Source organism: Psychrobacter sp. JB385, assembly GCF_900163785.1.
Lineage (GTDB): Bacteria > Pseudomonadota > Gammaproteobacteria > Pseudomonadales > Moraxellaceae > Psychrobacter.
Genome location: NZ_FUKN01000014.1, coordinates 461,374 through 519,044 on the forward strand (window position 1 = coordinate 461,374; position 57,671 = coordinate 519,044).

Annotated in this window: 44 protein-coding genes (2 of these 44 only partly in view); 20 read left to right on the forward strand and 24 right to left on the reverse strand. The window is 43.5% G+C overall.

Annotation, left to right across the window (positions count from 1 at the left end; genetic code table 11):
* Both secA and CZ794_RS13110 read left to right on the forward strand, forming a co-directional pair.
* Positions 1–65 carry the 3' portion of a preprotein translocase subunit SecA gene (gene secA, locus CZ794_RS13105; protein WP_087042022.1) on the forward strand. It extends 2,716 nt beyond the left edge of the window, so the window shows 65 of its 2,781 coding nt (coding positions 2,717–2,781); its start codon lies beyond the left edge, outside the window; its stop codon occupies positions 63–65.
* Between the two features lie 273 nt (positions 66–338).
* Positions 339–884, forward strand: coding sequence for a hypothetical protein (locus tag CZ794_RS13110; RefSeq protein ID WP_087042023.1), 546 nt, complete (start codon positions 339–341; stop codon positions 882–884).
* Positions 885–979: 95 nt separating this feature from the next.
* Here the strand turns inward: CZ794_RS13110 and CZ794_RS13115 are convergent, their stop codons facing one another.
* The 5 genes from CZ794_RS13115 to CZ794_RS13135 form a co-directional block, all read right to left on the reverse strand.
* Positions 980–1,588, reverse strand: a complete 609-nt coding sequence (locus CZ794_RS13115) for a YsnF/AvaK domain-containing protein (protein ID WP_087042024.1) — start codon at positions 1,586–1,588, stop codon at positions 980–982.
* A 211-nt stretch (positions 1,589–1,799) separates the two neighbouring features.
* The gene (locus CZ794_RS13120; RefSeq protein WP_087042025.1) at positions 1,800–2,648 is read right to left on the reverse strand and encodes a DUF2382 domain-containing protein; all 849 of its coding nucleotides are present in this window, start codon (positions 2,646–2,648) and stop codon (positions 1,800–1,802) included.
* Positions 2,649–3,089: 441 nt separating this feature from the next.
* Positions 3,090–4,271 (reverse strand): acetyl-CoA C-acyltransferase, encoded by a 1,182-nt coding sequence (locus CZ794_RS13125; protein WP_087042026.1) that lies wholly within the window; start codon positions 4,269–4,271, stop codon positions 3,090–3,092.
* Between the two features lie 130 nt (positions 4,272–4,401).
* The gene (locus tag CZ794_RS13130; protein ID WP_087042027.1) at positions 4,402–5,760 is read right to left on the reverse strand and encodes a homoserine dehydrogenase; all 1,359 of its coding nucleotides are present in this window, start codon (positions 5,758–5,760) and stop codon (positions 4,402–4,404) included.
* Positions 5,761–6,034: 274 nt separating this feature from the next.
* Positions 6,035–6,889, reverse strand: coding sequence for a DsbC family protein (locus CZ794_RS13135; RefSeq protein WP_087042028.1), 855 nt, complete (start codon positions 6,887–6,889; stop codon positions 6,035–6,037).
* A 419-nt stretch (positions 6,890–7,308) separates the two neighbouring features.
* Here CZ794_RS13135 and CZ794_RS13140 point away from each other — a divergent pair, with 419 nt between their 5' ends.
* Positions 7,309–8,238 (forward strand): DUF808 domain-containing protein, encoded by a 930-nt coding sequence (locus CZ794_RS13140; RefSeq protein ID WP_087042029.1) that lies wholly within the window; start codon positions 7,309–7,311, stop codon positions 8,236–8,238.
* An 85-nt stretch (positions 8,239–8,323) separates the two neighbouring features.
* Here the strand turns inward: CZ794_RS13140 and CZ794_RS13145 are convergent, their stop codons facing one another.
* A complete protein-coding gene (locus CZ794_RS13145; RefSeq protein ID WP_087042030.1) occupies positions 8,324–12,547 on the reverse strand; it encodes an Rne/Rng family ribonuclease in 4,224 nt (1,407 codons plus the stop codon).
* 1,241 nt (positions 12,548–13,788) lie between these two features.
* Here CZ794_RS13145 and CZ794_RS13150 point away from each other — a divergent pair.
* On the forward strand, positions 13,789–14,799 hold the full coding sequence (locus CZ794_RS13150; protein ID WP_087042031.1) for an RluA family pseudouridine synthase: 1,011 nt from the start codon (positions 13,789–13,791) through the stop codon (positions 14,797–14,799).
* A gap of 148 nt (positions 14,800–14,947) precedes the next feature.
* Positions 14,948–15,661, forward strand: a complete 714-nt coding sequence (locus tag CZ794_RS13155) for an HAD family hydrolase (RefSeq protein ID WP_087042032.1) — start codon at positions 14,948–14,950, stop codon at positions 15,659–15,661.
* A 103-nt stretch (positions 15,662–15,764) separates the two neighbouring features.
* Here CZ794_RS13155 and yihA read toward each other — a convergent pair whose 3' ends face one another.
* A complete protein-coding gene (gene yihA / locus CZ794_RS13160; protein ID WP_373407933.1) occupies positions 15,765–16,517 on the reverse strand; it encodes a ribosome biogenesis GTP-binding protein YihA/YsxC in 753 nt (250 codons plus the stop codon).
* Positions 16,518–16,939: 422 nt separating this feature from the next.
* Between yihA and CZ794_RS13165 the strand changes: the two genes are divergently transcribed.
* From CZ794_RS13165 to CZ794_RS13180, 4 genes are all read left to right on the forward strand, one after another.
* On the forward strand, positions 16,940–17,275 hold the full coding sequence (locus CZ794_RS13165) for a cytochrome c5 family protein (protein ID WP_087042033.1): 336 nt from the start codon (positions 16,940–16,942) through the stop codon (positions 17,273–17,275).
* 316 nt (positions 17,276–17,591) lie between these two features.
* Positions 17,592–18,260, forward strand: coding sequence for a cytochrome c (locus CZ794_RS13170; protein WP_087042034.1), 669 nt, complete (start codon positions 17,592–17,594; stop codon positions 18,258–18,260).
* 234 nt (positions 18,261–18,494) lie between these two features.
* Positions 18,495–19,616: a hypothetical protein gene (locus CZ794_RS13175; RefSeq protein WP_087042035.1), complete on the forward strand. Its 1,122-nt coding sequence runs from the start codon at positions 18,495–18,497 to the stop codon at positions 19,614–19,616.
* The gene (locus tag CZ794_RS13180) at positions 19,535–19,987 is read left to right on the forward strand and encodes an RnfH family protein (RefSeq protein WP_087042036.1); all 453 of its coding nucleotides are present in this window, start codon (positions 19,535–19,537) and stop codon (positions 19,985–19,987) included. The genes CZ794_RS13175 and CZ794_RS13180 overlap by 82 nt, the downstream gene beginning before the upstream one ends.
* A gap of 48 nt (positions 19,988–20,035) precedes the next feature.
* Here CZ794_RS13180 and CZ794_RS13185 read toward each other — a convergent pair whose 3' ends face one another.
* On the reverse strand, positions 20,036–20,455 hold the full coding sequence (locus CZ794_RS13185; RefSeq protein ID WP_087042203.1) for an outer membrane protein assembly factor BamE: 420 nt from the start codon (positions 20,453–20,455) through the stop codon (positions 20,036–20,038).
* Between the two features lie 324 nt (positions 20,456–20,779).
* Between CZ794_RS13185 and fur the strand changes: the two genes are divergently transcribed.
* Positions 20,780–21,214, forward strand: coding sequence for a ferric iron uptake transcriptional regulator (gene fur / locus CZ794_RS13190; RefSeq protein ID WP_062843732.1), 435 nt, complete (start codon positions 20,780–20,782; stop codon positions 21,212–21,214).
* A 135-nt stretch (positions 21,215–21,349) separates the two neighbouring features.
* On the opposite strand, the gene CZ794_RS13195 is transcribed toward fur, so the two are convergent.
* Positions 21,350–22,471 carry a PilT/PilU family type 4a pilus ATPase gene (locus CZ794_RS13195; RefSeq protein ID WP_087042037.1) on the reverse strand — a complete coding sequence of 374 codons (1,122 nt, stop codon included), beginning with the start codon at positions 22,469–22,471 and terminating at the stop codon, positions 21,350–21,352.
* A 146-nt stretch (positions 22,472–22,617) separates the two neighbouring features.
* Positions 22,618–23,673, reverse strand: coding sequence for a type IV pilus twitching motility protein PilT (locus CZ794_RS13200; RefSeq protein WP_087042038.1), 1,056 nt, complete (start codon positions 23,671–23,673; stop codon positions 22,618–22,620).
* Between the two features lie 275 nt (positions 23,674–23,948).
* Here CZ794_RS13200 and CZ794_RS13205 point away from each other — a divergent pair, with 275 nt between their 5' ends.
* A complete protein-coding gene (locus tag CZ794_RS13205) occupies positions 23,949–24,665 on the forward strand; it encodes a YggS family pyridoxal phosphate-dependent enzyme (RefSeq protein ID WP_087042039.1) in 717 nt (238 codons plus the stop codon).
* Between the two features lie 87 nt (positions 24,666–24,752).
* Here CZ794_RS13205 and CZ794_RS13210 read toward each other — a convergent pair whose 3' ends face one another.
* The 3 genes from CZ794_RS13210 to CZ794_RS13220 form a co-directional block, all read right to left on the reverse strand.
* Positions 24,753–25,508 carry a phosphatase PAP2 family protein gene (locus tag CZ794_RS13210; protein WP_218778327.1) on the reverse strand — a complete coding sequence of 252 codons (756 nt, stop codon included), beginning with the start codon at positions 25,506–25,508 and terminating at the stop codon, positions 24,753–24,755.
* A 176-nt stretch (positions 25,509–25,684) separates the two neighbouring features.
* Entirely contained in the window at positions 25,685–26,959 is a 1,275-nt protein-coding gene (locus CZ794_RS13215) for a hemolysin family protein (protein WP_087042040.1), read from the reverse strand.
* A 239-nt stretch (positions 26,960–27,198) separates the two neighbouring features.
* Entirely contained in the window at positions 27,199–28,875 is a 1,677-nt protein-coding gene (locus CZ794_RS13220) for an NAD+ synthase (protein WP_179207316.1), read from the reverse strand.
* An 825-nt stretch (positions 28,876–29,700) separates the two neighbouring features.
* Between CZ794_RS13220 and CZ794_RS13225 the strand changes: the two genes are divergently transcribed.
* From CZ794_RS13225 to epmA, 3 genes are all read left to right on the forward strand, one after another.
* Positions 29,701–30,828 (forward strand): AI-2E family transporter, encoded by a 1,128-nt coding sequence (locus CZ794_RS13225; protein ID WP_087042042.1) that lies wholly within the window; start codon positions 29,701–29,703, stop codon positions 30,826–30,828.
* Positions 30,829–30,978: 150 nt separating this feature from the next.
* On the forward strand, positions 30,979–32,100 hold the full coding sequence (locus CZ794_RS13230; RefSeq protein WP_256958988.1) for a 4-phosphoerythronate dehydrogenase: 1,122 nt from the start codon (positions 30,979–30,981) through the stop codon (positions 32,098–32,100).
* Between the two features lie 78 nt (positions 32,101–32,178).
* Positions 32,179–33,198 (forward strand): EF-P lysine aminoacylase EpmA, encoded by a 1,020-nt coding sequence (gene epmA / locus CZ794_RS13235; RefSeq protein WP_087042044.1) that lies wholly within the window; start codon positions 32,179–32,181, stop codon positions 33,196–33,198.
* Between the two features lie 302 nt (positions 33,199–33,500).
* Here the strand turns inward: epmA and CZ794_RS13240 are convergent, their stop codons facing one another.
* From CZ794_RS13240 to CZ794_RS13265, 6 genes are all read right to left on the reverse strand, one after another.
* Positions 33,501–34,136 carry an NAD(P)H-binding protein gene (locus tag CZ794_RS13240; protein ID WP_087042045.1) on the reverse strand — a complete coding sequence of 212 codons (636 nt, stop codon included), beginning with the start codon at positions 34,134–34,136 and terminating at the stop codon, positions 33,501–33,503.
* 176 nt (positions 34,137–34,312) lie between these two features.
* Positions 34,313–34,762, reverse strand: coding sequence for a DUF188 domain-containing protein (locus CZ794_RS13245; RefSeq protein ID WP_087042046.1), 450 nt, complete (start codon positions 34,760–34,762; stop codon positions 34,313–34,315).
* Positions 34,762–36,084, reverse strand: coding sequence for a 5-(carboxyamino)imidazole ribonucleotide synthase (locus CZ794_RS13250; protein WP_087042047.1), 1,323 nt, complete (start codon positions 36,082–36,084; stop codon positions 34,762–34,764). Before CZ794_RS13250 ends, CZ794_RS13245 begins: the two co-directional genes overlap by 1 nt.
* A 230-nt stretch (positions 36,085–36,314) precedes the next feature.
* Positions 36,315–36,875 (reverse strand): 5-(carboxyamino)imidazole ribonucleotide mutase, encoded by a 561-nt coding sequence (purE, locus tag CZ794_RS13255; RefSeq protein WP_087042048.1) that lies wholly within the window; start codon positions 36,873–36,875, stop codon positions 36,315–36,317.
* Between the two features lie 98 nt (positions 36,876–36,973).
* Positions 36,974–37,939: a metallophosphoesterase gene (locus CZ794_RS13260; protein ID WP_087042049.1), complete on the reverse strand. Its 966-nt coding sequence runs from the start codon at positions 37,937–37,939 to the stop codon at positions 36,974–36,976.
* 166 nt (positions 37,940–38,105) lie between these two features.
* The gene (locus tag CZ794_RS13265; protein ID WP_087042050.1) at positions 38,106–38,714 is read right to left on the reverse strand and encodes a rhomboid family intramembrane serine protease; all 609 of its coding nucleotides are present in this window, start codon (positions 38,712–38,714) and stop codon (positions 38,106–38,108) included.
* Positions 38,715–39,092: 378 nt separating this feature from the next.
* Here CZ794_RS13265 and CZ794_RS13270 point away from each other — a divergent pair, with 378 nt between their 5' ends.
* Both CZ794_RS13270 and CZ794_RS13275 read left to right on the forward strand, forming a co-directional pair.
* On the forward strand, positions 39,093–40,700 hold the full coding sequence (locus CZ794_RS13270) for a hypothetical protein (RefSeq protein WP_087042051.1): 1,608 nt from the start codon (positions 39,093–39,095) through the stop codon (positions 40,698–40,700).
* A 473-nt stretch (positions 40,701–41,173) separates the two neighbouring features.
* Positions 41,174–42,793, forward strand: a complete 1,620-nt coding sequence (locus tag CZ794_RS13275) for an OmpA family protein (RefSeq protein ID WP_087042052.1) — start codon at positions 41,174–41,176, stop codon at positions 42,791–42,793.
* Positions 42,794–42,939: 146 nt separating this feature from the next.
* Here the strand turns inward: CZ794_RS13275 and nagZ are convergent, their stop codons facing one another.
* Complete coding sequence (gene nagZ / locus CZ794_RS13280; RefSeq protein WP_087042053.1) at positions 42,940–44,028, reverse strand: beta-N-acetylhexosaminidase; 1,089 nt, start codon at positions 44,026–44,028, stop codon at positions 42,940–42,942.
* A gap of 519 nt (positions 44,029–44,547) precedes the next feature.
* Between nagZ and CZ794_RS13285 the strand changes: the two genes are divergently transcribed.
* Positions 44,548–46,758: a carboxy terminal-processing peptidase gene (locus tag CZ794_RS13285; protein ID WP_087042054.1), complete on the forward strand. Its 2,211-nt coding sequence runs from the start codon at positions 44,548–44,550 to the stop codon at positions 46,756–46,758.
* Positions 46,759–47,232: 474 nt separating this feature from the next.
* Here CZ794_RS13285 and CZ794_RS13290 read toward each other — a convergent pair whose 3' ends face one another.
* Complete coding sequence (locus CZ794_RS13290; RefSeq protein ID WP_062843751.1) at positions 47,233–47,718, reverse strand: peptidylprolyl isomerase; 486 nt, start codon at positions 47,716–47,718, stop codon at positions 47,233–47,235.
* Positions 47,719–48,049: 331 nt separating this feature from the next.
* On the opposite strand from CZ794_RS13290, the gene CZ794_RS13295 reads away from it, so the two are divergent.
* The gene (locus CZ794_RS13295; protein ID WP_087042055.1) at positions 48,050–50,008 is read left to right on the forward strand and encodes a M61 family metallopeptidase; all 1,959 of its coding nucleotides are present in this window, start codon (positions 48,050–48,052) and stop codon (positions 50,006–50,008) included.
* Between the two features lie 175 nt (positions 50,009–50,183).
* Here CZ794_RS13295 and CZ794_RS13300 read toward each other — a convergent pair whose 3' ends face one another.
* A complete protein-coding gene (locus CZ794_RS13300; RefSeq protein WP_087042056.1) occupies positions 50,184–51,023 on the reverse strand; it encodes a DUF305 domain-containing protein in 840 nt (279 codons plus the stop codon).
* Between the two features lie 187 nt (positions 51,024–51,210).
* On the reverse strand, positions 51,211–51,825 hold the full coding sequence (locus CZ794_RS13305) for a pseudouridine synthase (RefSeq protein ID WP_087042057.1): 615 nt from the start codon (positions 51,823–51,825) through the stop codon (positions 51,211–51,213).
* 471 nt (positions 51,826–52,296) lie between these two features.
* On the opposite strand from CZ794_RS13305, the gene icd reads away from it, so the two are divergent.
* Entirely contained in the window at positions 52,297–53,556 is a 1,260-nt protein-coding gene (gene icd, locus CZ794_RS13310) for an NADP-dependent isocitrate dehydrogenase (protein ID WP_087042058.1), read from the forward strand.
* A gap of 274 nt (positions 53,557–53,830) precedes the next feature.
* On the opposite strand, the gene CZ794_RS13315 is transcribed toward icd, so the two are convergent.
* Positions 53,831–56,050: an NADP-dependent isocitrate dehydrogenase gene (locus CZ794_RS13315; protein ID WP_087042059.1), complete on the reverse strand. Its 2,220-nt coding sequence runs from the start codon at positions 56,048–56,050 to the stop codon at positions 53,831–53,833.
* 754 nt (positions 56,051–56,804) lie between these two features.
* On the opposite strand from CZ794_RS13315, the gene CZ794_RS13320 reads away from it, so the two are divergent.
* On the forward strand, positions 56,805–57,671 hold the 5' portion of the coding sequence (locus tag CZ794_RS13320) for a GNAT family N-acetyltransferase (RefSeq protein ID WP_087042060.1). It continues 492 nt past the right edge of the window; 867 of the gene's 1,359 nt are visible here — the first part of the coding sequence; the start codon lies at positions 56,805–56,807; the stop codon falls past the right edge of the window.

Sequence of the window (57,671 nt, forward strand, 5' to 3'; positions counted from 1 at the left end):
GTCGTAACGCACCGTGCCCTTGTGGTTCAGGCCTGAAATACAAACAGTGCCATGGCAAAATTTGATAGCAATCACTATTTAAGTTTTTGAGATCAGTTAAGTTTTCAAAACCAGTATAAACATTGCGAAGCAAAAATGGTTACGCTATGATGAAAAGCCCTTATCAATAAGAGATAGGGGCTTTTTTATGACTTACTGAAATTAGGGAGCAATTGATAATAAATAAGAAAGCATGGCTTTAAAATCATGGATGGCTTTTAGCGATTGCTTACAAATTCAACATAGGCGTGCATTTAGGGACACGCTATAGTGTTTAACATATTATTCGGGAGAGTGTTATGAACGCAAAATTATTAAAACAGTGGCGTACCTCTGTTGCACTAACAGGTTTGTTGGCTGGTGCATTGACCATCAGTGCTTGTCAAAAAGAACAAGAAACTGAGCCAAGTTTGGAGGACAGTATCAGTGCTGAGCAATCAGTACCTATGTCTGCCGAGCCTGCCGAGCCCAATGACGTGGTGGTGGATACGCAAGACCCCTCTCTCAACGCAGTACAAGATGATACCGCAGCTTCTGTCAATACGGGTGTGAGCCAGATTAATTACTCATGCTCACCTGAATTACAGGTTGAAGCGACTTATAAAGACACGGACAACCAAGTGGTCATCGCTACCGCAAATGGCACCATAACGTTGACAAAAACCAATGATGCTACCAATCCTGAAGTGTTCGGGGTCGAAAATGCTATCGACGGCGGTGAAGGCTTTGTGCAATGGCGTGTGGCGCATCAAGATCGCGAAACAGGTGTGATGCGTACCGCTGGTGCCAATGCTGAAACCGTCAGTACTTACGAGTGTAAGAAAACAGATGAAGGCGCGGTATAAACAAGCGGTGTAAACAAACTATAGACCACATTATGACACCCAAAAAAAGCAACGTGAACGTTGCTTTTTTATTGAGTAGCTAAAATGCCAAAAGATTACTTGTTGTAAGTAGAATCATTGTCATGATCTAAAAACCCTTCTTCTTTGACATCAAGCTCTTCATGTTTTAATGCGACTTGAATGGTATCGGTATGCGTATGCACCGTTTTACTAATATCAATTTCTTGTACGGCATAAGTCTCTTTAGTGACGGTGGCTACTTGGCGTGATAGCACAATCTCAACAGGGGTGTCACCAATCTCAACCTGCTTGTCATTGATAGTAATAACGGCTTTACTATCCAGCGATGGTTCGACATGACGCAATACGTCCTTTTCATCATAGTTGCCAGAAAGCAAGTCTTGGCTTTCAGCATCCTGAAACTCAGTACGAACGGTGATATATTCTTCAACCAGCTCAATAGGTACTTCAATCGTTTTGGTGCGTGTGTGTTTAGTGACGGTCACTTTACCGACATCTAAGCGTTCTTTATTGACAACAGGGCGCTCTTCTAACAGTTCTAAATAACCAACTTGTCCGCTTTTATTTGCACCACTTTCTTGATTGGACAATACTTGATCTTCTCTCAAGATATCTTGAGCCGTTAATGACTCATTTTGTGGCGGAGTATTTAAATTAGGAGTAGTGAAATTATCAGTAGTCATCGTGATTTCCTTATTATTATTTATTAAATGAGAGGTTTGCCAAAACACATGTAATCACTGTAGAGACATAAGTACCAGCAGCTATAAGCTAAGACATAAAAAAGACCAGAGACAAGCTCTGGTCTTAATCACTGAGTCAAAAACTCAGCTGCTTAGTGAAGTCATAATATCTTATGTATTTAATTCATAAGACACACAACTTATTAGCCAATTACATACCACGAGCGCGGCGTACGTCTTCAGCAGTAATGCCATCACGGTCTACGATATTGCCTTCACGGTCAACCACATTACCATCATTATCGATATCCAATTCTTCACGCTGAATGGTTTCGACGATTGTCTCAGTATGACGTTCGGTAGTTTTACCTACGTTTACTTCTTCAGAGACATAAGTTTCTTTACCAACGCGAGCGCGCTCAGCTTCTAGTTGTACTTCAACCGTCTCATTGTCAGCCATGTCACCAATGCGGCGATCTGTTGGACGATCTACATTAGTACGTTGAATATTAGCACGCTCTTCTTCTAGCTCTACATCGACGTTACGCTCTTCGGTAACCACGTGCTTACCAACTTTTACCAGACCAGCGACGATACGGTCTTTATTAACTGTCAAACGCTCTTCTAGTAGCTCTAGTGTGTTTGGTGCTTCGTAGTTATGATCTGCAACTTCCATACGATCTTCTACTGGAATAGTGTCTGCTGTAAATGCTTGACGATCTCTTTCGTACTGCTCTTTGTAGCTGTACTGATAGTCATGGTCATATACTTCCATGGCTTCTACTTGATCTTTGGTTAAGCTGTCAAAGAATACGTCATCTCCCACAATACGAGCCAAACCTGCTGGTACTAGAACTTCTTTAGAGCTGAACCAGCCACCTGCGTCAACGATTAGGTAGCGAATACGACCAGTTGTGTCTTCTACTAATGCACCTTCGATTTTACCGATTTTTTCTTCATTAATACCATAAGCAGTTTTGCTTGTTGGGTCATAATAGTCATCACCGATAAGGTCACGATGAGTGGCTTGAATATCTTTTAAACGAATTAGTTGGCTCATTATTGTCTTCCTTTTTTATGAGTTATAAATAATAGTTATTGTATAAATATTAAATTTTTAGTGGCTTGTTTTTCATCAAACAATTTTTTATAAAAATCAAACTCTATCTAAATTCATGCTGGTAAACGTAGCACTACTAGGTAGCCGCTACCTCAACTTGTGATTATCGTAACACTGAGGTTTTGGATGAGATATATGAGCAAGGTAGCAAAGTGTGGGCTTGCCGTAATTGCGTGTAATAGGCTGTAAGTGCTATAACATAGCGAGGGGTATAAGTTAACGCGATTTTACACAGTGAAATGTTTGACGGTTAAAAAGGGCTAGCAGACACAAAAAAACCGCAATGTAATTTTCCACTGCGGTTTTTCAAAAGAACAATTTAAGTATGAGAATTAGAATAATATGTATTTTTATACTATTGAAGCATAAAATAATTTTTACTTAAGGCAATTCGATAGCCACCGCAACTGCTTCACCGCCACCAATACATAAAGTCGCCACGCCTTTTTTGCCGCCAGTACGTTTTAAAGAGTTAATCAGCGTGACTAAGATACGTGCGCCTGAACAGCCCACTGGATGACCCAATGCACAAGCGCCGCCTTCGATATTTACTTTAGCATGCTCAATGTTTAGCTCATCCATCGCTGCCATTGTGACCATAGCAAAGGCTTCATTGATTTCCCACAGATCAACATCAGCCACTGACCAACCTGCACCCGCTAAAACTTTTTCGATAGCGCCAATAGGGGCGATGGTAAATTCGCCTGGGTGACGCGAATTTGAGGCAGTCGCAATGATACGCGCTTGATAATCAAGCCCTTCTGATTTTGCTTGAGATTCTTTCATCAATACGACTGCTGCGCCACCATCGGAGATAGAGCTTGCGTTTGCGGCAGTGATGGTACCATCTTTGGCAAAAGCTGGACGCAAAGTAGGAATGCGCTCAGCGTTGGCTAGGGCAGGTTGTTCATCGGTATCAACCGTTTGCTCGCCTTTACGAGTGCTAAAGGTGACGGGCTCAATCTCGTCTTTGAAATGGTCGTCTTTGATAGCCGTTAACGCACGATTGAGCGATTCGATAGCAAACGCATCCATTTGCTCACGGGTATACCCTTTCTCATCGGCCATTTCTTGAGCAAACTTACCCATCAACTTACCTGTTTCGGCATCTTCTAAACCGTCTAAAAACATATGGTCTTTGACTTCTTGATGGCCCATACGGTAACCACCGCGCGCGCCTGGCATCAGATATGGTGCATTGGTCATTGATTCCATACCACCAGCAACGGCCACATTGAAGCTACCTGCTTTGATACCATCATGCGCTTGCATGACGGCTTTTAGACCAGAACCACAAAGCTTGTTAATGGTCACAGCGCCAGTGGCATCGGGCAAACCCGCTTTACGCATGGCCTGACGCGCAGGACCTTGACCCAAACCTGCGGTCAATATACAGCCCATGATGACCTCATCGATTGTATCAACACTAACGCCTGAACGCTCAACAGCCGCTTTGATAGCAGCAGCACCAAGATCGGTGGCGCTCATATCTTTTAATGAGCCTTGAAAGCCGCCCATTGGCGTACGTGCGCCGTTTACAATTACAATTGCATCATTTGACATCGTTATTCCTTTTTACGTATTTAAATGAAAGTATTTTACTTATAGTAAAGGCAAGTGCTGATAAATCAACGTCTGGTGGTTAGAAAGCGTTTGCCTAGCTTACTAACCACCAGTTTGCTAAAAGTCTGGCTTATGCCAGCTCATCTAAGCGAATACGTACCACTTTATCAGTAATCGTATCCAATTTTTCGATTTTTTCAATGGCCAGATTCATCTGGCTCTCTACCACGGGCAAGGTCAAGATAATGACAGGTACTTGACCGACTTTGTGCGCAGGCTTTTGTAAAATTGCATCAATATTGATACCCGCATCGCTTAGGATGCGAGTGATATCGGCCAGTACGCCTGGGCTGTCATAAGCATGTACACGCAGATAATAACCTGTGATCATTTGTTCTGCACGCAGTATTGGTGTGTCTGACAACTGCTCAGGTATAAATGCCAAATGCGGAACATGATGACCATGGTTTTTTTGATCACTATGGCTTTGGTTGTTATTGTCTTTGCTGCCTAAAACACGAACCAGATCCATGACATCAGCCATCACAGCAGAGGCCGTTGCACCAGCGCCCGCGCCATCACCGCAATACAATGTCTGTCCTAGCGGGTGTGAGTTGACCAGTACCGCATTTTTTACGCCATTGACATTGGCAAGCAAAGCATCTTGCGGAATCAACGTTGGATGGACGCGTAACTCGATACCAGCTGCATCTGAATCGCCATTGCCATCACGGCGCACGGCGAAGCCTAAGTGCTTGATACGGTAGCCAAGCTCTTCAGCATAGCTGACATCTTGTAATGTGATGCCTGTGATTCCTTCACAATAAACACTATCAAACTGTAAGGGAACACCAAAGGCGATAGAGGCAAGAAGGGCCAGTTTGTGTGCGGCATCAATACCTTCAACATCAAATGTTGGATCGGCCTCGGCATAACCCAGCTCTTGTGCTTCGACCAATACGTCTGCAAACGGACGACCCTTATCACGCATTTCAGTCATGATAAAGTTGCCAGTGCCGTTGATGATACCAGCCAGCCAATCAATTTTGTTGGCAGCCAATGCTTCACGCATCACTTTAATAATAGGAATGCCACCTGCAACCGCTGCTTCATAAGCGACGTGGACATTGTTTGCTTCAGCATATGCAAAAATCTCATTGCCGTGTTCAGCCAATAGCGCCTTGTTTGCTGTAACCACATGCTTGCCATGTTGGATGGCTTGCATAATGACGTCTTTCGCTAGGGTAGTCCCGCCAATCACCTCAATAACGATGTCAACGTTATCGCTTGCTGCAATTGCCATCAAGTCGCTGTTTTGCATAATATTGGTGTCGATATCATCACGCTGACGACGTGTGCCGACTTCGGTAATAATAATATCGCGTCCACAACGGCGCTTTAGCTCGTCTAAGTTATCATTAATGAGATGGATTACGCCTGTTCCGACGGTGCCCAGACCAAGTATCGCTAGTTTGATGGAGTTACTCACAGTATCCTCAGAAGGTTAGATATAATGGCGCACTTCTAAAACTGTGACAGCGTCAAACCCACTTTGGGTATATACGATTTGCAGGTGTGTTGACGGTCGCAGTGTTTACCTATGCTCCATTATCGTTGAATAGAAAATCGTTGAATAAAAGATATTCAAACAAAAGCGTGCTGATTTTACATCGTACTTCATCGTATCATACCGACAAGCAGGGATGACGTCTACACAATGTCGCTTAGTGAATGGATAACAAAAAGTATCCAATCATTACCTATTAATTAGCGCCCACTGCTTCTGCCAGTTGAGCCGCAGGTAGATATCCGCCCACTTGCTCTCCAGTTTCTGTAAAGACAGCTGGCGTACCGCGCACACCCAATCTTGCGCCCAATGCCATATGCTCTTGAACTGGATTGGCACAGCTAGGCGCTTGTACGTCGGCCCCCATTTTTGCTTGGTTCATGGCTGCATTACGATCTTGACTACACCAGATCGCTTCCATTTTTGGTACCGACTCTTGGCTACGTGGCCATGCCAAATAACGCACTTCTATACCGCGTGCATTGATATCATCCATCTCTTCATGTAGCTTGCGGCAATAACCACAATCAGCATCGGTAAAGGCATAAATGACAGATTTGGTTTCGCCTTTTGCTGGATAAATAATCATCTCTTTTTTATCTACGGCTTTTAGTGCTTCTTGTGCCGTCTTAGCGGCCAAGGCAGCACTGATATTTACTGGCTGAGCCTCGCCAACGGCAATGATTTGACCTTGAATAATGTGTTTGCCAGACTTATCGGTAAAGAAAGACGGTAAACCTTCCGCCGTTACCCAATAAATACCCTCCATATCGGTCGGTACAGCAGACACAATGCGCTCTTCGATACCAGATGCTGTCAAATTTGTTTGTAAGGCTTCTACCACGGCTGGATCATTATCCGCGGCTACTTTAGCAGCACTGACTTTGGTGGCTGCTGCATTGACCACACTGCTATTGCTAGTGGCATCTGCCGCATTATTTGAGCAGCCAGCGGCAACAACGACCAACAAAGCGCTCATCATAAAGCGAGATAGAGTGGTGCGAGAAAAACGATCAGCAAAAACAGCATTTTTGGTAGTGGGAGAGGGCATATAGGTTTCCTATAGACACTATGTCTAATTATGTCTAATCATAAATGCGCTCTAAAAAAAGAGCGATAAATTGTGAATAGTCGTGCGTATCAACGAGAGGTTAAACACGAACTACAAAGGTATTTTTATAACTTATTGATAGTAAAAGGTAGGTGACAATATCGTCTATCTTACCATATTTATAATAAATAATAGCCAATCGCGATTAGAGCGCTTGAGTGAATCTTAAGGAGGTTGTCAAGGATAACGATGCATGTAAATTGGAAAATAAGATACATTTATACTATGTCATATTGTTGCTGGTCTATGTAGGCTACTGCTAATAAGACATGTTTGTAAATATGTATAAAAACCTTTTATTTTATACACTTGCAGACTGCCTATTTTATTTTAAAAATTGCGCTAAGGAGCACATACATATGGCAGGTGCCAGTCTACTAACCTTACTTGATGATATCAGTGTGATATTGGATGACGTTTCTGTCATGACAAAAGTCGCTGCCAAAAAAACCGCTGGTGTACTGGGTGACGATTTGGCACTGAATGCTGAGCAAGTCTCTGGTGTCAAAGCCAATCGCGAGTTGCCCGTGATTTGGGCAGTCGCCAAAGGCTCACTGGTTAACAAACTGATTTTAGTACCCGCAGCGCTATTGATCAGTGCTGTTTATCCTCCTCTGATTACCTTTTTATTGATGTGTGGCGGCTTATTTTTGGTATATGAAGGCGCAGAAAAAGTTATTCATCGATTTTGGCCTCATGCATTGCCGCATGATGAAGAACAAAACGCACGCCGAAAAGCCAATGCTGATGAGACGGTAGATTTGGTTGCTTTTGAAAAACAAAAAATCAAAGGCGCAATACGGACAGATTTTATTTTATCCGCTGAGATTATCGTCATTGCACTGGGTTCAATGGTAAGCGCCACCTTGCTAGAGAGAAGCTTGTCTTTGTCTATTTTGGCGATAGGTATCACCATTGGTATTTATGGCTTAGTGGCGGGTATTGTCAAGATCGACGATGCAGGTTTGCATCTGATGGAGCAAGAAGGTAGCTTTAAACAAAAACTGGGTAAGCTGATGTTTGCTGCGGCACCCAAATTGATGAAGTTTTTGTCCATCGCGGGTACTTTAGCGATGTTCCTAGTTGGAGGAGGTATCTTGGTACATGGTATTAGCTTCTTGCATCATGGAGTAGAAGACATCGCGCATCTGACGGGTATTTTTGAAAGCTTGACCGCCGCCATTTTAAATGGGGTTATTGGTTTTATCATTGGTGCGGTGGTTGTCGCTATTTTTACGGTCATTGGTAAAATGCGTGGTAAAGATGATCATGCCTCATCGGCCCATTAATCATAATTAATCGACCTAATAATAAAAAAGCCCCAAAGTTGTTATCAACTTTGGGGCTTTTTTGTTTTACCCTGTGCAGCTAGGGTTAGCTTTCATTGTTGGTATCGTCAGCTTCTAGCTTTTCAGCTTGCGTTGGCTTTTTGTGGTCAACTTTTGGCTTACGACTGCGGGCTTTTGGCACTTTTGGCGTGGTTAGATTGAACATGCCTGTTTGTGGTAACAATTGCTCTGCTACATTTTCAATCATGTTTTTATAACTGGCAATCGTGGTTTTTGATTTGGCCGCCTGGCTGTCTTCTTTGGTCGGTTGTTCGACCTCAGAGGCAGCTGCTTGCTCAGTGCTCGAAGCGCTAGCAGTTTGTACATGATCAGCGTCGATGTCTGTACGTTCTGTTTCTGCGTTTTGAATACCCATACCGTCATTATCAGCTTGCACGTTATCTGTCTTAGATAGCGTTTGATCAGCTTCCAATAACTGCTCACTCTCCATACTGACATTGTCTGTCTGAGCTTGAGTGGTCAGAGCTGTTGCTTCGACATTCTGAGCTTCCACATCATGGACAGCTTCTTCATAGGCCGCTTGTTGAGGCTCAACCACTGGTTCATCAGCGGTCTTTGCTGCTGTCTCAGCATCTTTTTCTGACACAGTACCTTGATTCGCTGATTCTTGACTCGCTAATTCTTGATAGTCAGGATGCTGACCGCGCGGATCATTGCTTGCACGCTTACCAATAGCACGTGGTTTGACGTCTGTTTTACCTTGCGCGGTGGCAAACTGACTGACGGCTTGTGTCATTACCTCAAAACGCGCTAAGTAATCCACGGTCAAGGGCTGATAGCCATAGTTGCTAAAGTCAAAGCTGTTACCAGTAAGATCAGTAGAGTGCTGATTATCGCTTATCGTACTTTCAACATCGGCGCCACTATCAGCCTCTTGCGCTTGCTTAGTAAGCATGGCGATGGTTTCGATAAAGCAATGAATCACGCCTTCTTCTGCCAAGCGAGTTTGCGCTTCTGGTAGCGTGGCTCGGATGAACTCTCCAACCGTACCGCGAATGGTAGGCGCACTTACCACAGCTTTTGGTTTTTGAGACACGGGTGCTTGCACCTGCTGGCGGCGTACCACACGTGGGTCGTTACTGGCTTGACCAAACTTCTCAGCCGTTACGTAGCGTGTGGCAAATAGAGCGTCATGAGTTAGCTGAAGGGCAGAGTTACTTGCCGCATGAGCGTCATCAGAGCTAGCGCTTTCTTGAGCCTTAGGCGCTATCTTTGCACTGGCGTCTACCTTTGCATCAGTAGCAACATCTGCTTTCTGCTGGGTTTCTTGATGCTTCGATGACGTTTGACCATCATCAGTTTTGGCATCAGCTGACTTTAAGTTCTCAGCTTGATGCTCTGCAACGTGGTTATCAGACGTTGGCTGTTTCTCTGTAGCAGAGGCTTTTTTAGTATCATCATTGCCAGATTTAGATGCACTCTTTTGAGCCTTATCGTCAGTCGCTTTTATCTCAGCGTCGTCAGATTTAGGCGTATCTTTTGCAGTCCCTTTATCTGTCGCTTTTGGCTCAGTACTTTTCTCAGTAGAATGCTTTGCATCATTCTGTTGGTCAGTATGTGCTTTTGTTGCATCGTCTTTCGACACATCCTTGGCTTCGCTTTGGTTTTTCACAGACTGCGGCTTTGCCTGAGTAGACTTACTGTCATCTAGCGAAAGATGGACGACTTCTGGCGTTTTGAGCGCAACGGGTGCTTCATTGACCTGTAGTACCACTTCATTAGGGTCTTGATTGCGGCGCCCGTTTGTCGAGTGTTTGTTGCCGTTAGACTCTTTACTCGTCTGCTGGACGTTATCAGCTGTTAACGTCTCACCGCGCTCAAGCTTGCCACGCGAGCCACGTTGACTGTGCGATTTACGTTTAGCACGGGTTTGCTCAGCAGCATTATCGCTTTTGTCTTCAGCGTCATGACGCTCATTGGTATTGCGCTTGTTGTTCTGCTGATTGTTGTCTTGGTGATTACTGTCTTGACGGTTATTGCGATTACGGTCATTAGGACGTTTATTATCCTGCTGACGCTTATCTTGATTGTCAGAAGATTTGTCATCGCCGTTATTTGATGTTTGGCCACCAGTGTTGGCATCTACTTCAGTATTGGTGTCATCTGTCTGCTCTTTTCTTTGACGCGGCTTAGACGATCTGGACTTACGTGACTTACGTCTTCTTCTGTCTTCGTTATTACTGTCGTCTGTATCACTATCCGAATGGCGGCGAGCTTGCTGACGATTGGCATTGCTCTCTGATGACTCGGCATCTTTCTTTTGCGAGTCGTTTTGCTGAGTGGCTGGTGTACTGTTTGAGGCAGTGTTTAATGCATTGCTATCCACTTGTCCAAACGAACCCAAGCTTTGCGCGCCGGTATTGACCAATGCTTCAATCGCTTCTGCGGCATCGCTGCTACTGACACTAGGCGTCGTAGTAGCTTGCGGGGCTTGAGCAAACAGATTGGATAACCAAGCAACCGCTTGCGGCTGGGCGTTTGCAGGCGTACTAACAGGCTGCGATGCTGCGGGCGCAGGTGCAACACTTTGGCTGGGCTGCGGTGCCCGCGTAGCAGGAGCGTTGTTAGCATTTTTTTGGTTGCGATGATCGTTGCTATGATTGGTGCTATGCTCAACGGTATCGCTTTGCTTACTAGCAGCTTTATTGTCTGCTACCTGACGTGGCTGACGCGTTGGCTGCTGTTCTGGACGCTCTTTTTCAGCCGTTTGCCAATCCACATTGTAGCCAAGATCGCTGTGTTCTTGTTGCTGAGTATCCGTGATACGCTCATAGCTCGATGGGGCAAAACCATCACGGTTGAAGTGCAGCTTAAAGTTAGGCGATTCTAAATGTGCGTGTGGCAAAATCGTGATACGAGTCCCGCTATCTTGTTCAAGATAAACCAAACTATCGCGCTTTTCATTCAATAAAAATGCAGCGATGTCAGTGGGTACTTCTGCCTGTACTTCACCTTGACGCTCTTTTAATGCAATTTGTTCAATTTGACGCATGATGGATAGCGACAATGAACGCAGGTCACGAATCATGCCATTACCATGGCAGCGTGGACAGATATAACCTGTTGACTCTTCTAATGATGGACGCAGGCGCTGACGGCTCATCTCCATTAGACCAAATTTAGAGATATCACCGAATTGGACGCGCGCGCGATCATATTTGGTGGCATCGACAAGGCGTTTTTCGACTTCTTTTTGATGTTTGTTGTCATTCATATCAATAAAATCAATGACAATCAAACCACCCATGTCACGCAGACGTAGCTGGCGAGCAATCTCGTCAGCGGCTTCTAGGTTGGTATGATAGGCGGTTTCAGCAACGTCTGAGCCTTTGGTAGATTTGGCCGAGTTGATATCGATAGACACCAACGCTTCCGTTTGATCGATAACAATTGAGCCGCCTGATGGCAGACGTACTTCACGCTGATAAGCGGTTTCGATTTGTTTTTCGATGTTAAAGCGCGAAAACATCGGCTCATAATCGGTATATTTGCGCAGTTTTTCTGCTTGCTTTGGCATGACGGCATCAATGAAACCTGCCGCTTCGATATAAGCGTTTTCATTATCGATCCAAATTTCAGCAATATCATCACGCAGATAATCACGGACAGCACGTGTGACCACACCTGCTTCTTGGTGAACCAAGCGCGGTGATGGGTATTTTTGGTTTTGTTCTTGGATGGCTTGCCAGATATTGAGTAGATGGTTCAAATCGTGCTGTAAGTCTTCTTGGGTTTTGCCAATCCCAGCGGTACGAATGATGACGCTCATGCCTTTTGGCAAATCAAGGTTGCTCAACATACGCTTCATGTCTTCACGCAGTTTGCCTGAGATTTGACGTGAGATACCACCGCCGCGAGGGTTGTTTGGCATTAATACCAGATAGCGTCCCGCCAATGACACATAAGTCGATAAAGCAGCGCCCTTGTTGCCGCGCTCTTCTTTTTCGACTTGGACGATCAGCTCATCGCCTTCTTTAATCAGTTTTTTGATGTTTTCGTCGCGTGGATTGCCGCTTAAGTATTCAGCAGAGATTTCACGAATCGGCAAGAAGCCTTGGCGCTGTGAGCCATATTCGACAAACACAGCCTCAAGTGACGGTTCGACACGAGTCACATGGCCTTTATAGATATTGGATTTTTTTTGTTCACGAGTACGGTTTTCTAAGTCAAAATCGTACAGATGATTGCCTTTGCACAAGGCAACACGAATTTCTTCGTTTTGAGTAGCGTTGATCAAGATGCGTTTCATATTGGTATCCTATGAGTACGCATAACAACGATTTGACGGGCTTCTTAGCGGGTTGACAAGTATGGCTAACGGCTAAATTAGCGTTGACGGATTTTCATTAACAGTAGAACGTAAATGATGGGTTTCATAAAACACATTGGTTTTTCAATGGCTCGTTGTTACCTAAACCTATTAGCACTGCTAATATTGTCGATGTGAATATAAATTCTATAGGGTGTAAGGCTATACATTCATACTCTGTTATTGGTAGTCTTAGTCCAAATTTTAGTGCGTAAGCATACTTAAACTATCAGTGAGTTAAATCATCAGTAAGTTCTGTCGCTAAGCGTGCACACTTTGTAAGAGTGAGAGGCCCAAGTACTGACTTAAAAATACTGATACTGAAGCAGTATCGTGCTGTTGCAATCCATCCATCAAAGTCTAGCAATAATATCGCTGTGAGCAGAGCTGCTGTTAGAAAATCAATTATATAAAATAGTCGTATCAGCAGTTATTCATTTAGGTAAAGCAATTGGTTACACTTTATTTATCGTTCTGTCATACATTACGTCAATAATATTTGGGGTGTTTTAACATTAAGTATCGCAGCTCCAGTAATCAGCGGGGCGTACTTGGCAAACAGAATACACAACCAAACTGTCGGCATGGTGTCGTATTTACATCTTATTCATCGTTATCTGTTTGACCACCAATACTTAGGCAGCTATCGATATACTTCTCGATCCTAACGTTAAACCATCCATACTTGCTCAGCTTTGCTCGCGTAAGAAACCATCAGATAAGTAGTTATTAAATAATAAATAGTTATCGAATAAAGTCGTTGTCATGCGGGTTGTGAGTCAATGTCGTGTCATTATCAGTCAATAAATAGGCATTTTGCCAAATTCCATCACACTGATTTTATGAACACAAAGGTATGTAGTGTCACTATTTATTTTATGGCACTGACGATCTCGTGTAATTGATTACAATCAGTGCGGTTTCCTCAATTTATGGGGGCTTATCTATGAATATCTATCTTTGATATCTGCAAATAGATAATGCGCCCTAAAATCAGATGAAACGTCCAATCTCTACAGGGTATATAGCGTATGCCACTCTACTAACAAGTAGTAAAAATAGTCATAAACTATCTGAAACAACAATGATTATTGCTACAGCTTCTGCTTAATTGTCGCTCAACATGCTAAACTATAACAAATCTTTGTGTAAATGCCTAACTAAAAATGACGAACTCAAAAATGACTGATGAAGCCCCAGCTCACGAAGCTCCTGCTATTTTCAATAGCAAAACACGTCCACAAAGCGCTGACGATGAGATCAGCAACTTTGGCAAGGTGAACTACCTTGAAGTCACACGCCATCAGCACGATCAGCGTTTGGATAATTTTTTGCTCAATCGCTTAAAAGGGCTGCCAAAATCACATATCTATAAAATGATTCGCTCTGATGAAGTGCGCGTCAATAATAAGCGTTGTAAAGCGCATGATAGAGTGCAGCGTGAAGACGTGGTTCGTATTGCTCCTGTAGAGCTGGCAACGCGTGACAAGCCGATTATCAGCACCGAATTTGCCAACAGCTTACTGGCGCGTGTGGTTTATGAAGATGAAGGGATGATGGTTCTCAACAAACCTTCTGGTATTGCGGTTCATGGCGGTAGTGGTTTGGATTTTGGTGTTATCGAAGCCATGCGTGAGGTAACAGGCAAAAAATACCTAGAGCTGGTACATCGTATCGATAAAGACACATCAGGGCTGCTCATGATCTCCAAAAAACGCTCAGCGCTCAAAACGTTGCAGCAGCATTTGGTGGACAAAACCATTCAGAAGCACTATCTGTGTCTAGCAAAAGGTCAACCTGTAATGGGTGAGCAGCGTATTGATGCGCCATTACTACGTTATACCCTTGCTAGTGGTGAGCGCCGTGTCAAAATTGACGCTCAAGATCCACAAGCCAAAGAAAGCCAGACGGATATCATCGTCCATAGCCGCTTTATGCTGGCAGATCAACCCGTGAGCTTAATTGAAGCCAAGCCACTGACAGGTCGTACCCATCAAATCCGCGTACATTTGGCCCATATTGGTCATGCCATCTTAGGGGATGATAAGTACAACGTACATGACAAATCAGGTGTCCATCGTCTGTGTCTCCACGCGTGGCGCTTAGATATTCCAGGCTACGAAACCATCATAGCGCCTTTGCCAGATGACATGGCAGACTGGTTGCCAGAGCAAACCAAATTGCCTGAGTAGGGCTTAAGCATAGAAGTCATTATCCAAAGACGGCTTCTATTGAAACCTATCTTTTTAAACGTCACGATACCTTATTATTAATGCTTAATAATTTGCCGTGACGTTTTTGTATCTCCTATTTATTACTGCTATTCGCTAAGGCCAATTTATGAGTAAATCATCCGTCGTCCCCAATCGAGTACCGACTGAGACTGGCCTGTTATCAGACCATCATCTTTTGGCAGATAAAACGCTGATTATTTTTGATTGGGATGGCACCTTGATGGATTCTATTGGCTTGATTGTCGAGTCTATGCATGTGGCAGGAGAAGCTCATGGGTTTCAGACGACGGACAAAGAGGTACAAGACATCATTGGACTGAGCTTAATGAAGGGCATTGAGATTCTATACCCTCAAGCAAATGATGCGCAAAAGCTGGCCATTCAACAAAGTTATGCAGAATACTATATTGCGCATAGTCATCGCACGCCATTTTTTGCGCCAATAGAAGATATGCTCCAGACCCTACAACATCAAGGTAAAAGCCTTGCGGTCGCCACTGGTAAAAAGAGAAAAGGGCTGGATCGAGTATTGGACGCCTCTGACAGTCATCAGTACTTTATTATGACACGCTGTGCTGATGAAGCAGGGTCAAAGCCTGATCCGCAAATGCTAACCGACATTTTGAATGAAACACAGCAGCCAATCTCTAATGCCGTTTTTATTGGCGATAGCATTTATGATATTCAAATGGCCACGCAGTTAGGAATGACCAGTATCGCAGTAAATTATGGCACGGCAACAAGTGCAGAGCTTGCCGCTCAGCAGCCGACTTATCAAGTGGATACGCCGCAGGCCTTAGTGGATCTATTATGTGGATAGTGCAAAAGCTCTAACTATCTAATAAATACATCAATCAAAAAGGGTTTATCGTTATTTGCGATAAACCCTTTTTTGATACAGAAATTGCTTATTGAGCATCTTTTTATTTATCAGTGTCTTGTGCTGTATCTAATGATTCATCACTATTTTCAGTATCGTCTGACGCACTAAGGTCGGTCTCAATGAGCTTGTCATCGTTAAGCTGATATTCGTACCAGTTACCCATTACGCCAGCCAATTCATCCAAACCTTCTTTTCTTAATGCTGAAAATAACTGAATCGTACATTTTAAGCCTAACTTTTTCAGTCTTTTACGAGTATTAAGAAGCGCGTTTTTAGACGCGCCATACTTTAGCTTGTCCGCTTTCGTCAACAAGATATGTACAGGCAGATCACCATCTTTTGCCCAGTGCAGCATTTGCTCGTCAAAGAACTTGAGAGGATGACGAATATCAGTCATCAATACCAAACCTGCAAGGCTTGAGCGTGATACCAAATATTCTTCTAGTTCCACCTGCCACTCTTTTTTCATCTCAAGCGGCACCGCAGCATATCCATAACCTGGTAAATCAACCAATCTTCTATCTGTATTGCCAATACTAAAGAAGTTAATCATCTGCGTACGCCCAGGTGTTTTAGATGAGCGTGCCAGCTGGCGCTGATTGGTTAAGGCATTAATAGCCGAAGATTTGCCTGCGTTCGAGCGTCCTGCAAAAGCAACCTCTAGTCCCACGTCAGGAGGACAAAGGCGAAAGGTAGGCGCTGAAGTCATAAACTCAGTTTGCTGAATTTTTTGACGAGATTTGGTGTTGAACAACGCATGTTCTGCGGCAACATCTGTAAACGGGGTACTCATAAATGGCTCATTAATCTTTAAAAATGGATACAGTCGTGAAATTTAGTCCGCTGGCTATTTTGATGAAACATGAGACAGAAGAACGGTATAAAGTGATGAGAAGTTATTCAAAAAGTCTATGGTTTTACCAATAAAAAGATAGTCATCTCAATGACTGACTATTCTATACTATTACTGAGCTTACTGATTGAAATAACGATGATTAACATCATATAAATACCATCGTAACAATAGATTGCATCAGTCATTTTATCGTTTATCACTGACTAAAACGCGTTACCAAAGCCAAACTATATTTATCTGGGTTTGTGTGACATACATTGTTACAATGTTTAATAAGATAAGTTCAGTACAATATATGAACGAACGCCGTTTAATAAAATGATTGATTAAACGAATGACGCATCAACTGGAGGTGTTCTATGTTCTCAATCACCACGCTTCTAAATCAAACGCACCGTCTTTTAATTGGTAGCGGTGCTGCCTTACTGTTAGGAGGCGCGATGATGACCAGCGCTAGTGCGGCTGACATCGCTACTACCTATGATAACTCATGTGCTGCTTGTCATGATAGTGGTGCGCTAAATGCCATTAAAAAAGGGGACAGTGCTAAGTGGCAGCAACTTATGAAACAAAAGAGTATGCCCGCCCTGATCAGTTCAGTGAAAAATGGAATGACTCAAATGCCTGCTGGCGGTCTCTGTAACAATTGTAGCGATGATGATTATCGCAAATTGATTGAATATATGAGCAAGTAATTGGCGTATTGGCACCATTAAACCTTATCAAGTAGGGGCCTAAAACTACAAACCATAAATGCGCCTTATGTATGGCTCTCGCTTTGATACGTCGTTGAAAAACTGACGAATGTAACGATTAAGTAGGCAAATGCTACAAAGTCTTGCTATAATAATTAAAAATAAACCCTGATGTTAGTAAGTACTTTCAGACTGCTTGTGTCCAAGACCTTAAAATACATGTCTGCCTATTCAGAAAGGGGTAGCTTATACTAGGTATCTTATCTGTACAATCACTCTAAATAATGCTTACGCCGAGCTAGTAGGATTTGTATCAATGAAAAAGTTAATCGCTGCTGCCAGCTTATGCGTTGCAAGTTTCAGCGTACAAGCTGCTATTATTGTTCCTGAGTATGATGTCAATGCTGGTAAGCAAGTTGCAGAAGCTGTTTGCGCCGCTTGCCATGGAGTCGACGGTGTCAGTGTGGTTCCTGCGCAGCCTAATTTAGGTGGTCAAAACGTAAAGTATCTTTATAAACAGCTGGTCAACTTTAAAGCAGGTTACCGTAAAAATGGTATCATGCAATCTCAAGTAGCCAACTTGTCTCAACAGGACTTGGCCAATGTTGCAGGTTACTATGCCAGTCAAGCACCTTGGGGTGTGGGTTTTGGCAATCCTGCAACCAACCAAGAAGCAACCAAGCTTTTCTTAGGTGGTGATAAGACACGCGGTGTCATCGGATGTGCAGGGTGTCATGGGCCAGATGCTGCTGGTAATGAGTGGGCGGCATTTCCAAAGCTAGGTGGTCAGCATGCTCAGTACATCGCCACGCAGCTAAAGCTATTCCGTGCCGCAGGCCGTGTGGATGACATTGACAGCGATGAGCAAAAACGTGTCAATGATGCGGCAAAAGAAGGCGAGATGGGCATGATGCAGACAGTGGCATCAAAATTGTCAGATCGTGACATTCGTGTTTTGTCAGACTACATCAGTGCTATACACTAATTCATTGGTATCACTTACACTGTGTTGTGCAAACTTTTGATATAAGTTGCGCGCCACTCAAGCATACATTGGTTATTATTTAATTATTAAACCCCGATTTCGGGGTTTTTTTATAACTGTCTGCCCCCTATATTATAGAGACAATATAAAAGTGAAATCATAGAGAGGCATTTGTTATTGCTTTGTGTGATTATACATTGTCGTTATTTTCTTTAGATCGTTTGGATTTATATTATGATGATCCGTTATGCTTCTTACTTTATCGCAGCATTACTACCGTTACTGCTCTTTCGCTGGTTTGTGCCTGCTTCAGTTGGCGAAATTGATTTTTGGTTGCTCTGGCTATTAGCCATGATAGTGGTATCACTGCCGGTCGTTTATGCTGAAGTAGCGCTGGCTTATCGAAGTGTCGATGCGCCATTGGCAGGTATGCAAAAGCTGACTCGCGAAGCGGATGCCAGCCCAGTATGGCGCAGTTTTGGCTGGTTGGCAGCGCTTGTATCTATTGTTATTGCGGCCTTGGTAATATCTGGTGCTAGCACTGGTATATTATCGGCGCTGACAGAACTCAATAGTGTGCCTGATGTGCCAAGCTTTGCGCTAGCAGCAGGTTTGATCGTTATCACTGTGCTGCTCAGTCTACTAGGCGTTGCACCTTTACCCATTGGGCTTGGGTTGATGGTGGTAGGACTATTAATGGGTCTGACAAATGGTTTGCCCACGATTGACTTTGCCATGACTGGTATTAATTTAAGCGAATGGGCACGTGCTGTCGCATTGGCATTGGTCAGTGTAGGCGCAGGTACTGGTTTATATTGGTTTGGTCAAAATCTGGTCACCAAACAAGTCATCACAGCCAATACCCATGATGAGCAAAAGCGTGACACTCGCGAGTACCGTGCCACCAAATCGGTATTACCCATTTGGATACTGCAATTGTGTGTTGGGGTAGTGGTGCTACTACTTAGTGGCATGGCAGTGCCGCCGATTGGGCAGCTTTTGTATTGGGGCGGTGTATTGTTTGTGGCAAGTTACCTGCTGCATTATAGTACCCAGCAACTAGCGCATAAGTTTGGCCTAATGATCAGCTTGATTGCTACTTTTGTATTGGCATTGGTATTAGTAGTCGCTGTTCCGACCACATGGCTAGTCGGTCTTTTGGTTATTGTGAGTACTGTGGCAGTCTTATTGCTATCCATCTTTGCAGGTTGGCAAATGAAAATCAGTCATTTGCGTAAGTCATTGAACTTTGGCAACGAAGCATTTTATAACTTATGGCGGGTGGCGATACGTTTGGTCGTGCCATTGGCGCTTTTGTTGGCGCTAATAGGTTGGGTAATGCAGTGGTTGAGCTAACGGTGGACAGTGGTAAAAAAGACAGTCATGAGGCGACAATAGTGTCTGAGCAGCCCATAGTCATAACCGTATATTTGGCATATGCCGAAGATGCACAGCGTCAGCATTATCTGACTTTACCGGTGAATGAAGGCAGTAGTTTGTACGATGCGCTTGAGCAGGCGGGTTGGCTCGCGAAGTTTCCAAAGCTTGCAAGCTGGTGCCAAGAGGTAATAGATAATACCACGCCAACGGCCAAGCGATGGCATGTTGGCGTCTATGCGAAAAAACAGCCGCTTAGCTATATCTTACAGCCACTTGATCGTATTGAGGTTTATCGTAGCTTAAGCGCTGACCCAATGTCTCAGCGCAAAAGCAAATCTCGTGGTTAGTAGATCAATCGACAGAGCCAGTTTCTATTATTAAAAAATCGGTAGCAATTAAGAAGCTGGCAGACTGTCAATACCTTCGATACGATTCACCAAACCGTTGTCATCGAAGTAAATAATCAAATGCTGGCTGGCATTTTTGACATCAGCAATACCTTTACGGCGCCCTTCTGTACCAGCTTGATAGTCGTAAATATAATCCCAGCGCTTAGGTTCAAGCGTGTCTCTGATGGCTGGACTACCAAGAATATAGAGCACTTGGTTTTGGTTCATACCCACTTGTATTTTTTGTGCTTGGGTTTGCGTAATCGCCGTGCCTTGTGGCAAATCAATCTTATAAACACTCAATAATGAGCAGCCAGACATCGCAACAGCAGCGCTAAGCATACTGGTGATAGCAATCTTGCGTAATGCGCTGGTACGGCTTAATGGACGAAAATTTAATGTCTTTATCATGGTAAGATGACTCATAAGAAATGAATTAGGCGCGGCCAAAGTTGATTGATGCTGATCTGACCGATAATCTTGGACAAATGATACGTCATTTACTTGCAATTTCCTACCACTTACGACATTATTTACCAAACACTACCTGAGTCACTTTATTATTTATATTTTAAATTCATGGACTTGCATTCATATTTCAAAAAATAATAGCGCAGCCATTCATTTAGAAAAACTCAGTTTGCCCTTATTAAAAAACTTTATATTGAATAGAAAATACTCATTAGCGATTGTTTATTTTATATTTTTGGATTCTTATTTGCTAAGACTGTCACAGTCAGAAGGAATATTATGGCTTCTTTTACCAATCAAGATTTACGTAAAGCCGGATTAAAGGTTACGTTACCTCGTATCAAGATTTTAGAGCTGCTTGAAAGTGCTGAATTGCATCACATGAGTGCAGAAGAAATTTATAAGGCGCTGATTGATCAGGGCGAGGATGTGGGTCTGGCGACTGTTTACAGAGTGTTGACACAGTTTGAGCAAGCAGGAATCGTCGAACGCCACAACTTTGAAAACAATTTATCTGTGTTCGAGATCACTCAAGAAGGGCATCACGACCATCTGGTGTGCGATGTTTGTGGCAAGATTATAGAGTTTCATAACGAAGTAATCGAAGAAGAACAACTCAAAGTAGCAGAAAAACATGGCTTTAAACTGTCAGGCCATTCATTGGTGTTATATGGTATTTGTAATAACCAAGAATGTCGAGATAGTGCCAAATAATCAGGCTTAGCTTGATTTGCTCAAGCCAAACGTGAGTATTATTCTCAACCTAAAAAAAGCCTTTATTAGTGATAATAAAGGCTTTTTTTTTGATAGAGGGTTTTGCTCGCTATAAGGGAAACGGGGTTAAAAATATTAAGTGATGTCTAGCGATAAGCTATCAGCGCCTTCGTCCAGATTCGCCATACCATTTTTACTACTCAGTTTAATTTTTAAGCGTAAGTCGTTGGGAGAGTCCGCATGAAGAATCGCTTCTTTGTATGTGATTTCTCCTTGCTCATACAAGTCAAACAAAGCTTGATCGAAGGTCTGCATGCCGCTCTCGCGCGAGCGCGTCATGACATCCTTGATTTCATGAACCTCACCTTTACGAATATAGTCACTAATCAGCTGGGAGTTTAATAAAATCTCGATAGCAGCGCGTCGCCCTTTACCGTCTGGAGTGGGAATGAGCTGCTGAGCGATAATGGCTTGTAGGTTTAGGGACAAATCCATGAATAACTGATTGTGACGACTGGTTTCAAAAAAGTGAATAATACGGTCAATGGCTTGGTTGGCATTGTTTGCGTGTAGCGTTGCAAATACCAAGTGGCCTGTTTCGGCATATTGAATGGCATAGCTCATGACTTCTCGGTTACGAATCTCGCCAATTAAGATGACATCAGGCGCTTGGCGCAAAGTGTTTTTTAGACCCGCTTCAAATGAGTGGGTGTCGAGACCGACTTCACGTTGGGTAATGATACAGCCACGATGTTTGTGAACAAACTCAATCGGATCTTCAATGGTGATGATATGACCATGAGAGTTGTGATTGCGATGTCCGATCATGGCGGCAAGCGTGGTAGATTTACCTGTACCAGTCGCGCCAACCAATAAAATGATGCCCCTTTTTTTCATTGCCAAATCTTTTAGGGCAGGTGGTAGGCGTAGCTCTTCGACAGTCGGGATTTTATTTTCAATTTTTCGTAAAATCATTCCTGCCATATCACGCTGTATAAACGCACTGACCCGAAAACGGGCTTGTTGAGCCTCATCAGAGATAGCAAACTGACACTCATTGGTCTCTTCAAATTCCTTTTGCTGAGAAGGTGTCATGACGCCTTTAACCAGTCTCATGGTTTGATCGGCGCTCAACGGCGTCTTACCGACCGGTAGGATTTTTCCATTTATTTTCATGGAAGGGGCCACATCAGCGGTAATAAAAAGGTCAGAGCCATTTTTATTGATCATTAGCTGCAATAGTTTATCAATATCCATATCGTACCTGCACTCGATGTAAATTGATTAAAGAAAAGTCTAAAATCATGTGTTCAAAATTGCTAATGATGATCAGTGAAAATAAATATCCTATATTGCCAATATTTTTACTATAACAAAGGACTGACAATATACGATTAATGATACTACAAAAATGCTTCAGGCTGTTTGGCATAAGGGCGAGCCACATCTTTACTGATGGTGCCTTTTCCTACTAAGTTCTTCAATGTTTGATCAAGCGTAATCATGCCGTCACCTGCGCCCGTCTGAATCGCTGAATACATCTGAGCGATTTTATTTTCTCGTATCAAGTTACGAATAGCGGATGTGCCCAGCATGATTTCGTGTGCAGCAACACGCCCGCCTGTTTGGCGACGTAGCAGCGTTTGTGAAATCACTGCTTGTAGTGATTCAGACAACATGGCACGAATCATGTCTTTTTCTGCGGCGGGAAATACATCGATAACACGGTCAATCGTCTTAGCGGCTGAGCTTGTGTGTAGCGTACCGAATACTAAGTGACCAGTTTCTGCGGCTGTCAATGCCAAACGAATGGTCTCAAGGTCACGTAGCTCACCGACCAAAATAACATCTGGATCCTCACGGAGGGCAGAGCGGAGTGCCGGCTCAAAGCCCAACGTATCGCGGTGAACCTCACGCTGGTTGATAAGGCTTTTCTTAGATTCGTGGACAAACTCAATGGGATCTTCGATGGTTAAAATATGCTCTTTACGAGTTTCATTGATATAGTCAATCATGGCCGCCAGTGTGGTTGATTTGCCTGAACCTGTAGGGCCTGTCACCAATACCACGCCACGCTTAAAGTCTGAGACGCGTTTGAACACATCGCCCATCCCCAAATCTTCCATGGTAAGCACTTTAGAGGGAATGGTCCGAAAAACAGCACCAGCACCGCGATTTTGATTAAAAGCGTTTACTCGAAAACGGGCTAAATTAGGAATCTCAAAAGAAAAATCTGTCTCAAAAAACTCTTCAAAATCGGCACGCTGCTTATCATTCATGATGTCATAAATAAGCTGATGCACCACTTGATGCGTCATCGAAGGCATGTTGATTCGAGTCATCTCACCATCGGCGCGAATCATAGCCGGCATACCAGCTGAAATATGTAAATCTGATGCTTTATGCTTGACGGTGAATCGAAGCAAATCTTCAATACTTAAGGGGTTTTTTTCAGCCATAATCAGATATTCCTATCAATGAGAGTGGGGCAAAAGAGCATAAAATAGACGGTTGCCAATCGATAGATGCGCTTTTAGAGCAAGAATATCGATGAAGAGTAAGCGAGGAAATGAACGCTGGTAGTTGGTTGTATTTGTTACTCCATGTAACAATATAATAACAAGACTATTGGCATTTAACCATCTACTACATCAACAAAATGCAAAATTAGTTATGCTTATAATCAAAGCGCTTTTTGTTAAATATTCGATCAAATTATTCTTGCGAGCTGTATATGAAAAACGATGAAAATAATATAGATAGTCAAAGCCTCATTAATCATTGGCAGCAGGTCACCGAACAGATGGCTCAATCTTGTGATAATGTTGAGAGAGAAGTTAACGATGTTGTTTTATTGGCTGTTTCCAAAACCAAACCTGCTGAGATGATTGCAACGTTGGCGCAGCAAGGACAAGCACATTTTGGCGAAAACTACCTACAAGAAGCGGTAGAAAAAATCACTCGCCTAAAAGCGCAGCAGGACAGTACCACTATTATTTGGCATTATATTGGCAGTATCCAGCGTAATAAAACTCGTGATATCGCTGAGCATTTTGATTGGGTACAAACGGTCGAACGTGACATCATTGCCAAGCGCTTAAACGATCAGCGCCCCGCTGAGATGTCGCCATTGAATGTATTGATTCAGCTAAACATTGACAATGAAACAAGTAAGTCAGGCTGTTTGCCAGAGCAGCTACCTGATTTGGTCAAGGCGATTAAAGGCTATGAGCGACTACAGCTTCGCGGTTTAATGATTATTCCTGCTAAAGCAGACACTAATGCCTTTGCTCGAACCAAGCAGTTGTTTGATGAGATTAAACAGCATCACCCAGAGCTGAGTGACTGGGATACTTTGAGTATGGGCATGAGTGGGGACATGACAGAGGCAATTGCCAACGGCTCTACAATGGTACGTGTTGGGACCGCCATCTTTGGGGCAAGAAGTTAGCGGCAAATCAAAACAGGCCCATATAATCTATAAATATAAAAAGGCGTTTGCTTTTTCTTGCAAACGCCTTTTTATACCCATGATTTATCAAGGCTCATGTATTGCCTTATCGTCTTGGTGCCTGAATAGCCCATAACTTGAGAAAAAGATGTTTTGTAGGGCATGACCAAGGTGTATTTGGCTTGAGCGCTGCCATCGTATCCATTCAAGTACCAATATACAAAGTGTCAACCAAATGGTGCCTGCAATATAACCGGCAATAATATCACTGGGAAAGTGAGCACCCAAGTAAATTCGGCTCGTACCGATCAGTAAAACAAGTAGACCCAATACAATAGACAAGCTTATTTTTATCACCTTGTTTTGACGGCTTCTTATGACTAAATAAATGAGAAATCCGTAAAAAACCAGCGAGCCCATCGAGTGACCGCTCGGAAAACTAAAACCAATCGCGTCAATGGCTTCATTAATAGAAGGTCGTCCTCGCTCATAGATTTGTTTTAACAACCAAGTCAGCGCGCCAGTACCGCCGACGGCAATGATAAAAAAAAGCGTTGCCCACTTATCTCTGGCTTTGAACCAAAGGAACAAAATCACAGCCGCAGATAAGCAAGCTACAAACCAGACAGAACCCATGTGAGTGACCGAAGTATACATAACATCAAGGGTAGAAGTTTGCAGCGTTTCAAAAAACCCAATGGCGCTACTGTCAAACCTCTCAAGCCTATCTTCTAACACGTTTTCTGCCAGCTGAGAGAATAGCCAAATAAGTAACAAAGCTATTCTCAAGCCTATGATCAAAACAATAGACAAAAAGCCTGCTTTTTTAATGTCTGCTTCCATAATATACACGCCTTTTAATCCACCTATTTTTATGACAATGAACAAAAAAAGCGCTTACCTTAACATTTTTAGAGAGTGTCTCGCGTTATTCAATTATTATCAAATGTTGAAAAGATGGTATGTAGTGGTGAATAATTGATGGAGGGACAAATTCTATGTAGCGTTAGACACTTATTTTATTCAGGGTCTTCAAACTTGGTCACCAGCATCTGAGTGATTTTGAGGTTATCAGTGGCGATGATTTCAAACCGATAATTGGCATACTCAATCGTGTCAGTTTTCTTTGGGATTTTACGTAGCATGTACATCATAAACCCGCTAATGGTTTCATAGTTTTGACTACGCGGTAAGCTGACAATATCCAAGGCACGAACCACATCTTCAATCGGTGTCATACCATCAATCAACCAAGAGTTATCGGTACGCTGGACAATTGGCTGCTCCTCCGTAGTCACAAGCTCGCCCATCACGATGCTCATGACATCTTTTAGGGTAATGACGCCCACCACCAAGCCATATTCATTGACGATAACGGCAAAGTCTGCCCCAGTAGACTTAAACATCTCTAGAACTTCAAATAAAGATAAAGTATCAGGGACAAACAGCGCGGGCTTGAGGAGCGCTTTGTCGGTCAAGCTGACCTGTTGTTGGTTTAAAACCAGCGCCAAAAAACTGCGTGACTCGACATAACCCAAGATTTGCTCTAAGTCATCTTCATAGCACACCAAAAATTTATTGTGTGGCTGCTCAATCATCACTTCGACAACGTCTTCGGTAGTGGTCTTGGTATCGAAATACACGATGTTTTCGCGTGGATTCATGACTGAGGTGACGGTGCGCTCTTGCATATCAAAGATGTTTTCTATCAGATGATGTTCTTGCTTCTTAATAACGCCGGCTTCTGCACCCGCATCCATCACAGCGTAGATGTCCTCTGGTGTCATATCATCTTGACGTATGGTTGAGATACCCAGTAGCTTAAAGACGATATTTGCCGCACCGTCAAATACCCAAATGACAGGCTTGAAGAAAAATATCAAGAGCATCATGGGCCGTACAAGACGTACCGCGATGATTTCACCATTGGACATCGCAAACCGTCTGGGCATCAAGTCAGCAAGCAAGGAGAACAAACTGGTAATCACAATAAACGAGATGACCGATGCTACAGCTTCATTATCCAATAATTGCTGTAGATAAGGGCTGATAGCAGATTCTCCGACTGCCCCTGCTGAAATCGCGACAGCATTGAGCACCACTTGGACGACAGTAATAAAACTGCCAGGATGCTCTTGCATCTTAAGCACATCAAAGGCACGAACATCGCCTTCTTTTGCCATGATTTGTAGCTTAATCTTACGAGCCGCCGCAATGGCAATCTCAGCAGCAGAAACAAAAGCACTTAAGGCTAGCAGTAAAATAAGAAAGATACTGGCAGTTAGCAGACTCATGACATACTCGGTAAAAAATGTGAAGTTTAAAAATAATAGTAAGAGGGTTGATTAGAAGAAGAGGTGAAGCCTTGTTTATAATAAATTTGAAAGCATAAAAACGGGAAAAATAAGTGTATAGAAACCAAAAAAGCTGGGAAAGCTCCCAGCCAATGGTGAAAATCCAATTTTCTGTAAAATGGCGATGCCATCAGCACCGCGCAGCTTTTAAGAGATAAAAGTTGCGTGAGCAGAAGCGGTTAGCCTTTTATAGACCATTTGTTGACCAGAGGATAGCGGCGCTCACGGCCAAAGGCTTTGTGGCTAATCTTGGTACCAATCGGCGATTGCAAACGTTTGTATTCGTTGTGATCAACCATCTTAATGACTTTTGCGACCAGCTCTGCATCAAAACCTTTATCGACGATGTCTTGATAACCCATATCTTCATCGATATAAGACGCCAAAATACCATCCAATACATCATAGTCAGGCAAGCTGTCTTGATCTTTTTGGTCTGGGCGTAGCTCGGCTGATGGTGGGCGGGTGATGACACGCTCAGGAATCACAGGCGTGTCTTCTAAACGGTTGCGATAGCTTGCCAACTTATAAACTTGGGTTTTGTACACGTCTTTTAAGACATCAAAACCGCCTGCCATATCACCATATAGCGTCGAATATCCAACCGCCAATTCTGACTTATTACCAGTTGTGATGACCAGATGACCGAACTTATTGGACAATGCCATTAGCACAACACCGCGCGCACGGGCTTGGATATTTTCTTCGGTGGTATCGGCAGGCGACTTATTAAATAAAGGTGCTAACGTATGACGAATGCCTTCAACCGCATCAAAGATAGGACAAACCGTATAAGACACATTCAAACGGCGGGCTTGCGCCTGCGCATCTTCTAAGCTGATTTGAGAGGTATATTCATATGGCATCATGACGGCATATACTTTGTCAGCGCCCAAGGCGTCGACAGCGATACATAGCGTTAATGCCGAATCAATACCGCCTGATAACCCAACGATAATGCCAGAGAATCCTGAGTGATTGACATAGTCGCGCAGACCAACCACCAACGCCTGATACATCTCTGACTCACGGCTCAAGGTCAAGGGTGCTTTCGGTTGACTGTTGAACTTGGCTGTCTTGACATCCAAAGTCGCCAACAATAACTGATTCATAAAGCGCGGTGCTTCATGGGCAACGCTGCCATCAGCTTGTACAGCCATAGAGCCACCATCGAATACCAAGTCATCTTGGCCGCCAACGGCGTTGACATACACAATAGGTAAGTTGTTTTCGCGGCTACGTTTAGCCAGCATGGTTTTGCGGTTTTCTTGTTTTTCAATCTCAAAAGGTGAGGCGTTTAAGCTAACAATCAGATCAGCGCCTTGTTTTTTCAGCTCAGAGATAGGGCCTTTTTCCCATAAGTCTTCACAAATAAGAAGACCAATGGTGATACCTTTATAATCAAATAAAACTTGATTGCGACCTTTATCAAAGTAGCGGCGCTCATCAAACACGCCATAATTTGGCAAAATCTGCTTGTGATAAAAGCCCTTTTGATGACCATTGTGTAAGATGGCGGCAGAGTTAAAAGTACCATGATGGTCAACATGAGGATACCCAACAATCATGACGATATCGTCGATATCACTTAAGTTTGATAAGGCGTTTTTGACACGACCTGACAAGCTTGGGCGTAGCAATAAGTCTTGAGGAGGGTAGCCTAACAGCGCAAGCTCTGGGAAAACGATAACATCTGCGCCTTGTTCGCGGGCTTGCAACGCAAGGGTACGCATTTTTTCGGTATTGGCCGCGATATCGCCAACTAAAAAGTGCGATTGTGCCAATGCAAAGGTAACAGTCTCTTGGGGCCTGCTGGTCTCGTTTGAAGTATTGGTATTATCAGTGTCTTTTGACATCGTTATTTTTCCTATCGATATAGTATTTAAAAACAGTATTTAAAATTTGGTCGGTTAATTTGATCTACAATAAAATCAAAGTCGCTCCGAAACTCACTCAAAATAACACTCTTTCATATTTAGTTCTAATATAGAACCCGTATGACGAGTCTCAATCTTACTGAAACCGCTACACAAGGCTGATGCATAATATTTAAAATTATGGCATGACTCTAAAAGTCAGATACGACGCTCTAGAGAAAGGCATTGAATAGGATTCTGGTTTTTGGTTTAAAAAATGCTATGTCTGTATCACCATCAAAATAAATGCGTTCAAATGAACGTAACTATGTTGAAAAGCTCAAGATAATACTCTTAGTATAACATCAATTGCCCTGACAAATAGAACGCGCCAGTGAATTACCTTGCAAGATATCTGTTGCATGCGTAAAGACAACAGCGGTTTGAGATGCTTTGTTTTTGTGGACTAAAAGTATGTATAGCGTTTTAGATACAGTTGTCATGGTCTAGTAAGTTGAGATAGAGAAAGTTGTAAGTAAAAATTACAACATAGCGTTATAAAATGGCCTTTTTTTGCTGCATAATAAAACATCTTAATAGCAATATTTTCGCTTTGTTTTAATAGCATTTGTAGACGGTGGTAGCGTAGGGTATGCTGTTATTGAATGCTGATAAAACAGCGGTTTGCCACTATATTACAACCCATAACCTTCGTTAATGGACACAGTTTATGGATAAGCTCTGTAAATTGGCGTTCATCATATATTTATAAACTTGCCAGCAAGGCTGTGACACGCTTTGCTACCTGCTCTTGGCTTATACGCTATGATTGAAAATTGGACAAAAGAGTTTATTATTCAGCGCTTGCTGGCTATTACTTTATTGGTTGTATTATTCGTATTGTGTTTTCAGGTCGTGCAATTTTTTATTGTACCGGCACTTTGGGCAGCCATTTTGGCATACGTGACTTTTCCGGTTTATAACTTTTTTTATGAAAAAGTGAAGCTCAGCCCCAATTTTAGTGCTGCCATTATGACGGTGAGCATATCTTTGATAATAGGTGTACCACTTGTGATTGGGGTGTTTATCCTACAACAAGAAGCCTTAAGCTTGATTAGTAATCTTGTGTATCGTGTCAAAGTCGGCTATTTGGATGTACCCAATTCTATTAAAGATTTGCCAGTTATTGGTCAACAAGTCAAAGATGTGCTGTGGCGAATCAATAAAAACCCTGAAGGAACACTCGAAGCTTTTCGAATGTGGGTGCAGTCGCATTTGTATTATGGCAAAGTCGCTCTAGATGTGGCGTTCAGTAGTCTTGCTAAGCTTGGTATGGCGCTGATGACTTTGTTTTTTTTCTATCGTGATGGGACCAGTTTGATCCGCCAAATTCGCCAAGCGTTGCGCAATATCATCGGTAATCGCATCGATGGTTATATTGATTCAGTAGGGACGACCACACGTGCTGTGGTATATGGTATTGGTTTGACTGCCTTAGCACAGGCACTGCTGGCGGGTGTCGGTTATTACTTCGCTGGCGCGCCAAGTCCTATTTTATTGACTATTGTTACTTTTATTATAGCCTTAATTCCTTTTGGCACACCATTTGTGTGGGGCGGGGTATCGGTTTGGCTGTTGAGCAAAGGGTACACGGTAGAGGGCATTGGCTTGGCGCTGTGGGGCACCTTGGTGATTAGCTGGGTTGATAACTTGATCCGTCCTATTGTCATCAGTGGCGCAACCAAAATTCCTTTTATTATTATTTTTATTGGCGTATTGGGCGGTCTAACGGCCTTTGGCTTCGTTGGTTTATTTATCGGCCCTGTGGTCTTAGCCATTGGGCTTGCGGTATGGCGCGAATGGATCTCGAACCACAAAAATGAGCTGTTTGCGGCGCAAGAGATGGTTTTGGCCGATAGTCACCCTTTACCACCAGAAGAGAAAACGGAGTAAACGTTTCCGTCATTAATAAAAGACTGTAAAAACGTGACTCAGCAATCTTATAAGTGACTTCTGGCTGCGCGACTGTAGATAAAAACTTTAAATTAAAGCAGCCACGGTACAAATAACCACAATGATGCTGCAACTATTATGAAGGGTAACATGGATACAACCACACCTATTATGATCATTGCCGATAGCAATATCGCAAGCCTAGATGCATTTTTTAATGCGTCAACGCTCGGACAAGCAACTGGTCAACCTGTCAATATCATCACGGTGGCTGGACGAGATATCAATGCGGCTCTTTTAGCAGAGTGGCAGCCTGAGATTTTATTGATACGCTCCGTGACACCAGTAGATGCAGCTTTATTGGCTGATAATAAAAGTGTGCAATTTGTCGGTTCTGCCACTATCGGTACTGATCATGTCGATCAAGAGTATTTGATGGCGCGTCAGATAACCTTTGCCAATGCGGCTGGTTGTAGCAAACATTCTGTGGCGCAATATGTACTGACAGCTATCTTGACCCTACGATCGAAGTATTGGCAACAGTCAGTGACGCTTGGGATTATTGGACTGGGTAATATTGGTAGTACTTTGGCTGATTATGCCCATGACTTAGGCTGGCAGATATTAGGTTATGATCCACTGCTACCAGCCTCTAATATAAACAATGCCAGCCTAGAACAAGTTCTGAGTCAGAGTGATGTCGTCAGTTTGCATGTACCATTGACCAGTCAAAAAAATACAAATACTCAGCATGCTAGCAACGGCAGCGACTATCCAACGCGTCATTTAATCGATGCAGAGGCATTAGCGATGATGCCTGCTCATACGATGTTGATTAACAGTGCGCGTGGCGCTGTCATTAATGCAAGTGACCTTGAAGCAGATATCGAACGTACTAACCGACAAGTGGTATTAGATGTGTTTGAGCATGAACCACAAATTGCAGAGCCATTACTCTCTCGGCTTGCTATTGCTACGCCGCATATTGCGGGTTATACCGTAGAAGGCAAGCTGCGTGGTACACAAATTATTTATGATGCGCTATGTGAGCAATTATCGGTCGCACCTACTCAGTCTATGCAGACGCTATTGCCGCTAAATATGTTCTTGTGGTCGGAGTTACAGACGTATCCAGATAGATTGATTAAGTTTTACGATATTAAGCAAGATGATGCGGCATTAAGAGAAAAGATAGTCGATGGCCAAGTGAACGGTGCTGACTTTGACCAGCTAAGACGGGATTATCATTTGCGCCGTGAATGGCAGTCTTAAATATGCCATTACCATGTATACGCTCAGTCTAGAAACCATCAATCAAAAACGATTATTCATCCATTGCAGTAGATAATAATGAATCAAGCCCGCCATCATTTACACAGATCCAGCTACGCACCCACGATGTCACTTGCGATGGCACAGCAGCGCGCGCAGTTTATGAGTAGCATTCGTCAGTTTTTTCTAAAGCAGCAAGTGCTAGAAGTACAGACGCCGCTGCTTTCTCAAGCGGGTAATACGGATACGTTTTTACAATCAGTGGCGGCGCAAGTGACGTATCAAGATAAGCCTAGAATGTACTATCTGCACACGTCACCTGAATTTGCCATGAAGCGTTTGCTAGCGAGTTGGCAAGTACCTATTTATCAGATTTGTCCTGTATTTCGAGACAATGAAATTGGCACAAGACATAATATAGAATTCACCATGCTCGAATGGTATCAGCCAAATTATAGCTTGGCAGACATGGCGGCTGAGGTTGGCGAGTTGTTAGAGATGCTATACAGCTACCCTGTGGTGATGAATCACTATCGTTATGTTGATGCGTTTATGGACTTTGTTGGCATACATCCACTGACTGCAAGTCTGGATGCATTGCAAGCAGTTGCTGAAGACAAGGGGCTAATGGGATTCGATTTCAATAATGAAGAGAGTTGTGATAGTGAGGCAGACCGTCGTCAAAGCTGGCTGGATCTGTTGTTCAGTCATGCGGTCGAACCACATTTGGGACATGATTTACCCACTTTGATTATAGAATATCCCCCTGCGACAGCGGCATTGGCCAAGACGTCATTGGATAAAGACGGTAATGAAGTGGCCAAACGTTTTGAGCTATACATCAATGGAATTGAAATTGCCAACGCGTATGATGAGCTGGCAGATGGTCAAGCACTAAGAGCGCGTTTCGAAAAAGACAATCAATTGCGCGCGCGCCACAATTTGCCCATCATGCCAATCGATGAACATCTCATCGCTGCCTCTGACGATCTGATGCCTTGTAGCGGTATTGCGGTTGGGCTAGATAGATTACTAATGGTGATTACAGGTGCCAGTAGTTTAGAAGAAGTGATTCCTTTTCCGAGTAGATTGGCCTAATCTTATGACTGAGTCTCACTCTATTAATAAATACTATGGTCGATTCTAAATAAAACAGACATGTTGTATATCAATGTTGAACTGGAATGAATTTTTCTTGCTTGCTGTGCCTTCGCAGACAGAGGGTGCAAAAAACCAACTCCAGTCACGCTGACGCATTTTTATATTGGACTCACTATATATAAAACTTTGAACAAAAAAAGGTCGCTTGCCATTCAGGATAGCTATTGCTGAATGACAAACGACCATTTTTATGAGCCATTGGCGCTCATTCATTTTTGAGAATTCTGTTCACATCGGATTTACACCGTCGCAATGGCTTCATTGATATCAATATCACCATTATGCATGTTAAACGCTTGTTTGATGGTATTATCTGCGGTTAATACAGCAGCCAATGTTGTGGCAACATCTTCAATCGAGTTTTCGCCAGCACTTTCATCAATGGCAATTTTACCTGTGCCTGCGCGTTCTTTTAGCGCTCCTGGCTGCACAATAGTGTAGTCAAGTGAGCTGTTATTGACTAGCCACTGATCTGCATAATGTTTGCAAATATAGTAGTCTTTTAGATTGGCAATGCCGGGGCTATCCCATTTGCTGGTATCTAAAGAAAACGCTGCGCTAAGCATAATATAGCGTTTGATACCTTTGTCTTGCGTCGCCTGAATGGTTTTGATTGCCCCATGCAAGTCGACTTCTAACACATCCTTGCCACCAGAGCCTGCCACAAAATATACCGCATCGATATCTTTATCCATTTGGTCTTGAATCGCGTCTTTTTCAGCCGTAATATCCAAATCAAGCTGGCTATAATTGGCATCATTAAATAAGGTTTCTTTTTGACGCGTGGTACCGATTACTTGATGGTCATCAGCCAATAGTTGTTTTACCAACTCAGTACCCACACGTCCACTTGCACCAATTACTAAAAGTTTCATCATCATTCCTATTCTTATATATGTGTTGTTTAAAAACTATGACCAGCATAGCAAAAAAATTGGCACGCTTCGTTATGATGCGTGCCAATTGGATTGCGTTTGGTTAGAGAATGTATATGGTTTGCAAGAAAGTACCGTGTTGAAAAGAGTAGAGCAAAAATGAATAAGAAGAAATATTAACGAACCAAACGATTCAAACCATCGGCAAAGGCTTTTTTGTCACGGTCACCATAAGGCTTTTGCCCGCTCATTTCTTGCAACTCTAGGACACCAGTACCGCGCATGGTGTCCATAAAATCGCGCATATTGAGCTTTTGCTTGATATTGTTTTTGTCGTAGACCACACCGCGCGTGGTCAATACCATACCGCCTTTGTCCAAAATATCATTAGCCAAAGGAATATCGCTGGTAATGGCAAGATCGCCTGGTTGAATTTGTTCGACGATATAGTCGTCTGCTTTATCAAATCCTGATGGCACCACTGTCATAATAAGTAGGGGTGACTTACGTAGCTTGATTGGTTGATTGGCAACAAATATCGCTGTGGTCTTGGTACGCTCAGCGGTTTTGATAATCAAGTCTTTGGCAATCAAAGGTACAGAATCTGCATCTACCCAAATCTGCATTATTTTTGAGCCTCATCTGATTGAGAGTCTTCGCTCTGGGTATTAGTTTTGTCCAAAGTGTCATCAGTGTCAGAAATGCTCAGCTCATCTGTCATCTTTGGCTGGTCGTCAACGGCAACGATTTTTTTATCCAAACCCACTTTATTGGGCAATATGGCGACAAGCTTGGCTAAAGCAGGTTCTAAATCGGCCACGTCATTGGGCATCAACGTGATATGGGCAATTTTTCGATCTTCACGCTCAGCTTTTTGATAACTGTGATAATGAGCGCCATCAATTTTGAGAACTTCGCTGATATCAGGATATTGTCCCAATACATTGAGCATGATTGCTGGGTGCACATTGTCTGTATCGCCCAGCGGTAGGTTGACCACCGCGCGAATGTGATTTTCAAATTGGCTGGTGATAGCGCCTTCGATACTCCAATGCCCAGAATTGTGCACACGCGGCGCAATCTCGTTAGCGAGGACGGTGTCGTTGCCACGTGCATCTTTAACCACGAATAGCTCAAGCGCCATCACGCCAACATAATCCAAATGATTCATGACGGTCGTGATCGCATCAGTGGCCTGCTTGAGCAAATGACTGGTGCCCACGGCAGGCGCCTGAGTCTTGGCTAAAATCCCTTGATGATGATGGTTTTCGACCAAATCATAACCACGCACCTGACCGTTTTGTCCTCGCACCGCAATGATAGAAACCTCACGGCTAAAATTAATGAAACCTTCTGCTATCAGTGGGGCAGGCGTTGGTGTTAACGCGCCTTTACCACTGACTGCATCTTTAAGATCCTGCCAAGCGGCTTTAATGTCATTGTCTTCTTTGATGACAGACTGACCTTTACCGTCATAACCGCCACGGCTGGTTTTTAGAACGATAGGTAGACCCAGTGTTTGACAAGCTTGCTGCAACTCAGATTCAGAATTGACCGCCATAAACGGGACAGTCGCAATATCGAGCGTCTGGAACATCTGCTTTTCTTTTAAGCGATCTTGGGCGATATCAAGCGCAATCAATGGAGGAAACATGCCTTGCTTGCTACCCGCTATTGATAAGTTGGTCAGATGCTCAACAGTAGAAGTGGGTGTGTTTTCAAACTCTAGTGTGAAAACGTCTGTGGCTTCAATAAATGCGTCTAATTGGTCGCTGTGAAAAACGCGTCCATATAGGCTGGCAGGGCAATCGGCATTGTCTTCTAAAAACACGCACTGATACCCTAGAGGGATGGCAGCTTCGGCAAGCATCATACCAAGCTGACCACCGCCTAAAATACCGATGGTACGAATGGTTTGGGTAGTAGGGTAAGCGTTCGCTGTAGTCATGGCAGGCTCTTTAAATTAAAAATGAAAGATGTTTTGGTGTGGCGCAATTTAAAAATTTATCTAGTAAAATAGGAAAAGGTGCACTGTATGCACCTTATATTCAGTCAAGCTTCATTAAGACTCATCTAATCATACGTATACTATCAAAATTATTTTCTATCAAAATGATTTAAGGTGATAGGACACGTATCAATAAGGTCTGACAACCATTAATCATTTCATAGCGATGATCAATGATTGATAATACCCGGTGTTGGGCTAGCAAGAATGGTATCAGTTTGCGTCGTACGCAATGTATCTAGCTGAGTCGCTACCGATTCATCATGTAGTGCAAGCACTTGGATGGCAAGCAAAGCGGCATTGTAAGCGCCAGCGGCGCCAATGGCTAATGTGCCAACGGCAACGCCTTTAGGCATCTGTACAATTGATAACAAGCTATCCCAGCCGCTAAGCATAGAGGATTTTACCGGAACGCCAAATACAGGTAGTGGCGTTTGGCTGGCACACATACCAGGCAGATGAGCGGCGCCACCTGCACCAGCAATAATCACTTGTAAGCCATGAGCTTTTGCATTTTTGGCATAATCAAACAATCGATCAGGCGTACGGTGCGCTGAGACCACTTCACATTCAAAAGCAATATCAAAGTCTGCTAGCAACTGCGCTGCGGCGCTCATCGTCGCCCAATCAGATTGTGATCCCATGATAATGCCAACTTTGGGCTGACCAGTAGGAGAGGTGATAGGCCCGTTTTGCTCAGCAGCATTGGTGGTAGCCGATGTTGTGCTCATGCGTTAATATCCTCAAAAAGACCATCATACAAAAATTTTGCCGCTCTCGTAAAGCCAAGTTTCAAGTTTAATTAAAAAGCAAAAAGAATCGTGCCGATTTATGGATTTTTATCAGTAGGCTCATCATGACGATGCTGCAAAAAATTACTGGGTTTTAGAGGCAGAGGCTGCTTAGTATCAAATTGATAACAAGTCAGATAACCACTGTCTATGGCTGCTGAATAATCGGTGCAGACCACTTGATGGCTAAGCGGTTCAGGCGTACCAGTCAGCCAGTAATGACCCACAAACACAGGTTTATGAGTTTTGATTGCAAAGTCGATGTTTTCGGCCAAGGCATCGCTTGGGATTTGTGCTAAGGCAGAAGTAGGCGCGCGGGCAACTTCATAAAGCGTGCGCGTGTTCAGCTCATCAAGCCACCAACGCACTCGCACTCGCGTGCGCCTAGTACCTTCTTTGTCTACCATCGCCATACCTTCAGGCAATGGCGTTTCTACCCCTTTTAATACACGCTCAAGGGCATCAAATGGCACACTAGGCTCGCTTGCAGTGGCTATCAGGCCTTGCGGTGTCAGACAGTTATCCTCTGTCAAAAAAGGCTGCAATATGTCCATGCTATCAACATCCCAGCAAGCATGGACAAAGCAGGCGTCATCGCTCTCAAGCCACAAGGGAATCTCATAAAAACGCTGTAACCAATACTGATGTTTGTCTGAACCAAATGGCACTTCCGCCAAAAACGCCTCATGCTGACGTTTATGCGCATCGCTATGCGAACGTAAATATTGGGTAGGGTCATTAGGATCAGGCGTGGCAAAAGCCAAAGCGTTGTACTCATGATTGCCCATGACGGCATCAGCCACATCGGCATCGAGCATGGCAAAAACAATCTCTAAAGTGGCGAGCTGCTGTGGACCGCGGTCAATCAAATCACCAATGAATAAGGCGCGATGACCAGCTGGTGGGACATAGTATTGCCCATTATGGCGGTAGCCCAGCTCTGTTAGTAAGCCTGTCAACTTATCTGCATAACCGTGAATGTCACCAATAATGTCTATAATCATAATAAATCAGCAAGTCTCAATGTAATATATTAAATTAAAGGTCAAAATCTTTATGTAATGCTTTAAAGCTCATTGTCAGTCCAATGAATGCTAATGCTAACAAGGTATCATTATTGACGACCTATCTAATGTCGTTTGATAACCACAGGGATATTCATAAAATTGCTTAAAAACCAGGCGACAACAACGCGTTCAAGAAGTGAGGCAACACTCTTGGCTCTAGAATAATTGTCGCGATGATACCAAACGCACCGCCCCACAAATGCGCCATATGATTGATGTTCGAGCCACCGCGCTTATCAGCGTAAATACTATAAGCCACATACGCTACCGCAAACAATATCGCTGGGATGGGAATAACCGCAAATAGATAGATTTTTTCCCAAGGTGCTAGCAAAATAAAAGCAAACAAAACCGCTGACACACCGCCTGAGGCACCAAGACTTAGGTAACTGGCATTGTTTTTATTTTTGATATAGCTTGGAATCATCGCAACAACAATGGCCAAGACATAAAATACCACAAAACCATAGCCAAATAAGAAGGGCTGATACAAGCCTTCAATGGCACGGCCAAAAAAGTATAAAGTAAACATGTTGAACAGCAAATGCATACTGTCAGCATGAATAAAACCATGCGTCACGAAACGATCCCACTGACCAGTATTGACCGCTGGTGGATAAAAAATCAGTCGATTGAATAGCGTTTTGTTTTGCCATGCCAATAAGCTAACAATAACGGTAATAATGATGATAAGAGTCGTATGGTTAAACAAAGGAAAATCCTTAGGCCTCGCCTGATGTGTGACAATGTTATATAAAGGTTATAAATGACAATGTTCAACGCCTAAGCGTTACGGCTGAGTGAAAAATAAACATAACCAATGACAAATGATTAAACGTTAAGTCTTAATAGTCAGTTCATACTAACAGCAGTTAGAATCTCTAAAAAACATATTGTGTGACAAAACGATGCATTTTTATGCTTTTATAGTGAATAATAGAGCAAGATGTTAAGTAACGTGAAGAATGCCTCGTATCTTTGGGACAGTAGTGTATGAATAATAGAAATATCTTAGAGTATGGCACTAATAAATAAAATAAATACTTAATTTTTTATAAACTTAAAAAAAGGCCGACAGAGGCAATTGTTTATGAGTATCATCAATCAATTAGAAAAAACGGTTACGCCTGCGATAGTAGGCAATAGTAACGATAAAAATAATGTGGCTTATATCAGTTTGCTTGAGCAGTTTTATGCTATTTTGGCAGCGCGTTTGGCATTGCCACAAATCTACTCACATATTATGCGTGCTGATGAAGAGCTAACGCCTGATATCTCGGTAGAAAGCCCACTGTTTGAACAGCTATGGCAAGATCAAGCTGTACAGCAACTGATTATTCAAGAGTTGGCTGACACCCATCACATTGACTTACTGACGACCTCGCAGCTACTGATTAACGCTGCGCCCTTGGCTTATCGTGAGCTGAAAATATTGGCTAATGGACAGTTTTTGCCAGCCTTTTTACAGACAGAGCAGCCAGCGCTGCGTCAGTATTTACCGATATGGTCGGCACCCGTCATTGCGGCTCCTCAAATCTCTAATAGTGACTCATATCCGAAACGTGGCGTCGATGTGGCTACTGTACCTTTGAGCGAGGCTTCTCTGGCTGCAGTAAAAGCGCCCAATACAGATCAAGAGGCAGTCGCTACTTCTACAGCGTCTTATGTAGAAAGTGCCAGCTATTTGGAAGGCAAAGATAAAGAGCGTATTGCTAATGATCTAGTAAATACGGATGGTATTCATGTCAATCCATCAGCGCATCATTGGAACGATAGCAGCAGCATGAAGCGAGAAAAAGTGCGCACTCGCAATCAACGTAATGACTTACTGGTACGAGTGTTTTTATTGATCATAGCCATTGCTGGTGTTGGTCTTGCCGCGTGGGCACTATTGATAAAACCTAATAATGTGCCACCCTTAGAACCCATAGCCGCAGAGCCTGCCATTGCCTCACCTGTAGAAGTCCCTGCCCAAGTAATGACACCCGTTGAGTTAATCGTTGGGGTAGACAATAGTGGGAGCTTATATACTTGTAGCGCAACGGTTGGCAATGAAGCGTTGCAAGCGACATTGCAGCAGGCTCTGAATACCAGCTTTGGTGAGCAAGCAAGTACTTGTGAGTTGACTGTCAAGGCTGGGGTGGCAACTGACATTGCCACAATTTCGCCGCAAGTATTGCCAAATATCTTTACGATACTCAGATCAACGCCGTTTGCTCGTCTACAACTGCAAAATGACCGTCTCACATTAGAGGCTCCAGACAATATGCTGCTGCAAAAAATGGTCGCGGATATACAGGCTTTGGCACCAACAATGCTGATTGATAGTACGGCTCCTTTGCCTCTACCGAATAATGGCAGTGATGGTAACGCTGTCAATAATATGGCAGGTACAAACGGTGCTAACATGCAGTTTGAAAACGGCGATATAGCACCCAATAGCCAATTCGATAACAACTATAACGGTAGTGGAACTGGAGAGTATCAAGCATCAGATGACAATACGGGCGATAGGGTGACACCTGTTCTTCCTGCCCCTAACAATGGAAGTTTTAATAATAACAATGTCCCTGCTGACATTCCTAGCAATATTCCCCGCAATACGACACCAAATAGATCGTCAGGCCCTATATCAGAATCAGAAGTAGATGATATGGCAAATAGTGTTATTGTAGTAGAGCCACAGCAGGTTAGGTAAGCATAGTTCAAATAATAAGAGCAGCATTCCTATGCATATAAATGAGTAAAGGTGGCCATCAAATTAAACGGGCGGTATGAGTGTTCTCTCATACCGCCCGTTTGTTATTCTTTAGTTTTATCTATGATCGCAGTATTAAAATAAGGTCGACAGAACACAGGACAGATTTACGCTCTTTTGAATAATGCTAAGGCAGTGGATTGTCCCTAGTGGTCTTTTTGGTTACGAGTCATAACTGAAACATTACTTAACGTATCATTTGTACAACACGTGTTGATTGTGAACGTATGCTTAAAATTTTTATAATGACACTGGTCAGATGTAGCCATGGACAATATTACCTGTCATGACTTGTCATTTTATATAAGCCGTTGATGGTTTGCGCTATTTTTTCATACCTTTTTAATACCGACTTTATCATTAAAAATTTTTGACACTCAAATTATATTAATAATTAATGGAGAAAACATATTATGGATATTATCAATCATTTGACAAGGACAGTGAGTCCAGCCGTATTAGGAGACGATCACAGTCCAACCAAGCAAAATCTGCTTGAGCAGTTCTATGCAGTTTTTGCCGCCCGTCTTGCTGACGAAGACACATATAATCGCTTTGCTAATGAAAACATCGGTCGTGACGACCAACAATTTTACAATCGCGTTTGGACAGAGGATGCTCATCGTGATCAAATTGCTCGCGAATTAGCGGCCAAACACAATGTCGATCAGACGGCTGCTCGTGGTTTGGTGGCAATGGCAGCGCCACTTGCTTTTCATGAAATTAAAAGCTTAGCAGGCAATACGCCAGTACCGCAGTTTTTAAATGACAATCTTGACAGTTATCAGCACCATATACCTGCTTGGGCAAGTACGGTTCTGCCAGCAGGTATGCTAGCTGCCACACCAGCTGCTGGTGAGCGTATTTCTGATACCGTAAGCACAGCGCCTTTACAGCGCGAAGAAGAACCAAAGGGCAGCTTTTTAAAAGCTTTATTGCCAATTATTGGTTTGATCATTTTAGGGGCGCTAGCGTGGGCGCTGCTTCGTGGTTGTCAAGAGAATCCCGAACCTGTGGCGACGCCTGCTGTGACCGAGCAGCAAGTAGCTGACGGTGATGAGCAAGTAGCAGTGGCAGCAGCCATTGAACCTGCCTCATTGAGTATCGCTACAGGGGAAAACAATGAGCTGTACGCTTGCCGCATGAATGTGGGCAATGAGACATTGCAGACCAACGTCATGAATGCGTTGACCAGTGCGTTTGGTGATGAAGCCAATAAATGTCGCGCTGATGTAGACGATAATTTTGCAGTGGATATGCCAGCAGCAGCACAGCTTGCTACCATTTTGCCTATCGTCAAAAACGTACCAAATGCTAGCATGATTATTAAAGGCGACAATATCACTGTCAACGCACCAGATGCCACTGCACTGCAAAAATTAGTGTCTGATCTACAAGCAGCAGCGCCAGCGATGACCGTACAAGCTGAAGGCCCGCTAGACTTACAAGGTGAGATTGATGATAGCTTGGCTGCGGCTGATGCCGCGATGATGAACTTGGGTGAAAACCCAGATCCTCGTGATGTGGCTCGTGCGTTGAGCATACAAGTTATTAACTTTGAAGTGGATAAGGCCGTTATCCCTGATGTGAATAAAGCGTTCCTTGACCGTGCTGCCAAGATTATGGCAAAAGTGCCTGATATGAACTTAATGATTATTGGTCATACAGACAGTCAAGCGTCAGATGCTTATAACATGGAGTTATCACGTGAGCGTGCTGACGCAGTCAAAGCGTACTTGGTCTCTCAAGGCATTGACGAAAGTAAACTGTCTACGAAAGGTATGGGCGAGACTGAGCCTGTCGCTGACAACTCAACTGAACAAGGTCGCTTCCGTAATCGCCGTATTGAGTTTATGGTAAACGATCAAGATGTGAATGCCAACGAAGCCATGGCTACTGGTACTGGCAACATGGCGATGGGTACGAGCAATACAATGGACCCTGATATGAACCCACTGGATAACAACAATGATGATTTGCTACCAGATGGTGATGACGCCACTCAAGGTACAGCGTTAGATCCAACAAACTAAGCCTTTATTCTTCTTGTGAACCACTTATCAATCACCAAAAAACCGCTCCTTATTCAGGAGCGGTTTTTGTTACGGTACAAAGATAAGCAATGAAGAGGATGTGCTTGATAGACAGAACAATTATCTTTAATAGTGGTATTAAAGTGCTATTTATAATTGGTAGGGTCTATCGATTCAGCCGTATTATCAATTGCTGCCTCTGTTGAAGACTGCGTATCAAAGAACGTTTGCGTGACATTTTGTTTTGCTTGTTCCCAATAATCGAACTGCTGGCACGTTGAGATAAGGTCACCTTGCCACATGGGTATCTTGCCACACATGGTTTTGATACGGTTTTGATGAGGGTAAGACAGTTCTTGAGCGGCGGCAGCGGCTTCATGGGCGGCGACGCGATCATTACAAACCAAGGCAATGTCACATCCGGCCTCAATAGCCGCTTTGACACGAGCGCCAATATCCCCGACTGCTTTTGCGCCCGCCATGGATAAGTCATCCGAAAAAATGACCCCTTCAAACTTAAGCTGATTGCGAAGGATATCTTTTAGCCAAATTTTTGAGAATCCAGCAGGCTTATCATCGACTTGCGAGAAAATCACATGTGCGGGCATAACGGCATCCAACCATGGCAGTGTTTGCGCAAATGGCTGCATATCGCTATCGATAATATCTGCCAAGCTACGTGTATCAATCGCTTCTGACACATGTGAATCAGGCGCAATAGCACCATGACCGGGAAAGTGCTTGCCTGTGGTTGCCATACCCGCGGCTTTCATACCGCGCATGAACTGAGCGGCTAGCGCGGCAATAGCAGGTGTCTCGCGATGAAAACTGCGATCCCCAATGACTTGACTGATACCATCTCTATCAAGTACTGGCGCAAAGCTTAGGTCGATTCCCACTGCCATTACTTCCGTTGCCATGAGATAGCCACAGTCATAAGCACAGCTCAGCGAGCGATTTGGATCTTGGTCAAACAAATCTCCCAGTCTACCCATCGCTGGCAATGGGGTAAATCCTTCACGTAGTCGTGCAACGCGGCCGCCTTCTTGATCGACCCCAATCAAGATATCAGGGTTGTGATAGCGAATGTCATCGCACAATGCGCGAACTTGTGCCGCATTGGCAACATTGCGAGCAAACAATATCACGCCGCCAACTTGAGCCTGCTTAATCAAGCTCACGTCCTCAGGAGTCAAGGCGGTACTATCGATATCAATCATTAAAACGCCATACATAGCCTAATCCTTATCATGTCTGTTGTATTGTCAGTCTAATGGACAAAAGCGAATGCAAATCAAGGGCTATCGCTATGTCATAATGGCCTTATTATGACAGTTATTATGACTGGCGTATAATCTGATAACATCATCTGCGAAACGCGTGACATTGCTTCAAGGTAATTTGAGCAAAAACGAGGATAAAAATCGCTAGAATAAATATGATAGAAAGTTTGGTATGTGTAGACGTAGGGTGTAAGATTGCTTATACAGTTTGAGACAATTCACTGACTATGCTCATGATAATATTGAATGATTTGTAGCGCCACATCGTCAGCTAATGATCGAATGATGAGGTAGTGGTAAAGTCTAGAAACTATAATGAGATAAAGAACCGATAGTTGCTATTGATAATTATTAACGGCAAACAAGCAATGGCGTGCAATGTATAAAATAGGGTTGATAAATAGAGATTGACCCCATGATTTTGTTCCTGATAAAACAGACAATATTCACTTAAAATAACTAGGTACATATATGAAAAAACAACCAGCGCAGTGGTTACTCAGTGCAGCGTCAGTGGGTGTAGCCGGTATTATACTTGCTCAAAGCTATGGCACCGCAGTAGCAGAAACCAATACTGAGGGTTTTGTCCAGACACCAGAACAGAAGATCACCACTCGTCAGGTTGCAGCCTTGCTGGATCGTAGTCATTATCTCAATCAGCCCTTGGATAGCAAAACGGGTAGCGAGATTTTGTCTATGTATATTGACAGTCTCGATACCAACCACACGTTATTTTTACAGTCTGACGTGGATGAATTTAAGAAAAAATACGGTGATGATTTTGGCGATCGTCTCAAGCGTGGTGATTTGTCTGCAGGGGTAGACGTTTTTGAGCGTTATCGCAAACGTTCAAATGAGTACTTTACCATGGCAAGTAAAATGCTAAAGACAGACATTGATTTGACTGGTAATGAAACCATCGTGCTCGATCGCGAAAAAATGGATCACTTTAAAACCAAAAAAGAGCAGCGTGATTATTGGACGCGTCAACTAAAATTCCAGTTGATGAGTATCACCTTGGGCCAAGAAGATGAGAAGGCCAAAGAAAAAGTATTTTTGAGTAATCCAGATATCACGCGTGGACAGGATTTGGTACGTAACGATCAACGTACACCTAGTGAGATTTTACAAAATCGTTTGTCTCGTCAGCAAGAGCAGTTTACTCGTCTTACCAATGACGAGATTATGGAAACCATCCTAAACACAGCGATGTTGACCTATGATCCACACAGTAATTACTATGCCCCCATTCAGGCCAATGAGCTACAAATCCAGTCTAGTCTGCAATTAGAAGGTATTGGTGTCTCCATTCGCCCTGATCGTAAAAATCCAGATTATACCCGTATTGTCACATTAGTCGATGGTGGCCCAGCCGCCAAGTCAGGTCAAATTAAACCCAATGATCTGATCATTGGTATCGCAAAAGACGGCGAAAACATGACCGATGTGGTTGGCTGGTCAACACGTGAGATTGTTGGTTTGATTCGCGGTAAACGCGGTACGCCAGTGACCATCAAGGTGCGTCAGCCTAATGCGCCTGACGCTAGTGCCCGTAATGTGACCGTGGTTCGTGACATTATTCAACAAGAAGAATCTGGTGTCACCCATCGCGTGGTAGAAGTACAGCGACCCAACATTGATAAAACGCCAAAGCGCATAGGCGTTCTTGAGATACCCAGTTTCTATTTGAATTATCGTGCTCGCCGCAATGGAGAAGACTATCGTAGCGTGAGTATCGATACCGAAAAAGCCTTGAAGGCATTAAATAAAGAAAATATCGATGGTCTGGTTGTCGATTTGCGCAATAACCCAGGTGGCTCATTGGATGAAGTTGCCAAGATGCTGGGCTTCTTTATCAAGAGTGGGCCGATGGTACAAATCCGTGACAACCGCGGCAATGTTCAGGTCTATCGTGATGACGATGGCGGTGAGCAGCTCTATGACGGCAAGATGACCGTGATTACCAATTTGGCGTCGGCTTCTGCCAGTGAAATATTTGCCGCTGCCATTCAAGACTATGGTCGCGGATTGATTGTTGGTAGCACGACCACAGGTAAGGGTTCGGCTCAGATTCAGCTCGATAATTTAGCGCTAGGCTCAGCGACATTGACCCAGCGTAAATTCTACCGTGTCACTGGTGGTAGTACGCAAAATAAAGGGGTCGTGCCTGATGTTGAACTAGTCAATATCTATGATGACGCAACCTTTGGCGAGCGAGCACAAAAAAATGCGCTACCTTGGGACACCATCAAAACAGCACCGTATAAGCCTGAAGGTAAGTTTACCGATAAAACGCTTGCAACACTCAATCAGCAATCTAAAATCCGTCAAGAGCAAAACCCACAGTTTGTGTATCTGTCTTCATTGAACGATATTCGCGATATGGAAGACGAGAAAAAACCCATCCGCCTTGATATCAATAGTCGCCGCGCGAAGATGAAGTTGATCGAAAAGCGTTCGTTGGAAGCTGAAAACAAACGCCTTGTTGCAACTGGTGAACGCCCATATGCCAATTGGAACACATATCAAGCGGCAATGGATGCAAAATTCGAAGAGCGTAGTCGAATGAAAGCCACTGAGCGCCCAGAGTTGCCTGAAGACGAAGCCTTCATTAATGAAGCCGCTTATCTCATGTTGAGTGCTGATCCTGAAGAAACACTGAGTCCTAAAGAAAAGCTATAAATAGCATTATCCAATTCATGTAAGCATATGCTTACATGAATTGACGCTTCAACCTCTTACTAACCATGCACCAATCTGCGATTATAAACGTACGGCATGATTGAACGGAACGGTTCATTGGTACTAGGGATTGGTATCTTAAAGGTCGCATCAGGGATAGATGGTTTAGTAATTAAGGATGATAAGGCTGGATGCCTGTCAGTTATAAGATATCTCGGGATTAGGTGTCGTATAACGTTAACATGGATGGTTGGTGATAAAAGCCGCATGATGCTTGTCATTATGCGGCTTTGTTACGTCTGGAAAAGCATAATTTGCAGTAGTCTGACACTATTTTAATGGCGTCAACCTTATCATGTATTGCTCATCTTTAGCCCATAAAAAAGGCCAGTAGACATCGCTACCGACCTTTTTAGATTAAATAACCTTTTCAATAAGAAAAAGCCAATTAATACTTTATTACTTTAGAAGAGATTAGTGCTCAACGCCGCCTGCACCATGTACATGGCCATGGTTTAGCTCGTCTTCAGTTGCGGCACGTACTTCTTGGATTTCAACATCAAAAGTCAAACGCTTACCAGCCAATGGATGGTTGGCATCAACGGTTACTTCTTGATCGTTTACATCAGTCACAGTCACTAGCATAACTTGGCCACCAGCTTCTGACTGGAATTGCATACCAGGCTGAATGTCGTCAACGCCTTGGAAGTTATCACGTGGTACATGTTGTACCGCTTGTTCTTGATACTCGCCATAACCGTCAGCAGGCTCAACAACGGCGTTTACTTTTTCGCCAGCAGATTTGCCTTCTAGTTGCTGCTCAAGACCTGGAATGATGTTGCTATGGCCGTGTAAATAAGCAAGTGGCTGACCTTCTGGTGATTGGTCAAGGATGTTGCCTTCGTCGTCTTTTAGAGTGTAATTGAATGTGACGGCGGTGTCTTTTGCGATAGTAGTCATAAATTATCCTAAATATATCTATGTAAAAAATTAAATACGGTTGCAATAAACCTAAAAAATCCAATCAGCAAGCCCAATAGGCACGTCATTAGTCAATTATCATCAGTTTATTTAAGTAACTTTAGCAGTTAGCATCTTTAATTGCGATGGGTCCTATAACTTTCAAGGCAAAAATAAGAAAAAATGCTATTTAATCTAAATAAATGGTTTATTTTCTTAAAATAGAAGCGGTTTTTTATAGTTTGACTGCGTGAAACTGCTGTTCACGGTTTGTCAGTTGCGTTTTTGGGTCAGTGCTTCTACCATGAAGATAAAAATAAGGATAAAAAATATGACTTCCATTAACGCTAAACACCTATCAGTGGACACGACTACCGATGTGACCCACGCAAACAACAGTACAACATCTGATATTCGTTATCAGTTCAACTTTGAGCGCTTTTTGGAACATCTGGTTGATGTATCGCTGAGCTTTACCGCATTGACAGCATCGCCTAAGCTTTGGTTACCAGCATGGATACCAGGCAGTTATTTGATGCGTGAGTTCGCTCGAAATATCACTACAGTGCAGTATCGAATTTTTGATGGAGACACGCTCTCTGACGCTTACCGCGCGCAAAAAAGAGACAAAAACACATGGCAGCTGCCACAAGTCAACGCAGGGCAGACAGTAGTTGTAGACTATGAAGTCTACTGCTACGATTTATCTGTGCGAACCGCTTACGTCGATCAACAACGTCTCTATGGAAACTTTACCTCGTTGGCGCTTGCAGTAGAAGAGCAGGAGCTGCTGCCAATCAAGGCAACCTTACTGGTGCCTGCCACGTTTTTGGCGGACAAAGAAACCAGCCTTGTATGCTTATCATGTGGTTTAACCTCGACCCATTTGACTCTTGAGGAATCACAAGGCGATGGCCAACATAGCTATGGGTTACAAGCAGATAACTATCATGAATTTATCGATTATCCGTTTGAGATTGCAGAGCAAGACGCGTTTGATTTCATTGTTCATGATGATACCCATCAGACGCTACCGCATCGGTTTTTTCTTTCAGGTAAGCACCATGCCAATATGGGCAGATTGCAGCAAGATGTGACGCAGATTTGTCAGACGTATCTAAACTGGCTGGGTGACGCACCTTTTAAAGACTATACCTTTATGACGTTTGCCAGCGGTCAGGATTATGGCGGCCTAGAGCATATCAATTCTACTAGCTTGATCACGCCGCGCCGTGACTTACCAAATATCGATGAGCCAGCGATACCCAGTAGTGATTACCAACGGTTTTTGGGACTTTGCAGCCATGAGTATTTTCATGCATGGTGGGTCAAGACCGTACGCCCCGATGTCATGTTAGAGGTCGATTTGCGCCGTGAGGCTTTTACGCCACTATTATGGGTCTTTGAAGGATTCACTTCTTATATCGATGATTTTATGTTGCAAGCATCAGGGGTGGTCGATAAAGCAAGTTATCTTAAGCTGCTGGCTGAGCAAATCAACCGCTACTATCAAACCCCAGGTCGCGCTTATCAAAGCGTTGCAGAGTCGAGTTTTGATGCGTGGATTAAGCTGTACCGCAGCGATGAAAACACAGGCAATGCAGGCATCAGTTATTATAATAAAGGGGCGCTGGTTGCGTTGTGCTTGGATTTGATGCTGCTACAAAAGAGCGCTGGTCGCTACCGTTTATTTGACGTGGTCAAAGCTTTCTATAATCAAGCTAAGCAAAATGACAATAAACGCATCGGTATCAGTAGTGCTGATATGGGCGTGGTGATTGGTCAATTTATACCACTTGCAGATTGGGAAGATTTTGAGCGTCGCTATGTCAATGGCGTTGAAGAGCTGCCCATTGAAGCCATGCTGAGAGAAAGTGGGGTCAAACTGCGTACCAATACCAAAGAGACTTTTGATAAACACGTGCCTTGGGGCATACGATGTACTGAAACACCAGCAGGCCTTAAGATCAATCGCGTACAGCGTGATAGCGCGGCTGCCAAAGCTGGCTTTTCAGCCAATGATGTGATCATTGCCATCGATGGCATCAAAGCCACCAGTAAGCAATTGGTATCACTCAGTCAGGCAAATCGCGATGTCGAATGTCATCTGTTTCGTCGTGACGAGCTGATAGCAGTTAATGTACGACCTAAATCGGCGAAAGCCATCGATAATGAGGCTTTAACACCTTATAAGGTCAGCCTACATTTAAATGAAGAGAGCGATGAGCCGTCACAAAATGTGGGCAGCTGGCAGACATGGTTAAACGCTATGGAGCGTCATCAAAATTAAAGTGGTGTTTTAATGACTCTCTACAATGATGTCTAAAGACAAAACCCCCTGCTAACCAAGCACTGTTAGCAGGGGGTTTCTATTATATTTATTCCGTCTTTTGATAATTCATAGTTGAGTTAAAAATAAACGCGTTAACAACAAGCGTCTGAGCATTAAGGTTTTAAGAAATACTCTATTGTGCGCTGTCTTCGGTCTTACTGAGCGTTCCGTTTTCTTCAGATTTAGAATTTCCGCTTACTTCTTCAGGTTTATCAAGTTCATTGCTCGTACTTTCATTTGCCTCAACGTCTGCAATCCACTTTTGCATCAAGTCAATCTCTGGTTGTTGAGTATTGATAATATCTTGTGCCAACTGACGCATTTCCTCATCAGTACCATATTTTAGTTGAATCTCGGCCATTTCTACCGCACCAATGTGATGGGGCAGCATACCGCGTACAAACGCCACGTCAGGCACAGGGTCAGCAATACCCAATACCATTTTGCCGTTCAATATGTCCATACTTCTTGCATACGCTTGCTGCATGGCTGCGGTATTGGGTTTGGGTTTGGAGACATCAGGGTGGCTGGCAAGCCATTTGTTTAAAATATCAACTTCAGCTTGCTCAGTGTCAATAATGTTTTGAGCCAGTTGGCGCATGGCATCATTGGTGCCGTATTTCAGCTGAATTTTTGCCATGTCTATCGCGCCATGATGATGACCAAGCATGGCTTTGGCAAAAGCCGTATCAGGATCGTTATACCCCATGCCAATCATCATCTCATCGTGCATTCTGGTCATGGCTCTTGTGTAATCTCTTAGCACGTCGGTCATTTGCGTGTCATTGACGTCATCTTGATTTTCTATCGCCGTCTCATCTTCGTTACTGGTTTCTGTAACCTCAGGGACTGGTGGCGCAGTGATTTCTTCAGAAGCGGCTTCATTGTCTTGCGTTGTCGGCTGGCAAGCACTCAGCATGAGTCCAACAGAAAAGCTGGTAGCCAACAAGACAAAACGACGAGAAGCAATCATGACATATCCCTATTATAAAAATTTCAATGCAAATGGATGAAAGTGATCACACAATCCATAAGGGTTTAAATTCTAGCAGATGAACCTTACTGATTCGAGACTCTATGTTTAACCAGTCGTAATATATTTACTTAGTATCACCAGTCGTATCTGTAGTCGCCAAACATGAGTTGTTGAGCAAAATGACTCAAGTGGTAAGTCCTAACTGCTGACAGCGCTCGTTATTGAGATGAATACGCACAAACTCACCCACGGCTAAATCACCCAATTCAAACCCAGCGACCGACCAGCGAATCAAGCGTAAGCAAGGTAGGCCGACGTGCGCGGTCATGCGCCTGACTTGACGGTTTTTACCTTCATAAATCGTTAGCATCAGCCAAGAGTCTGGCACACTTTTGCGTTCGCGTATGGGCGGATTGCGCGGCCAAAGTGGCATTGGTAATGTCTCTTCACTGATGTGTTTGATATCGGATGGTAAGGTTTTACCATCTTTAAGAATGACGCCACGACGAAGCATATCAAGTTGCTCAGTAGTAGGAACGCCTTCAACTTGTACCAAATAGGTCTTACCTTGTTTACGTCCAGCATTGGCTTTTGGTGGATGTGTAATCGCTTTGTTCACTCGGCCATCGTCAGTCAAAATCAATAAGCCTTCTGACGTCGCATCCAATCTACCTGCGACTCGCAATGATTTGTCCGTAAAATAGTCAGATAAGGTAGTGTGGTCATTATTGCTATCATTACGAAATTGACTTTGTACCCCATACGGCTTATTGAATAGAATGAGACTGGACGTCGACATAAAATGGTATTTCCTGAAGGTAAATCATGGATGAATCAGCGCAAAATATCTCTGACCAAACGGCGATTGATACTCACAATTGAGCCGAAAAGGCCGACTGTGAATTACTATAGTTTACATATTGGCCCATAAAAATCAGGCATCATCATTATGGCAGTGGTATCTATATAAGCCATTCCCGCCTACAAGCGCTACGCTAGCAAACGAATGGCTCAGCCCTCTATTTTAGTACAATATTCAAGACAGTTTGTGTCTTTTTCTATATTGCTTATGCCAGAGCCGATCGATTTGATAAACAGTCAAATAAGGAAAAGCTCGTGGTTATTATAATAGGCAATACTATATCGCAATGGTTTTACTCATCAATGTTTTTAGCGAACGAGCGTTCTCATCACAGTAGAATTGCCCGAACTGGCAAAAAAGTACCAAATATGCTTGTGATACCTGATATACAACTAAGGAGATTTATCCATGGCCTATGATAAGGTGATCGTACCAAGAGACGGAGAAAAAATTACTGTCAATGCTGATTTTTCATTGAACGTGCCTAACAATCCTATCATTCCATTTATCGAAGGAGATGGCATTGGGATTGATATCACACCTGTTATGATAAAAGTGGTGAATGGGGCGGTAGACAAGGCCTATCACGGTAAACGATCCATCATTTGGATGGAAGTGTATTTGGGTGAAAAAGCGACTAAGGTCTATGATGGTGAATACTTACCCAGTGAGACGCTAGAGGTTTTAAAAGATTATGTCGTCAGTATTAAAGGCCCATTGACCACGCCAGTTGGTGGGGGTTTTCGTTCATTGAACGTGGCGGTACGTCAGGAGCTTGACTTGTATGTGTGTCAGCGTCCAGTACGCTGGTTTGAAGGGGTGCCAAGCCCTGTTCGTCAACCTGAACTGACTGATATGGTAATCTTCCGCGAAAACTCAGAAGATATCTATGCAGGTATTGAATGGAAAGCCGGCAGCAATGAGGCCAAAAAAGTCATTAACTTCTTAGAGAATGAGATGGGTGTGACCAAAATCCGTTTCTCAGAGGACTGCGGTATCGGCATTAAGCCTGTATCAAAAGAAGGCTCACAGCGACTTGTGCAGAAAGCCATTCAGCATGCTATTGATAATGACCTACCAAGTGTGACCTTGGTGCACAAAGGTAATATTATGAAATTTACTGAAGGCGCATTTAAAGAGTGGGGTTATGAGGTAGGGGCAGAGCGTTTTGGTGCAGTATTATTGGATGGTGGCCCTTGGATGACCTTAGCCAACCCGAAAACAGGTAATGAGATTATTATCAAAGATGTCATCGCTGATGCGTTCTTACAACAAATCTTGATGCGACCTGCCGATTATTCCGTGGTGGCAACCTTAAATCTAAATGGCGATTATATTTCTGATGCGCTCGCGGCACAAGTAGGCGGCATCGGTATCGCACCAGGTGCCAATAAGGGCAGTGATGTTTTTGTCTACGAGGCGACTCATGGCACAGCGCCTAAATATACTGGGCAGGATAAAGTCAATCCAGGCTCGTTGATTCTGTCTGCTGAAATGATGCTACGCGATATGGGATGGACGGAAGCGGCTGATCTTATTATTGGTGGTATCCAAGGCGCGATTGCACAGAAGACAGTGACTTATGATTTTGAACGCTTAATGCCAAAGGCGACCTTGCTCAGCACGTCTGAATTTGGTGATGCGGTGATTAAACATATGGATGCTTAATCCATCATCGAGCTGAGGAAGCAGTTATCAAACACGAAAGAGTCTAAGCAGACCCCTAAAAAAGCCATCTCCCCTTAGGTAGATGGCTTTTTTTATGACAGGTGTTATGCAGAGAGATTGATTTAAAAATAGAGTGCACAAAAAAACACCCCGCAGATTTAATATCTTTGGGGTGCCTTTGATTGATTCTGACTGATGCTGGGATGAGAGCTTTTAAATAATCATCCCTTAACCCAGCTCAGCACATGATCAAAACATTGTCATTCTGAAGCGCTTACAAAGAAGCCAAGGCCTCATTGAATAACTTGCTTGGACGCATGACTTGTTCAGCGATTTTTTCATCTGCCAAGTAATAGCCTTTGATATCCACTGATTTGTTTTGCGCATCATTTAGCTCTTTAACGATGGCCGCTTCGTTAGACTCAAGGTTTTTTGACAGCGAAGAGAACTTCTCTTTTAGCTCAGCGTCTTGATCTTGTGCTGCCAGCTCTTCTGCCCAGTACATTGCTAGATAGAAATGACTGCCGCGGTTGTCAAGCTCACCTGTTTTGCGTGATGGCGACTTGTCATTTAGCAACAGTTTTTCGGTTGCCTTATCAAGCGTGTCTGCCAAGATTTGCGCTTTTGCATTGTTGTCGTTTTTGGCCAAATGCTCCAAAGACACGTTCAATGCTAAAAACTCACCAAGTGAATCCCAACGTAAGTGGTTTTCTTCGATAAGCTGCTGTACATGCTTCGGTGCAGAACCACCAGCGCCCGTCTCAAATAAACCGCCGCCCTTCATTAATGGTACCACTGACAGCATTTTGGCACTGGTGCCTAGCTCTAAAATTGGGAACAAGTCAGTGAGGTAATCGCGTAAAATGTTACCGGTCGCAGAAATCGTATCAAGACCACGAGCAACACGCTCTAGGGTATAACGCATGGCACGAACCTGAGACATGATTTCGATGTGTAGACCTTCGGTGTCATAGTCTTTTAGATACGTTTTCACCTTTTTGATGAGCTCGTTCTCGTGTGGACGGTATGGGTCTAACCAGAAAATGACTGGCGTATTAGATTCGCGCGCACGGCTGACGGCAAGTTTTACCCAATCTTGGATAGGCTCGTCTTTGGTCTGACACATACGCCAGATATCGCCTTCTTCAACACGCTGCTCAAGCAAGACTTCTTCAGTCTCAACATCGACAATACGCGCGATGCCGTTGTCGCTTGACTCAAATGTTTTGTCATGTGAGCCGTACTCTTCTGCTTTTTGAGCCATCAAACCTACGTTCGGTACAGTACCCATCGTGGTTGGATCAAAATTGCCATGCCATTTACAGAAATTGATCATTTCTTGATAAATACGGGCAAAGGTAGACTCTGGCATGACCGCTTTACAATCATACATTTTGCCATCAGCGCCCCACATTTTACCGCCTGCGCGGATCATGGCTGGCATAGAGGCGTCAACAATGACGTCGCTTGGCGAATGGAAGTTGGTGATGCCTTTGGCTGAATCAACCATCGCAAGGCGTGGGCGATGCTCTTGGCAAGCATGCAAATCGTTTTCGATCTCTTCACGTTTGCTGGCTGGTAGCTCAGCGATTTTTTCGTACAAGCTGGCCATACCGTTGTTGACGTTGATACCCAACTCTTCAAACAGTGCCGCGTGCTTTTTAAAAGCGTCTTTATAATAAATGCGAACCGCATGACCAAATACGATAGGATGCGATACTTTCATCATGGTAGCTTTTACATGCAATGAAAACAAGATACCGGCTTCGCGGCAATCTTCCATTTCTTGCTCATAAAAATCAAGCAACGCTTTTTTGCTCATGAACATAAGATCGATAACTTCTTTGTCAAGCAAAGCGATTTTGGGCTTTAATACTTTGGTTTCGCCAGCATCAGTCAACAATTCCATACGTACAGTGCGTGCTTTGTCTAGAGTGATAGACTGCTCGCCATCATAAAAATCGCCACTGTGCATGTGTGATACGTGTGTGCTTGACCACTGTTTCCATTCACCCATAGAATGCGGATGTTTGCGAGCGTAGTTTTTTACCGCTTTTGGCGCACGGCGGTCTGAGTTACCTTCACGCAAAACAGGGTTTACAGAGCTGCCCAAGCTTTTGCCATAACGTTTACGAATTTCTTGTTCTTCTTCCGTTTTAGGATCATCTGGAAAATCAGGAATGGCGTAGCCTTTGCCTTGTAGTTCTTTGATAGCAGCGCGTAGCTGTTGTACAGAGGCACTGATATTAGGCAGTTTGATGATGTTGGTGTTTGGGTCTTGCGTCAGACGACCCAGCTCAGCCAAGTTGTCTGGAACACGTTGCTCTTCGGTTAAGTAATCAGGGAATTCGGCCAATATGCGCGCGGCAACAGAAATATCACTGGTTTCGACAGAAACGCCTGCTGTCTGCGTGAAGGCTTTAACAATAGGTAAAAATGATAGGGTGGCAAGCGCTGGGGCTTCGTCAGTTTTTGTATAAATAATTTTTGACATTTTAGTAGTGTCTTCCTTTAGGCTAGAGTTAAAAATAAAGCACAAATATGATGTTGGATATGTTTAACGACAGCTATGTTTTAGCAAAGTTTTACAATCTACTCTACATTTACAACCTACTATACAGTGGTGAACGGCGCGATTGAGCTCATCGTATTTGGCTCTCAATTTTCTTGAAACGGCTGAACATGTCTCTTTTTAATTTTCACTAAACGTGTGCTTCGAGACGGCATACTACTGCCAGGCTGCTCATCCACTATAAATAATCTTTGCTGTCAATCTTATATAGTGAACTAAGTATACTGTTTTCGCTCATATCCTATGTATTTGAATTATATTAAGCTAACAACAGCCTTATTCTACCAGCCATCGGCTTCAATATCATCTTTTCCATACAACTACTGACAGTTGGCTTGACGAAAAAGGCGGTATGACTAAAAAGGGTTTTTGAAGATTTTAAGTAATAATCCTTATAAAATTTCAGTGCAACTAGCCCAGCACGACGTGGTTTCAATGGCGTTGCTTCTATTTTAGAGCGACCAAATGGTCTTTTTATTGAGCGTTAAACAAAGCTTTATAAAGCCGCCACATCAATATAATAAATAATCACAATAAAAAACCACCTATATAGCTGTAGGTGGTTTTTTGTTGATGCGGCTATCAATTTTGCAAATTGTGACAGCAAATGGGTAAAAATTTGCTAGGCTAGATGACTGATCGATAGAATATCGGCAAACATAGAGTAAGCAAAAGTATGAATTTAAAATACGCATTGATGAACGATACCAGTTGGCAAGACCAAGCAGATTGGCAGACACCAGACACGCCTTTTATGTCATTTGCTTTTTGGCAAGCGCTCAGCGATACAGGAGCGATAGGTGAACAGGCTGGCTGGTTGCCCATATTCATTTTGGTCTATCGTGATACAGACAGCTCAGTAGATGCTGCACTAAATGAGTCTGTAGAGAGTGACAGTCAGGATATTGCCGACATTCCTATCACACCAATTGCAGTGTTGCCCGTATTTATAAAAGGTCATCATCGCGGCGAGTTTGTGTTTGATCATTCATGGGCAGAAGCCTATGCGCGTTACGGGGTGGATTACTATCCTCGACTGGTAACCAGTGTGCCTTATACGCCGATTACAGGTCAGCGGCTTTGGTTGGCAAAAGGGGAGACCTTAGATAATGATATTCTAAAGACTGCCATGGCAGGCGTTGATGACATTGCGCAGCAAGTCGGCGCATCAAGCTGGCATGGACTATTTGTCACATCAGAGATGGCTGATGTTGCAACCGATTCAATGCCGACAGGTCTGGATGTAGAACTTGCTATTGCAGCACAAGATAAGGGCATAGAACCTGTGCCTATTGAGATGCCGATACTGGAGCGACAAGGATGTCAGTTTTTGTGGCAAAATAAAGACTTACTCAAAGACAGTCAGCCTTTTGCAGATTTTGATGCGTTTTTGATGACCCTAAAAGCCAAAAAGCGCAAGACCATCCGCGCTGAGCGCCGTAAAGTATTTGAGCAAGGTATTACTTGTCAACGCAAACGCGGCGATGCGATCACTGATGAGGATTGGAAAGCTTTTTATCATTGTTATGTCATGACATATGCT

Coding starts and splice junctions, on each gene's coding strand:
- CZ794_RS13210 (WP_218778327.1), bottom strand. CDS start 25,508: ATGGAAGCAGACATTAAAAAAGCAGGCTTTTTGTCTATTGTTTTGATC.
- CZ794_RS13170 (WP_087042034.1), top strand. CDS start 17,592: ATGAAAAAGTTAATCGCTGCTGCCAGCTTATGCGTTGCAAGTTTCAGC.
- CZ794_RS13150 (WP_087042031.1), top strand. CDS start 13,789: ATGACTGATGAAGCCCCAGCTCACGAAGCTCCTGCTATTTTCAATAGC.
- CZ794_RS13180 (WP_087042036.1), top strand. CDS start 19,535: ATGGCGGGTGGCGATACGTTTGGTCGTGCCATTGGCGCTTTTGTTGGC.
- epmA (WP_087042044.1), top strand. CDS start 32,179: ATGAATCAAGCCCGCCATCATTTACACAGATCCAGCTACGCACCCACG.
- CZ794_RS13125 (WP_087042026.1), bottom strand. CDS start 4,271: ATGTCAAATGATGCAATTGTAATTGTAAACGGCGCACGTACGCCAATG.
- yihA (WP_373407933.1), bottom strand. CDS start 16,517: ATGAGTACCCCGTTTACAGATGTTGCCGCAGAACATGCGTTGTTCAAC.
- CZ794_RS13305 (WP_087042057.1), bottom strand. CDS start 51,825: ATGTCGACGTCCAGTCTCATTCTATTCAATAAGCCGTATGGGGTACAA.
- icd (WP_087042058.1), top strand. CDS start 52,297: ATGGCCTATGATAAGGTGATCGTACCAAGAGACGGAGAAAAAATTACT.
- CZ794_RS13315 (WP_087042059.1), bottom strand. CDS start 56,050: ATGTCAAAAATTATTTATACAAAAACTGACGAAGCCCCAGCGCTTGCC.
- CZ794_RS13140 (WP_087042029.1), top strand. CDS start 7,309: ATGGCAGGTGCCAGTCTACTAACCTTACTTGATGATATCAGTGTGATA.
- CZ794_RS13245 (WP_087042046.1), bottom strand. CDS start 34,762: ATGCAGATTTGGGTAGATGCAGATTCTGTACCTTTGATTGCCAAAGAC.
- CZ794_RS13285 (WP_087042054.1), top strand. CDS start 44,548: ATGAAAAAACAACCAGCGCAGTGGTTACTCAGTGCAGCGTCAGTGGGT.
- CZ794_RS13300 (WP_087042056.1), bottom strand. CDS start 51,023: ATGATTGCTTCTCGTCGTTTTGTCTTGTTGGCTACCAGCTTTTCTGTT.
- CZ794_RS13270 (WP_087042051.1), top strand. CDS start 39,093: ATGAGTATCATCAATCAATTAGAAAAAACGGTTACGCCTGCGATAGTA.
- CZ794_RS13240 (WP_087042045.1), bottom strand. CDS start 34,136: ATGAAACTTTTAGTAATTGGTGCAAGTGGACGTGTGGGTACTGAGTTG.
- CZ794_RS13115 (WP_087042024.1), bottom strand. CDS start 1,588: ATGACTACTGATAATTTCACTACTCCTAATTTAAATACTCCGCCACAA.
- CZ794_RS13250 (WP_087042047.1), bottom strand. CDS start 36,084: ATGACTACAGCGAACGCTTACCCTACTACCCAAACCATTCGTACCATC.
- CZ794_RS13275 (WP_087042052.1), top strand. CDS start 41,174: ATGGATATTATCAATCATTTGACAAGGACAGTGAGTCCAGCCGTATTA.
- CZ794_RS13260 (WP_087042049.1), bottom strand. CDS start 37,939: ATGATTATAGACATTATTGGTGACATTCACGGTTATGCAGATAAGTTG.
- CZ794_RS13205 (WP_087042039.1), top strand. CDS start 23,949: ATGAAAAACGATGAAAATAATATAGATAGTCAAAGCCTCATTAATCAT.
- CZ794_RS13110 (WP_087042023.1), top strand. CDS start 339: ATGAACGCAAAATTATTAAAACAGTGGCGTACCTCTGTTGCACTAACA.
- fur (WP_062843732.1), top strand. CDS start 20,780: ATGGCTTCTTTTACCAATCAAGATTTACGTAAAGCCGGATTAAAGGTT.
- CZ794_RS13215 (WP_087042040.1), bottom strand. CDS start 26,959: ATGAGTCTGCTAACTGCCAGTATCTTTCTTATTTTACTGCTAGCCTTA.
- CZ794_RS13175 (WP_087042035.1), top strand. CDS start 18,495: ATGATGATCCGTTATGCTTCTTACTTTATCGCAGCATTACTACCGTTA.
- purE (WP_087042048.1), bottom strand. CDS start 36,875: ATGAGCACAACATCGGCTACCACCAATGCTGCTGAGCAAAACGGGCCT.
- CZ794_RS13295 (WP_087042055.1), top strand. CDS start 48,050: ATGACTTCCATTAACGCTAAACACCTATCAGTGGACACGACTACCGAT.
- CZ794_RS13165 (WP_087042033.1), top strand. CDS start 16,940: ATGTTCTCAATCACCACGCTTCTAAATCAAACGCACCGTCTTTTAATT.
- CZ794_RS13230 (WP_256958988.1), top strand. CDS start 30,979: ATGGATACAACCACACCTATTATGATCATTGCCGATAGCAATATCGCA.
- CZ794_RS13135 (WP_087042028.1), bottom strand. CDS start 6,889: ATGCCCTCTCCCACTACCAAAAATGCTGTTTTTGCTGATCGTTTTTCT.
- CZ794_RS13290 (WP_062843751.1), bottom strand. CDS start 47,718: ATGACTACTATCGCAAAAGACACCGCCGTCACATTCAATTACACTCTA.
- CZ794_RS13155 (WP_087042032.1), top strand. CDS start 14,948: ATGAGTAAATCATCCGTCGTCCCCAATCGAGTACCGACTGAGACTGGC.
- nagZ (WP_087042053.1), bottom strand. CDS start 44,028: ATGTATGGCGTTTTAATGATTGATATCGATAGTACCGCCTTGACTCCT.
- CZ794_RS13220 (WP_179207316.1), bottom strand. CDS start 28,875: ATGTCAAAAGACACTGATAATACCAATACTTCAAACGAGACCAGCAGG.
- CZ794_RS13200 (WP_087042038.1), bottom strand. CDS start 23,673: ATGGCTGAAAAAAACCCCTTAAGTATTGAAGATTTGCTTCGATTCACC.
- CZ794_RS13185 (WP_087042203.1), bottom strand. CDS start 20,455: ATGAGTCATCTTACCATGATAAAGACATTAAATTTTCGTCCATTAAGC.
- CZ794_RS13120 (WP_087042025.1), bottom strand. CDS start 2,648: ATGAGCCAACTAATTCGTTTAAAAGATATTCAAGCCACTCATCGTGAC.
- CZ794_RS13195 (WP_087042037.1), bottom strand. CDS start 22,471: ATGGATATTGATAAACTATTGCAGCTAATGATCAATAAAAATGGCTCT.
- CZ794_RS13225 (WP_087042042.1), top strand. CDS start 29,701: ATGATTGAAAATTGGACAAAAGAGTTTATTATTCAGCGCTTGCTGGCT.
- CZ794_RS13145 (WP_087042030.1), bottom strand. CDS start 12,547: ATGAAACGCATCTTGATCAACGCTACTCAAAACGAAGAAATTCGTGTT.